The sequence below is a fragment of the Chryseolinea sp. H1M3-3 genome, from assembly GCF_029360725.1.
In the GTDB taxonomy this organism is placed as follows: Bacteria; Bacteroidota; Bacteroidia; order Cytophagales; family Cyclobacteriaceae; genus Chryseolinea.
Map to the genome: position 1 here is coordinate 576,717 of NZ_JARKMY010000018.1, position 57,671 is coordinate 634,387.

Consider the following 57,671-nt stretch of genomic DNA (forward strand, 5'->3'; position numbering starts at 1 on the left):
AGGCTATGAATCCAGAAAAAAGAATAATTAGTCTTTGTTTCATGTCTGGGCCGTTAATCCGTTGATAGTTTCAGGGCTGATCAAAGGAAATGTATCATTGAATGTTCTCTATTAAATACAGATTTTTAACAAATATTTAAAATCCAATACATAACAAGCAACATTCAAATGTTGGTTCATTTCTGTTGAATCTTCGGGTAAATTAATGTAAGTGCCCGTTGCAGATGGTTTTCATCATCGATTTCACACCATACCAAATCCTGTATTACTTTAATATTGATTGGTTGTTGATGCGCGACACCTACCAAAGCATCTTCATAATTTAACATCTTGTTTCCGTTTTTAAAATGGGTTTCTGAGAAGAATGCCATTTTCTGCAACGTGCTCACCGTTAACTTACTTATCCCTACCAGTTCGCCGCTGATATGACTCAGTATACTTCGATTTTTACTCATTTGTTGCAGATGACTTTCCGGCGATGCCTGGATAAAAACTTCGTCACCTGATTGTGTTGCACCACTGGCCAGAATAATATCTTCCAACGGATCCTCCTGAAGATATTTCAGCGCTACGGGGTCATATAGCAAGTCGCTTTCCAAAAGCAAAAACGGTCGTTTGACTAAATGTCGAAGAACATACAGTGTGTACATGCTTCCCGTAGTGCTGTAGTCGTCATTTCGAAAAGTGGTAATCGGATACTTTTCTTTTAACATTTCAAAATGTTCAGCACGATAACCGGTACCTATAACGATTTCAGTTATTCCGGCATTAAGCAAGTTTGAGACAGATCGTTCCATCAGGGACGTTCCATCCACTTCCAGGAAACCTTTCGGCTGCGCCTCGGTATGATGTTTTAGGCGGGAACCCAATCCAGCGGCCAGTATAACGGCCGTGGTAACTTTTGAATGCATTAACCGATGAATTTGATCAACCTTTCCTTCACTTCAAATGGCTTCACGGTCGGCCTGCCTAATTCAGCAGGAGAACCTTGCGATATCTTCATGTGAATAAAAGTAAGTTGGCCATCTTTTTTCCACGCCTTAATTGCTTCTTCCAATTCGTGAAGAGAATTGACTTGCAGTGATACGGGATAACTTACCGTTGATGCCATGGAAGCAAAATCAACAATGTGAGAAACCGTTGCCTGGCCACCAGTAGAGTCATGCGCATTGTTATCAAGTAAAATGTGCATGAGGTTCTTGGGTTGGTAGTACGCATTTGTTGCAAATGAACCCATGCGCATCAATGCCGATCCATCGCCATCAATGGCAATAACTTTTTTATCCGGGCGGGCTAACGCGAGGCCTAAGCCCAGTGAACTAATGCATCCCATCGATCCAACCATGTACAGGTTGTTCGGTTTGTCTTCGACTTCAAAAAGTTCACGCCCTGTTTTGCCTGTGGTGGCGAGGAGGATTGTATCCTTGTCAGCCAAATCAGAAATGGCTTTCAATGCCTGCGTGCGGATTGGAAGAGATTGCTTTGCAGAAGATTTTTGAAGTTTGCTATTGGAAACTTGTTTTAACGCCTGCGGGTTAAGTTTTACATCACCAAACACTCCTTTTTTAACTACAAAAAAGAAAGTGCGACCTTCTTCAATATGCTTGTTTGCTTCTTTTAATTGTTTGATAGCTTCAGCTTCGTCTTCGGAAAGATAAGCCCACTCTACCTTCATCAGCGCCAGCATTTTTTCGGTAATCTGCCCCATTAGTTCATGCTGTGGTTCGTCTTTAACGCCTGGTTCTCCACGCAGACTAACAAATCCCAAGACAGGCAGCTTAAAAGTATAATTCAATGAAGTTAACGGTGACGTTGCATTGGTCAATCCGGAATTTTGCATCAACACAACAGCTTTCTTCCCTCCTAACTTGGCACCCGATGCAATCGCCACAGCATCGCCTTCATTGGCCGCCATCACATAGTCACATTCATTGATCGCATAATTGATCAGAGCTTTCAAAAAAGAACAAGGCACCCCGGAATAAAAATCAAAACCCAGGGCTTTCATTTCATCACCAAATGTTTTTGTATTAATCATCTCAAAAAATTAGAATTACAGACGAAGTTTTCCGGCATTTTGAAAATCAACAATGGTATCTACATCCAGCCATGCCCCGCTGATGTACTTTACTGCGATGGTTTGTTCTTTCGCAATTTCATTAAAAAGATCGGTACACGTCATCGTTTTGAAGTTGGGATCCTTGCTAAGTTTTTCCAAAGCTTTCAATACCTGTGCAGCGCCAGTTTGATTAACTTTCCACAACCCAATGAATTCACCAAAGATGTCTTTTCTTGGAAGTGTTGTGCCCATCTTTTTGAAAACTGAAGTTCCAAGGTAATTGGTTCTATCATACTTTTCGGAAGCAGAAACAAAATCCTTATCAAGTCCATCTTCTTCACAATCTGCATCTACCACAATCGTGATATTGTTTTGATCGTTTAGCAATTCGTGTAATACATATCGTTTGAAAATGATATCACCATAGCTAATCAATGTATTTTCTTTGATTTGATCTTTCGCCAGGTATAAAGAGTAAAGTTCTTTTGTAGTAGCATATTCATCATTATCTACTGTGCTAATGTTGTTAAGTTTCACCTTCTCCTTTTTGAAACCGCGCACAACCGTAACATCTTTTATGCCTAACTGATTGAACTCTTCCACCTGCGTGTTGAGCAAAGATTTTCCGTTTATCTCTAACAACGTCTTAGGTGCATCTTTAGTCAGATCACCGAGTGACCCTTGGCTTGCCGCCAGTACAATACTATTTACTTTCTTTCCGGTTGTAGGCAGGTACTTATCTTCAGCGGCCTCCAGTTCATCGGCACCTTGCAAACGAAAAATTTCATTTACGCTTACAACTTTGCTTTCAACATTAATCAACGTTTGTTCCTTGAAGATGCGGGCTGACGTCTCCTGCATAGCTTTTATTGAAGACCTCACATTGTGGTTTGCCCAAATGATGGTACTTATTCCAATTTGCCTGAAATGATCTGTAGGGATAGAATAATATTTCGTGGGCACAATAATAACCGGGCAACGGTTCCCCCACTCCTTCATAAATGCATCAATATCGGATGAATCCGCTTTTTTGCTGTGGCAGAGAATTGCATCTGCTCCTGCCTTGTGATATGCGTCTGCTCTTCTCAACGCCTCATCCAGGCCCCATCCGGCGATGAAAGCCTCCAGACGAGCCACCACCATAAAATCGTCATCCGATTGTGTATCCTTTGCTGCCTTTATTTTTCCACTGAACTCGTCTACATCTGCCAACGGCTGATTTTCCCCGCCGATAAAGGAGTTGGTTTTGGGAAACAGTTTGTCTTCAATGCATACTGCAGCGATGTCGCGTTGCTCCAGCTTTTTTACCAGCCGGCGCATGTTGTTGAAGTTTCCATAGCCGGTATCGCCATCCAATAAAATCGGAATGGTTGTGGCATCGCTCATGAATTCGAGCACATCTAAGACTTGTGTCCACGAGGCTTCGTTGTTATCACGTACGCCAAGCGCTGCGGAAATGGACAGACCGCTTCCCCAGATACCCTTGAAACCTGCTTCTTCAACAATCTTTGCCGATAAGCCGTTGTGGGCTTCCATAAGAAACGCCATTTCCGGCGAATTGACCATTGTTCTTAGCTGTGTCGTTTTCTTCATATTAAAAAATGTCTTTTAAAAATGCGGCCAAAAATACAACCTTATCATAATATCTTGATCATCTTCCTTTAAAATAACCTACCTCCCAGCCTATTTTAGAATTTTATTTACTTTTTTTGCGTTGTGAGAGTTCGTGATACGGTTTATCAGATCATTTTTTCCTGACTCATGTTCGTGCTTTCAATTTTTGAGGTAAGGGTAACGCTCCACTTTTACATGACGATATGCACATTTTGAAGTATTTCAAGGACGTCCGCCTGAAAGGCAATATATATTGGGTTCTGTTTTTACGCCTCATGCTGGCAATGCTGTTATTTACGCTTTGCAGGGTCGGCTTTTACATCTACAACACTACCTATTTCCCCGAAATGACTGTGGTTCATTTTCTAAGAATCATGTGGGGCGGACTTCGGTTTGACATGACGGCGGTCTTGTATATCAATGCACTTTTTATACTGTTGCACCTTGTCCCTTTTGACTTCCGGTTCAACTCGGTTTACCAGGCGATGTTGAAGTTTATGTTTTTCATTCTGAATGGCATTGGCATCGCCGCCAACCTCGCTGACTTCATTTATTACAAGTTCACGCTGCGAAGAACCACCGCCGACATTTTTAATGAATTTGAAGAAGGTCCTGGGGCGGGTAATCTGTTCTTTCGGTTTCTTTTGGACTACTGGTATGTTACCGTTTTTGCTGTCGGAATTTATTGGCTGATGGTATTTCTTTACAAACGGATACATGTTGAAGGGCCCATGGTGCAGAACCGGATTGCTTACTACAGTGCGGGAGTCCTTGCCATACCAATGGTAGCATACCTGTTCATCGGCGGTGTTCGCGGCGGCTTCAAGCATAGCACACGACCAATCACACTTAGCAATGCTGGCGAATATGTAAAATATCCCCGCGAAACAAACCTGGTGCTCAACACGCCATTTTCTGTTTTCCGAACGATTGGAAAAACTAAAATTCAAAAAGTAAAATATTTTGAAAGTGACGAAGCCGCAGCCTCCGTTTTCAATCCTGTGCATACACCGGAAGACACCGTTGCGTTTCGCCCAGATAATGTTGTGGTTATTTTGCTGGAGAGTTTTTCGAAGGAATTTTTCGGCGCTTTCAATAAAGATAAACCTGGCTATAAAGGATACACACCTTTTCTGGATTCATTGATTCAGCACAGCAGAACTTTTCAATATTCATTTTCAAATGGACGAAAATCAATTGATGGTCCGCCTTCCGCTTTAGCGAGTTTACCTACGTTGGGTGTTCCATTCGTCTTGACGCCTTACGCTACCAATAAGTTTAATAGTCTGGCAACAACGTTGGGAGACAAGGGGTATCATACTGCTTTTTTTATCGGGCATCCGAATGGTGCAATGGGATATACTGGGTTTACGCAACTGGCAGGATTTCAAGAATATTATGGTATGGATGAATATGGCAATTCTGATGACTCCGATGGCTTGTGGGGAATCTGGGATCATAAGTTCTTACCCTTCTTTGCCGACAAACTCAATGAATTTAAAAAACCATTTTTTGCGACATTGTTTACGGTCAGTTCCCATCATCCCTTCAAAGTGCCTCAGGAATTCGAAGGAAAATTTAAGGGTGGAGATAAGCCTATTTTGAAATGCATTGAATACACCGATCATTCGCTCCGAGAGTTCTTTAACACTGTAAAGAAAGAGCCGTGGTATAAAAACACCTTGTTTGTTTTTACAGCAGATCATTGTTCATCGGATATTATTTTTGATGAATCACGGACGAATTGGGGATACTATTCGGTACCTGTCATTTTTTTCAAACCTGATAATAGTTTAGCGGGGCATACTAACGAGATCGCGGCACAAGTTGATATCATGCCTTCAGTGTTGGGGCACCTCCATTATGATAAACCGTATGTAGCATTTGGAAGAGATATCTTTCGCGAGAAACTGCAACCCATTGCCTTTAACTACAACGATGCATACAACCTATATCAGGGCGAATATCTGCTTACCTTCAATGGAGAAAAGACTATCGGGCTTTACAACTTTGTTCAGGATAAAATGTTGACGCATGATTTGAGGAACGAAAAACCTGAAGTTATTGAACAGATGGAACCGAAAATTAAGGCGATCATTCAACAATATAACAACAGGCTAATCGAAAACCGGCTGACGGTGAATTAGGGAAGTTCGCAATGGAAATAATACATGTGAAATGTTCAGATAAAATAAACGCGAGCATTAACCCTATTTCAAAATTTATTTCACTTCTTTTGCTGCGATGAGACCGTATCAATACCGATGTAATGACTATTCTCTGTTAACCCCAGCTTTTAAACGTTGGATCATAACACCGATGATTCGATTTGTACCCTGGGTTATACCCGCAAATATTATCACGTTTATCTCTAATGGTATTGTTTATTTTGGTCTATACCTGGCGTTGAACCCACAACATTTTGGTAAAGCCACACCATTTCTGATCTCAGCAACATTTATCCTGTACTTAATCGGAGATCATCTCGACGGAATGCAAGCAAAACGGACCGGAACTGGTTCAGCATTAGGAGAATTTTGTGATCATTACCTGGATGCATTTAACAACGGCTTAATCATATTTACCATGATTGTAGTTTTTGGAATTACTCACACGCCAGTAATCGTTGGATTGATCGTAGTTTCTTATTGGGCGCACATGACCGTTTTTTACGAGCAGTTCAAAACGGGATGGCTAACCTTTGAGCCGGTTGGATCGCTTGAAGGCGTATTACTATCCGCAGTACTTATCGCCATGTCGGCGTTTGAGCCCATCTATGCGATTTTTACGTATCCACTTTTTGAAGATTACACGGTCATCGAATTCGTGCTGATTTTATCTTCATTAGGGGCAGTCATCACGTTATATAAAACCTGGAAACGTACGCCCGATGTTAAGTCGGGGTTCTGGATGTTTACATGTTTATCGGCTGTCGCTGGCATTTTAGCTGCTCCCTTCTTCAGCAGCTTTCAACTATTTGTTTTGCTAACACTCTATTGCAGCCTCTACATCGGCCGTATTATGCACGGTCATTTGATTGATGGCAACGAACGTTCAACGGACTATCTAACACCAATAATTCTTTTAGCATTATACATACCACCATTTCCGTATACCCACTACGTGTTCGGGGTACTAACCACATATCTATCGATCAATATTGCTATTCTTATTTTCAAAACTTTTTCAGTCCTGAAAGTATATTGGGTCTGGTTAAACTTACGCACCTAGCATGAAGCAAGTCGCTCGAAAAATTTTATTGAACCCTGGTCCTGCTACCACAACAGATACCGTAAAGCAAGCCATGGTGGTTGAAGATATTTGTCCGCGTGAAAAAGATTTTGGAAAACTATTAGATTCCATCAAAGAAGACCTGGTAAAAGTTGTGCATGGCGGAGACGAATACATCGCCGCGTTGTTTACAGCAAGTGGCACCGGAGGTCTTGAAGCTGCCATTACCTCTGCGGTACCGAAAGAAAAAAAAATTTTGATCATCGACAACGGAGCCTACGGAGCGCGAATGGCAAACATTGCTTCAACCTATGGGATTGACGTTGTTTCATATAAAGTTGCCTATGGTGATTTCCCCGACGTAAATCATGTTGAAAAACTCTTAAAGGAAAATAAGGATGTAAGTCATTTGGCTGTTGTGCATCACGAAACAACAACTGGTATACTAAATCCTGTCCAGGCGATATGCGATTTGGCAAAAAAGTTTGGGGTAGAAGTAATTGTGGATTGTATGAGTTCATACGCCGGGATCCCCATAGACGTCAAAAGATGGGGTGCCGGTTATTTAATTTCATCCTCAAACAAATGCATTCAGGGAATGCCCGGAATGGTTTTTGTGATTTTCAAGAAGGCACTGTTACCGGAATTAAAAAATCAAAAGCGTTCGTATTATTTTGATTTGTATAGCCAGTATGTTGGTTTTGAAAAAACGGGTCAGATGCAGTTTACGCCACCCGTGCAGGTGGCCTATGCACTAAGGCAAGCCATTGACGAATATTTTACAGAGGGTGAGGCGAACCGCTGGAACCGGTATCAGGAGAATTGGAATGTGTTGTGCAGCGGCCTAAAAAAATTAGGTTTTGAATTTCTCTTGCCAGACCAGTATCAATCAAAAATTTTATTGGCGATCAAAGAGCCTAGCAGTCCCCGATACAACTTCGATGCTATGCATGATTACCTATACCAACGCGGGTACACCATTTATCCGGGAAAAGGAGCTAAAGAGGCAACTTTTCGGCTATCGGTGCTCGGTGACTTATACAAAACAGATATTGAGAATTTCTTAGCTGAACTGAAAGGTTATTTACTTCATGCAGGCATTATCACGGCATGATGATATTCAACAAAACCATCTTGCAAAAAGATTTAGGAATTCGCAGAGGCCTTATAGCTTTTTTACTGTTGCTTAACGTAACGGCTAACGGTCAGCAGTTCGGATTATCCTTTTCTTATTTCATTCCAAAAAATGGTGACTTCTCCACACCTATCAGTCCGTTTTCAATTCGTGGATTAGGTGTTGATCTTAATCGATTTATCGCACTTGAGACTGGCGCATCGCTTTATCGGATGTCAGGTTTGAATATAAAAGATCTCCCTTTCGAATCCAAAAAAGCATTGGTGGGACCGAACTTTACCATTCTGGTTCCTGCTGAAATCGTTTTCTCACTCAAAGGCTCCGCTGTTGAATTCGACGTAAAGGGTGGAGTCTTCGGATTTTATGGATTTGGCCAGAAAATCAATTATGGAAACTTTGACCGCGCCATCCGGGAATATGAAAATTGGCAAGTTGCTAATAGTGATTTCTCTTACGACAACAAACCAGGGTGGGGATATCACGCCGGCGCTGAACTCACCATTTATGTAACGCAACAGGTAGGCATTTCGTTAGAAACGAATTACTTGATGGGTAGTTCCAAATTTCCACTGAAAGGAAGTTATATTGGAGGAAACGCCTCCCTTGAAACAAAGCAGGTGGAATATGCTGATGCCAAAATCGATTTAACAGGACTTGAATTTTCAATCGGAGTAATTTTTAATTCAGGCCAAGGCGGTGGACCTCCAAAGAAAAAAAGGCGCAGATAAGGTTATGGTGCTATGCTTGAAGTTAAGCTCCTGTTCACGACGGTATGACAAAAGGTAATTCTGAAGATAAAATATTCATCATCGGGATGATATTGAGCATGACTTGCTGGGGTTTTAGCTGGACTTCAGGAAAAATCCTTTCCAACTACGGAGATCCACTTACCATTTCATTTCTCCGGTTTTTAGTGACGTTTCTTTCCCTGGTGGTTATACTTTACTTCATGAAAGAACGGATGTCAATAAGCCGCAATGGTTATGTTGATCTTTTCGTTGCGGCGGCACTGATTTCACTTTATACTTTTCTTTTTTTCAAAGGTCTCACATTAGGTAAGCCTGGGGCCGGTGGTGTACTGGTGACCGTGTTAAATCCCATCATCACGTATGCGATGAGTCTGGTTTGGGCTGGACGTAAACCAACACGAAATGAATTCTTTGGATTGACGTTGGGGCTTATCGCAGGGGTCGTTTTACTAAAGCTGATTACGGAAGCAGGTGAAATATTTAAGGCAGGAAATATTTTCTTCCTGTTGGCGTCATTTACATGGGCTATATTAAGTCGTTTCACCGCAAGAGCTACACGTTACGGTTCGTCTCTGTCTTTCAGTTTCTGGATGTACGGAATTAGCACGCTGCTGATGTTTTTATTGTCGGGTTGGAGTGCATCTTCAGAGACCCTGAGCAAGAGCGATTTTACTTTTTGGGGAAATCTTTTTTTTAGTGCAACTATAACGACGTCGCTGGCTACAACATTTTATTTTGTCGCTACGTCAAAGGTTGGTGCAAGCAAGGCCAGTAGTTTTATCTTTATGGTGCCGTTTTCTGCTGCCCTGGGCTCGTGGATTTTTCTGGGAGAGATCATACAAATGCACACAATGATTGGTGGAATTTTAGGGATCGCAGCAGTTTACATTTTGAATAAGAAGGAAGCCTCCTGATCTGCGAACGATGGGGTATTAGCACTTCACTATTCAGTTAATGGCGTTCGCGTCAAATATCCCTTAGGTCTCCGCTTCATTTCTTCCACATCTTTGTTGTATTTTCTAAACAACAATCTGGAATCTTCAACGAACACCTTTACCGCAGCTTTTGATTCAGCATCTTTAATGAAATTTAAATTCTCTTTGTCGTTATCATTAACAGGAATCAAGTAATAATCCTTGTTAGCATCAGCCGTTCTGTACACCCAACCCAGGTAATATCCAGCGCTGTCGATGGTAGTCACAGCACTATCAGCTATGTAACTAATCTTTTGAAGTTCGAGATAGGCCATGGCGCCTCCGTCTGTATAGCGTTTACGTTGTCCTGAAATGTAATTGCCCAACGAATAGGCTACAAATTGATTTTTATCTTTTCGCCATTCCATCGGTTGAATCACATGAGGATGCGCACCAATGACTAATTGAGCTCCGTGTTTAAAACAAAATTCAGTTAAAGCCTTTTGCCATTTGGAAGGCAGGCTTTCATATTCATTTCCCCAATGCGTAAATACAATGATGACGTCCGGTCTTGCAGCTTTTGCTTCGGCAAGGTCTTGTCGCATAATGGCTGTATCCAGATGATTAACAACGTTGGGTTTCGTTACCGGAATACCATTTGTACCATAAGTATAATTCAATACAGCAAGCTTGAACCCGCCTTTTTCAATAAACAGCGGCGATTCGTTAATCCTTGAAAGAGAATCTTTGAACGTTCCCGTATGTGCAATCTTAAAACTATCCAGCATATCGATTGTCCGTTCGAGACCCTTCCGTCCTCTGTCAACACAATGGTTATTCGCCGTTACCAAAACGTCAAATCCAATATCTTTTAAGGTAGTACCCAGTGCATCCGGCGAGCTGAATTGAGGATAACCTTTGAATGGAGGACCTGCCAGGGTTACTTCAAGATTTCCGATTGCAAGATCCGCAGAATCTAAGTAGGGCCTCATGAACTGGAAACAAGAACTGTAATCATACTTCTTCCTCACAGGGTCGTATGCCGACGCAATCTGTGAATCATGTCCCATAACATCACCTGCGAAAATTAATGAAAGACGTGTTGTGTCTTGGGCATTAGCCGTTAAAAAACCGACGGTTAGCAAAAAAAGTAATGTGCTTCTCATATCCTATTCAACTGTGCCTACAGCCTACGATTTCCTTTTAATATTTTGGAATACTCAAAAAGTGTCGATCGTTTTATTCCTTCACTTCTACAATTTTCTCCTCCACAATAACAAATACCTTATCTTCTTTTTTGGGCCAGATTTTAGCTAAACCAGTAAACATCCCGAAAGCGGGAAGTAAGCCCGAGCATTCACCAAAATAGAAGCATGGCAAGGTAACAGATTGTTTGCCCTTTCCCCGGAGATTTACGCCAGGATGTATGTGTCCGGCGATATTGTAACATTGCATCTCGATTTCCGTCATCGGGTGGTGCGTGAAAATAAATGGATCGAGGCGCAACGTATCGTGCAACACAATTCCTTTGCGGCTATATTGTACGCGACTCATAATATCATGATTGCCTAAGACCAATTCAAAAGAAATGTTTGTGAAATGTTTTACCACTTCTCCAAAAACTTCCCACTCTGGATTGTAATGACTGTGAAACAGGTCGCCAAGGCAGATGACACGTTCGGGCCGCGTCAGGTATAAAAGATCAATTAATAATTCAAGATTGCGTTCGTTTGCTTTAGACGGGACGGCGATTCCCGACTTACGAAAGTGATTTATCTTACCGAGATGGAGGTCAGCAATAAAAAGAACATTCTTCTTCTTCCAACGCACAGCCTTTTGAGGCCACAATTCCAGAACTTCGTCAAAAATTTTTACTTCAGTCATTCCCATCAAAAATCAATTCAAGATAAAAATTAAACGGCGATGTTCCGTTTACTCAATCGAATCTAAAAATTCAATTCTGCATTAAAAGAACTTTGGAAGAACATTGCAAAAAAAGAATTAAATTCCTTTAAGTTAATCATCCCTGTTCGGTCACAGCGATTTTCCCGTGCCGTAATTGCGTATAAGGTCTAAAGCTATCAAATTAAAACTTTCGGATGGTTTAAAAGTGTGTATTTACATCCTGCATAATTAAAAGTATATTCAACTTTATCAACATGAATTACTCATGAAAACAACCTCTAACAGACGTTCATTCCTGAAAAAAATTAGCGTTGGTAGTGTGTCTGCCACTGTCATGCCTGCGGCTTTGCTTGCGAGAGAAGATGGTAGTGCCGCCAACGGTTTGACGGCGACAAAGCCAATCCTTAAACAAGAAGGTCGTGTGTATAACGGCAGCTATCACAAAGAATTCCTGAAACGCGTAGCCTTTCCAATTGGCGGCATGGGGGCTGGGATGTTTTGCCTGGAAGGAAATGGCGCCATTTCCCATATGTCTGTTCGCAGCAAACCCGATGTATTTAACGAGCCGGGAATGTTTGGAGCCATTTCAGTTAAAGGAATTAAAAACGGTGCGAAAGTTATTGAAGGACCCGTTCCAGAGTGGAAAAGTTTTGGCCAACCGAATACTGGCAACGGCGCTGGCGGTTCTATTTTTGGATTACCACGTTTTGAAAACCCCACATTCCTGGCGCGGTTTCCGTTTGCCACTATTTCCCTTCAGGAAAACGACTACCCCTTACAAATAGAACTTACTGGGTGGAGTCCATTTTTTCCAAATGATGCTGACAATTCCAGTTTGCCCGTCGGAGCGCTGGCTTACAAATTTAAAAATATCAGTAGGCAGTCCGTTGAATGCGTGTTCTCCTTTCACAGCAAAAACTTTATGAAGCCAAAAGAGGCCGATCAGGAAAAGAACAAAGCAGGAAAAAATTATATTCAATCCATACCCAATGGTTTTATCCTTTCCCAGGCGGGAACTGAAAGCCGCCCACACGATGAGGGTGACTTTGCGATCTTTACTGACGCATCCAACACGATAGTAGACCATTGTTGGTTTAGAGGCGGCTGGTTCGATCCCCTCACCATGACATGGGAAGCAATTCGTAAAGGTGAAATAAAACAGGTCGATCCCGTGGAATCAGGCGCACCAGGCGCTTCCTTATTTGTGCCATTCACAATTAACGCGGGCGAGGAAAAAACTATAGCCGTCATGATGGGATGGTATGTGCCGGTTTCAGATATGCGGCATGGCGGTGATGCAAAAGAGGAAGACAAATGCGACGGCAGTTCAGGGTGCTGTGCCACATCGGAGTCACTAGGCGCAAAAGCTGTTGATCAATATAATAACAGTGAAAACTATAAGCCCTGGTATAGCAGTAGGTTCAAGAACATTCAAGAGATAAGCGAATATTGGACAAAAAATTACGATGACTTGTTTACAAAATCGACATTGTTCAGTGACACTTTCTATGCAAATTCATTACCACCGGAAGTAACGGAGGCCATAGCTGCTAACCTCACCATTCTGAAATCACCAACCGTTATGCGTCAGCATGACGGTCGGCTCTGGAACTATGAAGGCTGTGGCGACGCATGGGGCTGTTGTCATGGATCGTGCACGCATGTTTGGAACTATGCACAAGCAATTCCGCATTTGTTTCCTGCGCTTGAACGGACACTTCGCCACACTGAATTTTGCGAGAATCAAAGTAAGTCAGGACATCAAACTTTCAGAGCTGCCTTACCCATCCGGCCCGTAGATCACAGCTTTTATGCTGCTGCCGATGGTCAGCTTGGAGGCATTATGAAAGTGTACCGCGACTGGCGCATCTATGGAAATAACGATTGGCTTAAGACGATGTATCCTATGGTGAAGAAAAGTCTCGACTATTGTATTAGCACCTGGGATCCAAAAGGAAAAGGTGTTATTGAAGAACCACACCATAACACTTATGATATTGAATTTTGGGGACCGGATGGCATGTGTACGTCTTTTTACCTGGGCGCTTTAACGGCGATCATCCAAATGGGTAAGTTCTTAAAAAAACCTAAGGATGTTGCTGTTTATCAAAACCTGTTAGAGAAAGGAAAAAAATTCATTGAAACAGAACTTTATAACGGCGAGTACTTTTATCAGAAAATTCAAGTTGAAGGACTCAATGCTCCTAATCCTATTTTGGCTTCAGAAAAGTCGATGGGCGGACATTACTCTGATGAAGCACGACAACTTTTGGAAAAGGAAGGGCCTAAGTATCAATATGGAACGGGCTGTCTTTCAGACGGGGTCCTAGGTGCCTGGATTACTAAAGTTGCCGGACTGGATGATCCCTTCGATGGAAATAAGATCAAAAGTCATTTGTTGGCTGTTTACAAGTATAATTTCAAGAGCGATTTGAGTGAACATGCCAATCCGCAGCGACCCTCGTTCGCCTTAGGGAATGAAGGAGGTTTGCTACTGTGTTCGTGGCCGAAAGGGGGAAAGCTGTCACTCCCATTTGTTTATAGCGACGAAGTATGGACTGGCATTGAATACCAGGTTGCTTCGCACTTAATCTTTATGGGTAATGTAAAGGAAGGATTAGAAATTGTGCGCGCATGCCGCGACCGTTATGATGGCACAAAACGGAATCCTTTCAACGAATATGAATGTGGCCACTGGTATGCAAGAGCCCTTTCGAGTTATGGATTGCTTCAAGGTTTAACAGGTGTGCGATATGACGCCGTAGAGAAAGTATTGCATATAGATTCAAAAATAGGCGACTTCGCCTCCTTTCTTTCTACGGCCACTGGATTTGGGACCGTAGCCTTAACGGATGGAAAAGTATCGCTGACAGTTGCCCATGGACAAATTCCTGTAAAAAAAATAAACTTGGCGGGAAAGGTTAGCAACTTTGAATCTTAATTCCATTTGAATATTCGATGTTTAAGGCAAAACCTCAAACATCGAATATTCAATTTACTATTTATCTTCCTCAGATTGCTTTCTCATATTTTCTGCGAGCACGGTATCTGGCAGAATGTTACTCAAAACTGATTGTACCTTGTTCTTAAATCCGGAGACAACTTTGTCATCACCCTTCATCAAAGCGTTATAACCGTCTAGGGCAACTTCGCGGGGGTCGGCTAACTTTTGATCAGTAACCAACTTTGAATTTTGTGCTCCTGCTTTGTTAAAGAAATCGGTGTCTGTCGCGCCTGGCTGAAGTGCGGTAAGCGTTACATTTGTATCCTTTACTTCATTTATCAGTGCTTCTGTAAAAGAAAGAATATACTGTTTAGTTGCACCGTATACAGCTTGCAACGGTGAGGGTATTTCTGAAACAATGGAAGCCAACTGCAGAATTTTGCCATCGTTTCTCGCTACCATCTCCTTCAAAAATAAGTATGTTAATACAGTTAGGGACGAGATATTTAATTGAATGATATCCAATTGTTGGTGAATATCCGTCTCAATAAATCGTCCATAAACACCTTGTCCGGCGTCGTTGACAAGAATATCAATAGTGATACCCTTTGCTTTTACTTCATCATACAGTTCAAAAGCCGAAAAAGGTTGAAATAAGTCCTTGGCTATTGTCATTACGCGAATTCCATAAAGACCTTGAAATTCGTTGGCCACAATATTCAGGTCATCTTCCGTGCGTGCAACAAGCACGAGGTTATATCCATTTTCAGCAAATACTCTTGCTAGTTCATAGCCGATGCCACTCGTGCCACCGGTTATTAAGACATATTTATTTTCTATCATAATTTTTTATTTAGGATACCAAACTCGACTAACGGTCTGGATATGCATTTTTGATTACTATCAAAAAAATTGTGCCATCACATTTTAAGACCACGCGACAACATTTTTTGTGTAATAAAATCCATAATGGGGAGTTCGGTTCTGTGGATTGTTGTTGCCCGATTCGCACTTAAGAGACATTTTTGAGAATATTACCCAACAATGATTAGGTTAGGATCTAATAAATGACTAGCTTGCAGCGCAATTTAAGAACAGTGCCTGTCAACACTTACCTGCCTCAAGATTTGTTGTTACGACCTTCCTTAATAAATTCATTCATTTTCTGATTGTAAATCATAATTGAATAATTAATTGCCGGTTAAGCACACTTAACCCATTGAAGTGTTTTTTTTTAATTTAAATAAATAATGCAAGGAACAGTAAAATTCTTTAATGAGACCAAGGGATTTGGATTCATTAAACCAACCAATTCAAACACAGACATCTTCGTTCATTCTTCAGGTCTCATTGATGAGATCCGTGAAAATGATGTCGTTGAATACGAAGAAGAACGTGGAAAAAAAGGTATGAATGCGGTAAATGTTAAGCTAGTAGAAAACTAATAAGACATTTGTTATAGTTAAGAAAGAACCACTTTACGTGGTTTTTTTCATTTATATCCAGCGCACGAAACTGTCAAGAACCGAATAAAAGGTACAGCCTTGAATTAATTTGTTTTCTTATTCGTTCTTTTGATAGTCCATAGAATTAATCTTTCCATTAACGTCATATTCTTGAAAGTAAAATCTTTAACCTTCGCACGTACGAATCTTGATTTCTCATCGACCTTAAACCATAGAGTTAATGAGTATTTCAAAGCAAATCAAATTAATCGTCATGGAAATTTAGAAATGGTAATAAAAACCATTCTGATGTTTCTATTATATTTTTTGCCCTACGGTCTTATTCTCGCAGGAATTATTACGGCGCCTCTAGCACTCTTTGCATCTGTTATTGTCATGAGTATTGGACTCGCCGGCATTGGACTCGCAGTTATGCATGATGCAAATCATGGAGCCTATTCCAAGAAAAATTGGATCAATAACGTAATTGGCTATTCCTTAAATCTTGTTGGAGCAAATGCATTCAACTGGAAAATGCAGCACAACGTTCTGCATCATACATATACAAATGTGCACGATCATGATGAAGACATAAGCCCACGGGGCATCTTACGACTGACGCCGCATACAGACTGGAAATTTGTTCACAAATTTCAGCACTGGTATGCCTGGTTCATCTATGGACTCATGACACTCACGTGGATGCTGGTAAAAGATTTTACACGTCTTGCCAAGTATCAGAAGAACGGAATGGCAAAAAAACATAAAGCGAATATTTTTAAAGAATGGTCTATTCTAATCCTTACTAAATTCGTTTATGTAGGATACATTTTGGTACTTCCTTTAATATTTACTTCACTGCCTTGGTGGCAAATCCTTTTAGGAATTTTTATCATGCATTACATCGCTGGGTTTGTTCTGGCAATAATTTTTCAACCTGCCCATGTCGTTGATGGAACTGAATTTCCACTACCGAATGAAGACTACTCCCTTGAAGACAATTGGGCAGTGCATCAATTAAGAACCACTACAAATTTTGGAAACAAGAGCAGATTCTTTTCCTGGTACGTTGGCGGCTTGAACTTTCAAATTGAGCATCATCTATTCCCGAATGTTTGCCATGTTCATTACCGAAAGATCTCCCCCATTGTTAAAAAGACTGCACATGAGTTCGGGTTACCTTATAAAAGTGCACGAACATTTCTTGGAGCACTTCAGGGTCACGGACGATTGCTAAAGCAACTGGGCTCAAAACCAGTGACTCAATAACGCTTCGACACAGGCGAATTGGCAAAACATATTCATTCAAATACAAAAGCTGGACGTATCCAGCTTTTGTTATTTTAGGTTAATGAATCGTATTATTTTGAGTCAAGTTCATTAAAAACTTCGCAGCACCTGAAGCACCTTACTTTTATATAATTTAATAAAGCGCGCCTTTGAGAATACCGGTATAGAAGCGAAGCTTAAACAAAGGGCCGCACAAATAAAGTTATTGGTTACACCGGTGAAATACGCTCCGGATGAATAGATACCTAAAATGAGAATTACTGAAAATGGTAATGAACACGCAAGGATGTTCATAGCAAACTCTAAATCAAAAATCTTATTTCCTCCAACGTCAGACTTCCGTTCTAATTCACTGACGGCGGCCATGTGTGCAAAAGGCCAGAAGCTGCAAGCGCTTTGAGGAAAAACTACTATCAGTAGCGCAATGGCGGTGTCTTGCACAGGCAAAAACATCAACAGCACACCGCTAAGGAGAAAAGCCATACCAGATCTGAAAAAAAGAAAAGACAAAATAACCTTGGCTTGCTGCCGTGTTAGTTTCATGGAAATACCGATGAATAGCAATACTAAAGGAGTCATCATGATGCTAAGGCGATCCACATTCATCGTAATAAACCCCGGAAGAGACTCGAAATTTAACCCTAAGGCTAACATTATGATCGCCGTTACAATCACCATATTTACCGGCTCTTCCACAAGCGCTTTTAACAAGTCTTTTATTTTCGATTTGCTGTTGCGTTCAGTCAGTGCATGATTAGTGAAGTACCATTTCATCGCCACGAGATATGCAATAATCAATACAAAAATTTTATTCCCGATATCACCTAATGCCGCCATCGCGAACGGCAATTCACCGCTGTACTCTAAAATAAATGGAAAACACGACAAACCCGGCGCTAAAGAAGGAAGTAATAAAATCGCTGCGCGGTGCTGGGAAACCGGCACGTCAAAAGCTGACCGAAGTGGCAGCTTTTCAACAAGTACATACAGAATCAAATTAAAAGCCAAAGCGAGAATAGGAATGAAAATCATGGAAGGCTCAAATTCAATTTTCAGCAGCGCAATAAAAATTGTTGCTGGCAATGCAAGACTTAATATGATTGTTTTTATTCCTTCCTTTTGCTCCTTGCTTTTAATTTTATTCCGGAGCAGAAAACCGATGGCAATCATCAGGAGTAAAGAAAGTGTTTTTATGACAGCTGAATTCATGAAGAAAAAAAGTTACGGGGAAATAATGACGATAGGTTGCAGGTGTATAGACAATCAGCAAAAGCTTCTAGGTCTATACAACCTGCAGATCATGGCAGAAATATATTTCTGCACTAATGGAACTTAAGCTATCTGGGTAAATGCTGCCTCAAAGGTTTTCATTTCCTCCATCAGTCCAATACTCACCCGGCACCAATCCTGATTATTGAATTTCCAGTAACGGACGCTCACACCACGGTTCATCATTTCTTCCACAAACTTCTTTCCATCCATCTTGATTGGAAATAGGACAAAGTTCGTTGACGAAGGAATGTAGTCATACCCTTGTTTCTTCAATACCTTATATAAAAATTCCTTTGATTCAGTAGTGCTTTTTAAGGCTGCTTGTAGAAATTCAGCGTCATTGTAACTCACGAGGGCGGCACTACCTGATGTAGCAGAGATTGAGCGCGCTCCTTTCGTTAAAGGTTTCATCGCTTCCAACATCGGCGTTTGTGCCACCAGGTAACCTACCCTTAACCCTGCAAATCCATACAGCTTTGAAAACGTACGTGCAACCATTACGTTGCTTCCTTTGCGAATACACTCCATCACAGATGCTTCCTTTGGATTTTCCATGTAATCGATATACGCTTCGTCAACAAAAACAGGAACACGCTTAGAAACCCGCTCGCAGAAAGCTTTAAGTTTCGCAGCATCTACAGTTGTACCGGTTGGGTTATTCGGATTACATACATACATCAAAACGGTTTTATCATCTATTGCTTTTTCCATGGCGTCCAGGTCAAGCTTGTAATCAGATGTAAGCGGTATTTTTTTCCATGTAGTATTGAAATATTCTGTCATATCGTTAGGAATATTTCCATACGTTGGGTCACCGCTGATCAGGTTCCCTCCCATCTTACCAAAATGAACAACTGCAGCCTGAAGCAATGGGCCAGAACCGGCTCCCAACATTATGTTTTCGGGCTTAAGGCCTTCATATGTCGCAATGTTTTCAGTCAACTCCGTTAAGGTCTTCATCGGATACTGATAACTTTTATTAATCGCCTCAATCAAAGCTTTCTTTGCTTTTTCAGATGGCCCAAAAGGATTTTCATTGGCTGATAGTCTCGCTTTTATTTCAGCCATGGCTTGTCGTCTGAGCATTTCACCAGACATCGTCTCAGTTGTACTAACATATTTTGTAAGCGATGTTGGAACTGCCAATACATCGGTAAGGCTACCGGATAACAGCGCCAGTGATCCGGTTACAATTGAACTGTTCTTAATCCATTGGCGCCTGCTAAAAGTTTTTGTTGCCATGTTGTGGGGGTTTTAGAGTGATTATTTTTATTTAGAATGTTTCGGGCAAGGGACATAAGAGCAACAGAATGATCTTCCGCTTACGGGTTAGGTAGAAGCGTGAAGACCATTTGTTGCAATGTGACCTGCCACCTACAGGTTACTTTTTAATTCTGAATGCGATGCCTTTGTAGCTGCCGGCATACTCATTGGGTTTTGTCCCCTCGTATGAAACACTGATGCTTCCTTCAGCATTGGTGGTGAATACTCCCACAGGAGTGCTCGCCGCAAACACCTCAACAGCCAGATCTGACACGGGAAGCGAGTCTATCCCTACCGTATGATCCAGTATTCCGGTCTTGTCTAGTTCATAGAAATATGCCGTGATCTCATTAGCTCCAGTGCTTTTAACATCTAATAAGACTGGTGATGCAACCTTGTTGACTGCCATGTCGGATACATCTTCACAGCTGGACAAGGTTACAATGATCATTGCCGCAAGCAGTATCAGGATGTAATTGGTTCGTACTTTTGATGCTGTTTCATTCATAACATTTCGATTTTTAGTTTTCTACCCACCAGAGTTTAGTTTTCATATTGTCAGGGCCGCCATTGAGAGCCTCGGCGGCGGTTACCTGTGCGTCATTCAGTGAATATTCAGTGGACGGGTATACCAGCCGTGTCGGCAGCACACCATCATTCTGAAATTTCGCTTGAGGATCGGGTGCAGGCATGACAGGAAAGCCAGTACGGCGATACTCAGTCCAAGCTTCGATGCCCTGGCCAAATAAAGCAATCCATTTTTGCGTCATGATGTTTTCCTTTGACACACCACCCAATTGCGCGATGTAACCGTCAGGAACAGCAACACCGTATTGATCGAAGGCTGCAGTGATGGCAGCCTCAAACAACCCTTGGGCATCGCCGGAGATATCTCCCTCAAGCGCTGCTTCTGCCTGGGTAAAAAGCAGTTCGGCGTAGCTCATTAAAACCGCTGGTGAAGTCGTCTGGGCGAACACAGCAGGATTGATGGTCGCACTATATCCCAAATACTTTGTTGCAACTTCACCAGGCAGTCCGTTGGGGTGACCAGAAATAACACCACCGGCAAGACTACCGGGTATTGCGTAGACCGCGAGGCGCGGATCATTTAATGCCTCGAGCTTGTTTACAAAAGTGCTGCTGATATTCCAGTCTGTACGGCCTTGCTGAATTAAGATGTCGTTCCACGGATTGTTTGTGGGAACTGCACCATATTTCAGCTGAGCGATTTCAGTTTTGTTATCAATCATAGGGTATGTTGCAGGGTCATCGATCATGGCCTGCATGTCTGCGGCGGAAGTAGGTACCAGATGCGCTTGCCTGTTCAGCAACTTGAATCGTAAAGAGTTAAAAAACTTTTTCCAGAGAATAATTTTACCGCTAAACAGGATATCACCTTTGATTGGAGAGCCGGCAACATTCAGTTTTTCATTGGCAATTTTTAAGTCTTCGATAACACCCGCATAAATTTCCTGCTGAGAATCATAAGACGGCGAATACACAGGTTCATCCGAAGTTCCTGAAAGCGCGGATTTGTAAGGAATAGCACCCCAGACATCCGTCAGCAAAGAAAATCCCCAGGCACGCATGCCAATTCCAATACCCTCATAGTTGGGATTCGGGCTTTTAGATTCAGCGTCAGATGTTTCAATAATTTTCTGATAGTTAATGAGCGCATCCGCATAAAATACTTCCCAATTTTTAATGTTGACAGATGGCTGCACGTTATAATTATCGCCTTCGTTTTCATAAATGTTTCGGGTGAGATAACCCACCCACGACATCGCATGATCAAAATTGATACGTTCGTTTCGGGCTTTATTCCCCCAATAGTTGTCGATAGACATTTGCAACGCTTGTGGCAATAAATACTGCGGAGTGACTTCTATTGGTTTGTTGGGATTTGTGTTGAGATCTTCGAAGTCACCTGTGCAGGACCCAACAACGGTCAACATTACCAAAGCGATGATGATATTTTTGATAGATGGATTCATATTGCTAGGATTAAAATTTAACGTTCACATTAAAGCCAATACTTCTGGTGCTTGGCAACTGGCCGCTGTTAAATCCCATATCGGCGCTGCTTACTTCAGGATCTATATGGCGTGCATTCTTGTGGAAAATGGCAAGGTTTCGTCCCACTGCGGAGATACTGATAGACTGGAGGAAGTTTTTATCAAACCATTTAGCAGGTAGTGTATACGTGATACTTGCTTCTCTTAGTTTTACATAACTTCCATCCATAATAGCGGCCTCGTGATATTGTCTGCCACTATAATAGGTCATAAAGGTTCTTGTGGAGGCCACTACATCATTTGGTACAAAGTTGGGAGATTCCTCAGAGCCAATATTTTTGACACCGAGACCAATAACACCTTCTTCTCTTCCATCGAGACTTTCTTCGAGTACACCATTCTGACGACCGAGGCTGCTTCCCATGTCATAGATGTCCCCACCCTTTTTGATATCAATAAGTGCACTCACTGTTATACCTTTGAAGCTTACGGCATTTAATACACCACCCGTCCATTCGGGTGTGATATTTCCAATGACATGCTGGCCCGGAAGGTTATAAGGATAACCGTTTCGGAAGATGAGTTGTCCGTCTTCGGTACGCGCAAATTTATTTCCGTACAAGTTTCCATACGGCTGGCCTACACGTGCTTCAAGAGATGCCCCACGTTGTGTCCACAAAACCAATGAATTCAGGCCGTCGGCAAGCGTAACGACTTCATTTTCATTTTTGGCAAAATTGACACTGGCATCCCATGTTAAACCATTTGCAAATTTCAGTAAGGTTCCGCTCAATGAAATTTCAATGCCCTTGTTCGTAATTTTACCAGCATTAAGGATTCTTCCCGTGTATCCAGATCCCCGCGAAATATCCACGGCGAGAATTTGATCTTTGGTGGCTTGATCATAATAATTAATATCCAACCCGATTCGTCCATTCAAAAACCGGATGTCTGCTCCAACCTCCACACCAGTGGTATATTCAGGCTTTAAGTCTTTGTTGTAAATTTGAGAGCTCTCAGAAAACTTAGGTATGCTTCCGTTCCATAGCCCTTTTGGGTTGTAGACCTGTTGCAAATAATATGGTGGCGCATCGCTGCCTACTTTGGCCCAGCTCCCCCTTAATTTTAAGAATGAGATTACATTGTTGAACATAGAAGGAACCATTTCGGAAACAACAGCGCTCAAGGCAGCCGAAGGATAGAAGAATGAATTATTCTCCTTCGGCAATGTGCTGGACCAGTCGTTCCGACCTGTAACATCAAGGAAGAGCACGTTCTTGTAACCCAACGTCACAGCGCTGAATAAGCTATTCATTTCCGATTCGGCTATCGCGCTTTCATTTAGATTAGGGCTAGCGTTGTTTCCCAGGTTGTAAACCCGATCGATAGTAAGCTCGTTGACTCTCGTATAATTACTTTTAAAATAATTCGTACGGTGTATCCCGCCGAGCTGAACCACCAATGAAAAGTCTTTGAACTCTTTATCAGCCTTTAAGATGAAATCAGAATTGGATTCCTGGTTCCGCAGTACTTCTTCGCTATAACGTCCCGCTCTGAAGGAACCACCTTTGGTGCGCGCGTAACGATCTACCACGATTCTCGTATCGGTCCACAAATCGGTTCCCGTTCTGGCCAGAACGCTTAGCCATGTCGTGAGCTGATAACTGACAGCGACATTTCCAAGGAAGCGGTCTTTTTCGTTTGGAGACACCGTAACCTCCTGTTCAAAATATGGATTGCTGAAAAATGTATGCTGCCAGTTTGGTGGTTCAGTATCGCCTGGGGGCTGAATGTGAACAGATTCATACTGACGGTAATTTTTTAACTGATTGAAGTTAGTGTGACGGTGATGCCAGATAAAATTACTGGAGCTTGAAAAAGCCCGGTTATCTGATCCCGACTTTACATATTCGCCGGAAACAGTGACTTTTAATTTGTCGGTGAAATTATAAGAAGCATTTAACCGAAAATTATTCCGATAGTAGTCATTGTTGTATACAATGCCGTCTTGTTTGAGTTGGCCAGCAGAAAATCTGAAGGATCCAAATTCGTTATTACCAGTAATCGAAACGTTGGTATTGAATGTTTTACCAGTCTCCCACCATTGCTCCCAGTTGTTTGGCTCCGGCACCAGCGGAGCAGTTTCTTTACCTGACCACCAATGGCGTACCAATCGTCCATCCATAGGTGATCCCCAGCTTTCATCAGTTCCATCTGAACCTTTAAATCCATCGACAGTACCGCTCCAACCATCAGCATACCAGGTTAAATAACCAGAGCCCCCACCATACGTATTTTGGAATTTGGGTTTGACTAGCGGCTCCTCAAAAGTTGCGCTAAAGTTAACCTCAGCTCCAATGCCTTTCTTACCTGATGCGCCACTTTTTGTCGTTATTAGGATTACACCATTAGCAGCACGGGAACCATACAACGCAGCGGCTGAAGGTCCTTTTAATACACTAATGCTTGCAATGTTACTGGGATCTATTTCTGAAATTCCACCGCCATACTGTTGATTTTGCTTGCGATTAAAATTCGGGTCATTTCTTGTAACGTCTTCGCTACTGGTTAAATTTCTGGAGTTAACGGTCTGTGCGATAGGAACACCATCAACAACAACAAGCGGTTGATTATTTCCGGATACCGAAGAAAAGCCGCGAAGTACAAACTCGGGACTTCCGCCAGGCACAGCATTGGTGGCCACTTGCAAACCAGCCACTTTACCTGAGAGATTGTTTACAACAGAGGATGTTGGTGTCTTTGCGATGTCTTCACCTTTTACTTCCTGAACGGCATATCCCAGTGCTTTCTTCTCACGTTCTAATCCGAAAGCCGTGACAACCAATTCCGAAAGTTGTTTGATATCGGTCTCCATAGCGACATCAATCACCGATTGATTTCCTATCAAAACTTCTTTAGGAGCCAATCCTATAAAAGTGAAAATCAAAGTTTCAGCTTGTTCCGGAACATTAAGTGAATAACTCCCATCGCCACTGGAAATGGTGCCGATCGTAGTTCCCTTGACGACAATGTTTACACCTGCTACTACGGATTGATCTTCAACAGATTTTACGGTACCTGTGATGACACGTTCCTGAGCAAGGACCGATGCGCTGAGAAAAAAGCAAGCTGCTAGGCAAATAAGGAAAGCACTGCTGAGAATTGGAGGAGTAGAAATTCTCTTCATAGGGGATATGTTTAGGTTAATTAAAAACCTTGTCACGATAACAATACCCCTAACCCGATTAGACCGATTCCAAAATTAAAATTGGCCTTGTACTGTTTTCACAATAAATCTAAATAGAGAAAACGCCATTTAACCAAATATTGTAATGTATTAGATGCGTTTACTTCAGAACGCGTTTGAAAATAAAATTTTCCGAAAAGGTTTGCTGCCGCCTCTTACCAGGCTTGGATTGTGAGTGCATTCGTGTGAATCAGTCCCGAAAACGAAACAGGGACTATTTCGCGCTGTCAAAAAACAAGGGGTGCGTTTCTGAAATTTTCAGGATGTATCTAGCCAGTTAAAGCAACAAAGGCGCGAATTTTACATGTTGTGAAATTTTCTAACATCAAATAATGTGAGAAATCGGCAAACCAATCATAACAATATCTGGCTATAATTGTCAGCCTTCTATATTTTAATGTTCCTATGAATTATCATTCACAATCAATTGCCGAAACAGCAGAAGCACTAAAAACCAGCCCGGCGGGTCTAAGCACCATGGAGGCAAAACAGCGGATGGAGAAACATGGGAAAAATCTTCTCGAAGCAAAAAAGAAAAAGACCATTATCAGCATGTTATTAAGTCAGCTGACCGATTTCATGATTTTGGTATTGGTAGCTGCAGCTGTGGTGTCTGGTTTCATAGGCGACTTGACAGATACGATTGTTATCCTGGCTATTGTAATTATTAACGCAGTCATAGGGCTGGTCCAGGAATGGCGTGCTGAGAAGGCAATGGAAGCATTAGAAGGTATGGCAGCCAGTCAGGCGCGAGTGCAACGTGATCACCAAACTATCGAAATAGATGCCGCCGATTTGGTACCTGGAGATGTAATTCTGGTTGAGGTTGGCAACATCATTCCTGCGGATGTGCGATTCATAGAAACATATACATTAAAGGTAGATGAATCTTCTCTTACCGGCGAATCTGTTAACATAGAAAAAAATATTGAACCGCTACCTGAAGGTGACTATCCGCTGGGAGACCGGCTTAACATGGGATATAAGGGTACAAATGTTACGAATGGACGTGCTTCTGCATACGTGGTGGCTACTGGCATGAATACGGAGTTGGGTCGAATTGCAAAGATGATCCAGACGGAAGAAATAAAGACCCCTCTTCAGAAAAAGTTGAATGCCTTTGGAAAGCGTTTAACGATCATCATATTAATCTTATGTGTCGTTTTTTTTCTAGTCGGTTGGTTGCGCGGTCAGCCATGGTCTGTTATGCTCCTAACATCAATCTCGTTGGCGGTCGCGGCCATTCCGGAAGCATTGCCGGCTCTCGTCACCATTGCGCTTGCCCTGGGTGCGAAACGCCTCGTAAAAAATAACGCGCTCATTCGTAAACTTCCGGCAGTAGAAACACTCGGGTCCGTTACCTACATATGTTCCGATAAAACAGGCACCTTGACATTAAACAAAATGACTGTTCAGGAAATTTATGAAGAAAAGAAAACAACTGATGAACTGAGCAATCGATTAGGAAGTAACGTTTTGCTTCATGCTATTGCATTAAATAACGACGTAACAAAGGACAAAGAAAATAAATGGGTAGGTGAATCAACTGAAGTTGCATTAGCACAATATGCCTTGGAAAATGACCATGACCGGTTTGCCCTGGAACGAAAGTTTAAGCGTTTAGCTGAATTGCCTTTTGATTCAAATAGGAAATGCATGACGACACTTCATCAAACCGAATCAGGGGTTATCGCTATCGTAAAAGGCGCTGTTGAAGTTTTGTTCGGAAAATTAAAAGAGGAAGAGAAGAAATTGATTCCGGATTTGGAACTCCAGGTTAAACTAATGGCCGAAAAAGGTTACAGAACCTTAGGGTATGCGATTAGGATATTTGACCAATCCCCTGCTGAATTTACGCCTGAAAAGATAGAGACTTCTTTAACATTCATTGGGTTCGCCGGAATGATTGATCCGCCTCGCGAAGAAGCGAGGAAAGCAGTTGCTGAATGCAAGAGTGCAGGTATCCGTGCCGTGATGATAACCGGTGATCATAAACTCACCGCAAAAGCAATAGCAGAAAGTCTGGGCATCGTTGCCTCGGAAAAAGACATCGTGCTCACCGGGCCGGAACTTCAAAAGATGAATGACGAAGAGTTTCTTTCAAAGGTTGAAAATATTCGTGTTTATGCCCGGGTAGATCCGGCACAAAAACTCCGTATCATCAGTGCGCTACAATCAAAACATCATTTTGTGGCCATGACAGGTGATGGGGTCAACGACGCACCAGCACTTAAAAATGCAGACATCGGTATCGCGATGGGTATAAATGGAACTGAGGTCTCAAAAGAGGCAGCGCATATGATCTTGTTGGACGATAATTTTGCCACGATTGTCGTCGCTGTAAAACATGGTAGGCGAATATTTGACAATATTCTTAAGTTCATTAAGTATATCATGACGGGAAATTCTGGGGAGATATGGGCCCTCTTCCTCGCACCACTGGTAGGCTTACCCATACCGTTACTAGCGATTCACATCCTTTGGGTGAATCTTATATCTGATGGACTGCCGGGTTTAGCGCTGGCTTCAGAGCCCTCGGAAAAAAATATCATGAACCGTCCTCCCCGGCCTCCGGGTGAAAGTGTTTTTTCAAAAGGAATGGGATGGCATATCTTATTTATTGGATTTCTCATTGGAATAGTAACGATGGGGATACAGGCGTGGGCCATAAACAATGACTATAACCACTGGCAAACCATGACATTTACCGTGCTCTGCTTTAGTCAGCTTGGCCATGTCATGGCTATCCGCTCTTCTCACCGATCAACCTTTGCCCTGGGCGTGTTTTCCAACAAACCAATGATTCTCGCACTGCTCATTACAGTTATGCTGCAAATGATGATTATTTACGTGCCCTTCTTCAATAAAATATTTAAGACAGCTCCATTAACGTGGTCAGAACTTCTTATTACAGCAGCCGTCTCGAGCATAGTGTTCTGGGCTGTCGAATTGGAAAAACTGATTCGAAGGAGGCGATCCAGAAACCGTACTGTTCAATAAATTCCGATTTGAATCTCGGTTACATTTGCATCAGGGTTTTGGAAATCGGAGTTGATATATATTTCCCTGTTCATCATCGAAGGTTCCATTTTGTGTTTGGTAATGAATTGCATCATCTTGTTATAACTGGACGGAATTTCATTCCAGCCACCTTCGTGAATTGTTGTAACACATTTGAATGGCTCCGATCTTTTAAAATGCAGTTTACCATCATAGTCGGGAACGATTGCCGATACAGGCAACGCAATTTCCAACGTAAACGGCTTTTGATTGTCGGTGAACCCGAAATAATGCCAATGAATCGGCCCTGTAATGTGTAATTGCAATTGGACAGCTTCCTTAAATAATTCCTTTGCGATAGGAACAAGATTAATAAGGTTGTCCACCGTTGTTTCGGTTCTGTAAAAAATAAAGTTGATGGGTTTAACTTCTTTGACTAGCATATGCGTGTGTTTAAATTTTACGCTAATCAAAGAAGTTAGTATGACAACCCTGTGTCAGCAGAAAAAACTTTGAGCTGTAATTCACATCTTAAATTCTTGCCATTTGGCAACATCACTGCGAATTACTTTTGACTCAATTAAACGCTTACACTTTCTTCAGCAAATACCGGATAATCTGTGTAACCTTTTTCCCCCGGCGTGTAGAGTGTGCTTGCATCAAGCTTAATATTTAGCGGCAGGCTCCTTTGAAAACGATGGACTAAATCCGGGTTGGTGATAAATGGCTTTCCAAAACCGATAAGATCGGTAACGCCGGCAGAAAGATCCTGGTGTGCTTTTGACAAGTTATATCCACCTGTAAACAAGAGGGTATTTGAAAATTCTTGGCGTATTGATTTTTTTAGCTGTGATGGGACATGAGGTGCTTCTTCTGCACCATGGTCGAGTAAATGAAGATACGCTAAGCCCAATGTGTCTAATTGTTCGGCAAGGTATGTGTAGGTCGCATCGATCTCAGGATAATGGGGCATATCATTAAACACACCATATGGAGATAATCGAATCGCCGTTTTATCACCTCCAATAGCAATACTTACTTCCTTTGCCACTTCAAGAACAAAACGGGTTCTGTTTTCAATATTTCCACCATACTCGTCTGTCCTTTGATTGCTGTGTGGTGATAAAAATTGTTCCAGCAGATATCCATTCGCCGCATGAAGCTCAATCCCGTCAAAACCCGCTTCAATCGCATTTATAGCGGCTTGAACAAATTCCGACTTCGTTGCCAGCAATTCTTTGTAAGATAACGCTTGGGGTATGGGTAGATCTAATAAGCCTTGCTGGTCGGTCCACATCTGGCCTTGCGCTCGAATGGACGACGGTGCCACGACACGTGCGCCCTCGGGTAGGTTATGCGCATGCGAAATACGACCGGTATGCATCAGTTGGGCAAAAATCCTTCCACCGTTCTCGTGCACTGCGGCAGTAATAGGCTTCCATGACTGCACTTGTTCCTTGGAATAGAGCCCAGGAATACGGGCATAACCCAGGCCATTGGGTGAGGGTGATATCCCCTCTGAGATAATCAAACCGGCCCCAGATCGCTGAGCATAATAATCAGCCATCAGGCTGTTTCCAAGATTGTTAATTGCGCGGCTGCGGGTCATAGGCGCCATTACCACACGGTTTGAAAGCGTGATGGAGCCGAGGTTGTGAGTTTTAAATAAGTTGTTTTCCATACTAATTAATTGATTGGTTTATATATTTAAATGTGTCGATTAGTTTAAGCATAGCTATTCCTCCAGGGAATTACCCTGTTCACTTACTTTTCGAAAGTTTTACCTAATTACCAAAACATTAATACATTTAAATAGTTCGATGTATTTAGGTAAAAAATTTTAGGTTACCCTAAATTGTGAACCTATAGTATTTAAATAATCCTTCATCAACTGATCATTCAACGTGTATTTATGATTTCGTCCTTCCTTTTCGGGCTCTATCAATCCTGCCTCAATCAGAATTTTAACATGGTGGCTTATAGAAGGTTGTGTTAAATCAAGTACATCCTGTATTTCCGAACACTGTCCCGAACCGCCTTTCTTTGATATGTGTTGCAAAATTTTTAGTCGATTTGCATCCCCCAAAGCCTTAGAAATTTTTTCAACCTGTTTTAAAGTAAGCACAGACGTATCGAAGAATTTAAATGTATTAATATAAATCTAATACGCAAAGGAACCTGAAAAAGTTGCAATCCTCAAAATTGACCCAAAAAAAAATATCACATTTCCATCCTTAAATCAGTCCATTGGCGGATATCATGTGCATAATGGGTGATCAGTATTAAAGTAGTGTCCCCTTTCAAATGCGTCAATAAATAACGCGTTAACCGTTCCTTTTGAAAATCATCCAAAAATTGAAAGGGCTCGTCCAGCAGCAGCAACTCCTTTTCAACTAAAAAACAGTTCATGATCATCAAAAGCTGCAATTCTCCGGAAGAGAGGAACCTCATGGGTTTTTTGATAAACTCCTCAGCATGAAAATATACAATAAGGCCGTTTAGTACTTCTTCATCAAGCTTACTATGAACATCCCTAAAATAATCTTTTCCGGAAATAGACATTCCTTTGTGATTTAGGTAACTGATTTGTTCTGGTCCAAGATAATTGATTCGTTTTTTTATATCCCAAATGGACTCGCCTGAGCCGCGGCGTTTGCCAAACAAAAAAATACGTTGCGCATAGGCCTGGGGATGATCCGCAAAGATCATACTGAATAAAGTCGTTTTACCAGCACCGTTACGCCCAACTAGCGCCCAACGTTCACCTTTGCTAACTTTCCAGTTAAAGTTTTCGAAAATGATTTTGTCACCGTATTTCAATTGAACATTTTGCATTCGCACGACCTCTTCAGCATCATTACCATGAACTTTTGATGTCAAAGAAATCATAGCATCATGCCCATGTATTCCAGAAATGTAAGAGCGATCGACTTTCTCAATTTCAAAATTATTCAAGAACAACCGTCGATTAATACAGGCTGGAAGATGATGATGATGGTCTACAAGGATAACCTGAACATGATGGTGGCTCGACATAAAATCAATAAACTCACAAAGATTCTCCCGGCTTTCAAAATCCAAGCCTTCGAAAGGATAGTCCAATAAAAGAAGCTTCGGTATCCCCTTTAAAAAATTGCGTAACAATAAAAGTTTCTTGAGTTGTCCGTTCGACAACTTCGTTACTTCAACATCGAGTAAATGGGCGATGGATAAGCTCGCTGGCATATTTAGCTTATCCATTTTGTTCACGTTTTCCCCCAGCATTGCTCTTACTGTTGCAATGTCTTCATCACCCAGATCATAGTAGCGTTGTTGATAATATAGTTCCTGACCGCCCTTGATAAAGTTATCCAAAGCATGCGCTGGAATGTAGTTTATTTGTTTTCGTTTTTCATTGTAGCGTTCCTCCCACGTATCACCAGCAATGAAATCGTAGCATATTTCTCCGTTAGGAAAATGCAACACTCCAGACAGCGCCTCCAATAAAATTGTCTTACCACTTCCGTTAACACCAGTGATTACCCAGTTTTCATTATTTTGAATTTCCCATGAAAAATTCTTAAACAGGCAACGGCCCGATTTTACCACATCAATATTTTTAATCACTATCATCCGTTCAAAACTATAAATGTTTTTACTGATACGTTTAAAAAATTTCCCTGAAAACAGTTAAAAGTTTCCTAACTACGATTTGCTATCTTTAGTGTACGTACAGCTTGGGATTAACTCAAGAAAACTAGTCTGTTGTGAATCATTAATACTATTAATCTATGGGCACTTTAAAAATCATTGGTCAAATTGAACTCAATCAATTTTGGCCCGACGGCTTGTCGGATGCTGACACTTCCAGTATTCTTGTTTCTGTTGACCAGGACTCTTTTTTTTACAGAAAAGATAATCAATCGGCATATCGAAAAACAAAAGTTTTTTATGATGCTTCAGTCGTTGGAAAGAGTAAAGCGAAGTTTGTGAAAAACCACAAAATTAAGGTCCGCTTTCAAGGCATTGACGCGCCGGAACTTCACTATAAAGCACCCGCTCTGCAAAACGATCCCAGTGTTACCGCTACAATGCGAAAGGAATACAACGAAAAAAATAAAGAGTTCCGTCAAAACTTAAGTGAATCAGCCGCATTCGCACTCAGGAAATTCTTAAAAAGTATAGATGATACAATCGTTTCTTGTGAAGTATTGTCATACAATGTAGAGAAACCTCGCGAAGTTGTCGATACGTATGGAAGGTTTGTGGCAAACGTGAATGTAAAAAAGAAAAACAAAACATACGATCTGAATGTGTGGCTTGCCCAAGAGGGCTGGGTGGCTCCAACCTTTTATACTTCAATGACAGAAAGTGAAATGAATGAAATACTAAAAGCCGCCCGAAGAGGGAAAAAGAAAAATCGGATTTGGAAATATCTCCGAGATGATACTAGCATTTTCAAGTATCGTCAGCAATTCCGAAAAGGTATAACCGATTTTACTCTTGGTGATGACTTCGGTGTTCTGCTGATGCCAAAACTCTTTAGACGGCAAGTTGCCTATGAGATGCAAAAAAAGGTTGGCCAGTTTTCAGGAACAATTTCTGAATTTCTTGCCAAAAGCAAAGATCCGTTTTACAAATTAGAGGATTTCATACAAGAAAATTATGACGCAAAGTTGTACTACATCGATGAGTTCTTCAATGGGAAAAAATTTCAGCTGAGTCCGGAAGCATTGGTATTCCGCGAAAAATATAGCAATGTTGTGAATGAAGATGGTGCAGAAATAACTAAATGGTCGTAGCTCAGAAACCACGCGAAGCAGGGTATCGACAGATCATTCTTAAACAATTTCCTTGAAAAGCTGATTATACAATAAATATAAAACCATGTCAGCAAATTTTATAGCAAAAGCTTCTGTTAACATTGCCGCTCCGGCATCACGTGTTTGGGATGCCCTTACCAATCCTGATTTAATAAAACAATACTTTTTTGGAACACAGGCAGTATCAGATTGGAAGGAAGGAAGCACGCTTGAATTTAAAGGTGTTTGGGACGGCAAAACGTACCTTGACAAAGGTGTGATCTTAAAAAGTCAACCCGAAAAGTTATTTCAATATACTTACTACAGCTCTTTTTCAAACTTACCGGATGCGCCGGAAAACTACTCTAATATTTCCTATGAACTTGACGAGGAAAACGGTGAAACTGCGCTGACGATAAAACAAGAAAATGTTGCCAACGAAGAAGCTCGCAAACATTCAGAACAAAACTGGAATCACGTGCTTAAAAGTTTAAAAGATTTACTGGAAAAATGATTTTCACTTTCGTCCTCCCCACCGCATCTTCATGTAGCGGTCACCCTGCTTAAGTTCGTCCAGCATCTGCTTAATTCTTTTTTGTTTTGTTGCTTCAAGTTTTGCACGCGAAATCCATCCCAAATAATCATTCTGTTGGTAAGGAGGACGTGCTTTGTATTTCTCCAGCAAACCATTTTTGACCAGCAGTGCACGGATACCTCTCGGCATCGGGTTTAAAATTCGCTTCAGTGTTTGTTTTTTTGTCGATTGCACTTTCATTGACAAGTATCTAAAGTTATGCTAAGTGAAAAAGAAATAAGTTACTTGGCGTGTTTGCTGGCGCGACTCTTGATTCCAAAAGCGGCGAGCAACAAGCCAAGAATTTGCAAATGGTTTATAAATTTGTTCAATGCGCCGACTTATCCGTTTTCTTTTATTAAGACCAATCCTATGGCTCGTGAATACGTTTTCATCGTCACCAAATCGTGAACGGATTTATGATGCACTCACGACATTAATGAATCGACTTCAAACTGATCCCGGAAAAAAAGGTTTTGTAATTCCGCTTGAAATTAACACAGGCAAATTTATTTTGTTTTCTGACCAGCATAAAGGAAGGAAAAATGGAGCGGACGATTTTGTCCTTGCAGAAGCTAATTATATAACAGCGCTAAACTATTATAATCAGCAAGGTTATCATCTTATTTGCTTGGGAGATTGCGAAGAGTTGTGGAAAAACACTTTACATCAGGTAAAGAAACACAATACACCTTCATTTGAAGTCGAAAAAAAGTTTGCAAAAAGAAATGCGTTCACTAAAATTTTCGGCAATCACGATTTGGATTGGGAGATCAACCCCACTGCAGGAAATGATTTGAAAGAGTTATATGATACTGATGTTGCCGTAATGGAAGGTGTAATGTTGCAGACCATGATTGAAAAACGTGCATTCAAAATATTTTGTACCCACGGACATCAAGGAGACATTCAAAGCGACGGAAATTTATTCAGCAAGTTTTTTGTCTCAAAAATATGGGCACCGTTGCAAGCCTACCTCCGCATAAATCCCAATACGCCTGCTTACAACGCTACTTTAAAAACCGAGCACAATACTATTATGTACGAATGGTCGTCACAACAGAAAAACCTGCTGCTTATCACTGGCCATACCCATCAACCCGTTTTCGAATCGCTGACACATCTGGAAAGGCAACGAAGGGAGGAAGCAAAAAAACAAAATCACGCTAACCCAAGCACGCCATTTAATCTCGAATATTTCTCAAAAATAAAACCTACATACTTTAATACAGGATGCTGTTGCTATGATGATGGAGACATAACCGGAATAGAAATATCCGATGGATCTATCAAGCTAGTCAAATGGGAAGAAAACGAGCACACAAGTTCACGCATTGAGTTAGAGAAAATATCTTTGCTAGAATTAGTAAACCAACTCGCATTATCCAATAACGCCTAACGGCACCTGTAGGGCAGCCGGTTGGAGCCGGCATTTTAAAAAAGGGCATTAAAAGCCAGTCACAAGGCCTGGGCGCGGCGTACCTGATATTATTTAAAGTTCGGCGAACTAACTAGAGTGTAAACTGGTTGTCATTCAGTTAGTGTCAGTAAATTTTATATCTTTGCACTTTCAGTCCTCCGAATTCCGTAAAAAAAGCGTTTCTGCGCTGCGTTAACAAGAGGCCTTTTAACAATTAGAAGCTTCTTGCACCTAAAACAAACACATGTCATTCGAAAAATTAAATCTCATTGAGCCGATTTTGCGTGCCCTCAAAAATGAAGGGTATACAAAACCAACACCAATTCAAGAACAAGCTATTCCACTCATACTGGAAAGAAAAGACCTTTTGGGCTGCGCTCAGACCGGTACTGGTAAAACCGCCGCTTTCGCGATACCTATTTTACAACTACTCCATCAGGACGAACTTTTCGTAAAAGGCCCGGCTGGAATTAAAGCTTTGATTCTAACGCCGACACGCGAACTCGCGATTCAAATCGGAGAAAGCTTTGCCGCCTACGGAAAGCATCTGCGCATAAGCCATACGGTAATTTTCGGAGGCGTTTCACAACGGTCGCAAACGGATGCGCTACGCTCAGGTGTCGATATCCTGATCGCGACGCCAGGCAGATTGCTCGACCTCATGAACCAACGCTTTGTAAAACTCCAAAACTTAAAGATGTTGGTATTGGATGAAGCGGACCGAATGCTGGACATGGGTTTTATTCACGATGTAAAAAAGGTGATTGCGCGTATCCCGGAGAAACGGCAAACGATATTCTTTTCGGCTACTATGCCTTCGGAAATTGCAACCTTAGCAAATACCATTCTGAAGAATCCTGCGCGCGTTCAAGTAACACCCGTATCATCAACAGCCAACACGATTAAACAAGCAGTTTACTTTGTTGAGAAAAAAGACAAACGAAAATTGCTGTTGCATTTACTTCAAGATAGAACAATCATAACAGCATTGGTTTTTGCACGCACCAAGCACGGCGCCGACCGCGTTGCCAAAGATCTTGTGCAATCTGGTATACGTGCAGAAGCGATCCATGGAAATAAATCTCAAGGCGCACGCCAACGTGCATTGAGTAATTTTAAATCACAACAAACCCGTGTATTGGTGGCAACCGATATCGCTGCACGCGGAATAGACGTTGATGATCTATCGCATGTAATCAACTTTGAGTTACCAAATGTTCCTGAAACCTATGTTCATCGTATTGGACGTACAGGCCGTGCCGGAGCAAATGGAATTTCCTTGTCATTTTGTGATGAAGAGGAAAAAGAGTTTCTGCGCGACATTCATAAACTGATTCAAAAAACAATACCCGTTGTTGAAGACCAACCGTACCACATGACTCACGTGGGCATGCCACGGCCACAACCTCAACAACGTTCACGTTCTTCTTTTAAGGCAAGGAATAATTCTTCCGCCAGAAATTCAGGGCAACAGTGGAACAGCAGGGATCGACGCGAACGCGATAATCAACGCTAAGACTATAGCAAAAAAAGAGGCTCCAAAAAGGAGCCTCTTTTTTTATTTATCTAAAATTATTTAGCAGCAAATCTCTTGGCTACTTCATTCCAGTTGACAACGTTCCAGAATGCGTTTACATAATCTGGTCTGCGATTTTGATAATTTAAATAGTAAGCATGCTCCCAAACATCAATACCAAGAATCGGCTTACCTTTTATTTCAGCTACGTCCATCAGAGGGTTGTCCTGATTTGGTGTAGAGGTGATCTGTAATTTTCCACTGCTATCCGCAATTAGCCATGCCCAACCGGAACCAAAACGTCCGGCAGCTGCGGCTGCAAATTTCGTTTTAAACTCATCAAAGTTTCCAAAGGCGGCATTAATGGCATCAGCAACAGCACCAGAAGGTTTGCCGCCCGCGTTGGGTCCCATAATAGTCCAGAAGAAGCTATGATTCCAATGACCACCACCATTATTACGAACAGCCACAGGATACTTCGAAATATTTTTACAGATTTCTTCAATGCTCAAATTTTCTTCGGGTTTGCCAGCTACTGCGTTATTCAAGTTCGTGACATACGTATTATGGTGTTTGCCATGGTGAATTTCCATGGTGCGTGCATCAATATGAGGTTCAAGCGCATTAAACGCATAGGGAAGTGCAGGAAGTGTGAATGCCATAATTGATAATAGATTTTTTAGGGTTAAACATTAGTTTCAAGCGGGCTCAAATATACAACCATAACTTCATCCTGAAAACGGACTGTCATGGGTAATGCTAGTGGGTCGCTTGTTTTAAAACGGCAAATCCTCCGAAGTGTTATTGGAATCTGCCATAAACGGCTCATCGGCTGGTGGTGGTGGCATGTCCGAATTACTACTTCCGCTTCTATCAAGCTTCCATGCTCTCGCTTCTGTATACCACCGACCATTATATTCACGGCTCTCCAGCTCGATTGATGCATTAATGGATTGACCTACAGCGACATTAAACTGGTCCACTTTATCGCCCCAAACCGAAAGACAAACCTTCTTTGGAAACTGACCTTGGGTTTCCACAATGAACTCCTGTTTTTTCCAGGGACCTTTTTTGCCCATACCCGATTGAAGCGGCAGGAGCTGAACTACTTTTCCTTTTAATTCCATTTTATTACTTATTTACTTTCTAATTTCTTTAAAAAATCCATCGATCAGTTTTTTGCACTCTTCCGACTTGATTCCCTTAATGACTTCTGTTCGCGGATGTAACAATGGCGATTTCACCAAAGTAAAACCGCGTTGTACGTCAGATGCACCAAAGACTAATTTTTGCAATTGCACCCAATGCAAGGCACCCGCACACATAGCGCATGGTTCCAATGTGACATATAAGGTGCACTCATTTAAGTATTTTGATCCTAGGTGGTTAGATGCTGCCGTGACCGCTAACATCTCTGCATGCGCAGTGGCATCCGTCAACTTTTCCGTTTGGTTATGCGCCCTGGCGATGACACGATTCTTACAGACAACAACAGCGCCAACTGGAACTTCACCAATTTCAAATGCTTTGCTAGCCTCTTTAAGGGCTTCACGCATAAAATATTCATCGGTATACAATTCCATAAGATGGCAAAGCTAAGGAAGTTAAGTGTAAGCAGAAAAGCTTAACGCGGAAAGCTTAAGAACGCCAACAACGCAAAGATTTATGACTGCAGTGACTCTTAAGACACTGTTTGGCTCATTTCACCTTAATATTCTTCATCATTGCCCGAGCCGTTTCCTGCCAATCTTGCTTGTCGCGACGTGAACAATTGAATGAAAACACCAGCGTCTTTCCGGGCTGAATAAGATATTGGATATACGTGTATTTCAAAACAGGATCCTGAAAACCTTCTTGTCGCGTTCCATTTAGTCGTGAATCAAACTCAAAAAAGATAAATTTCTTCTTATTCACTTCGCGAATACCTTCTTCAATCATTTCAACCCGGTCGAACATACTCATGACACTCGCTTTAAAAAATTTCTGCGCCATTTCTAAGTCTGTTTCACCCCATTGGGTGGCAGAAATATTTACGCTAAAATCGATGGTTCTGTCCAGGTTGGTATAAGCCGCCAACGGCGCTCGCACTGAGGGATATCGTTGTGTAAAATCCAATGCATCCATGGCATTCCATCCTTGAGGAATGGATACTGTTATAGCGTCATTTACTTTTGTTTTTACCAGCTTGGGACGATCAGCCGCCACTAAAGCCAACGCTATCAAAAAAAACCATTTGCCTAATACACTTTTAATTTTTTGCATACACTTACGATACTAAAGTATTGTTAAATTCGCGCCAACTGTCGCATGGCAGGCAAAATTAATTAAAACTCAGATGTTACGGACGCATACTTGTGGTCAATTGAGATTATCGGATGTAAATAAAACAGTCACGCTTGCCGGTTGGGTTCAACGCTCAAGAGATAAAGGAAGCGTCCTTTGGGTGGATTTGCGTGACCGTTATGGTTTGACTCAATTAATGTTCGAGGAAGCTAAGACCAGCGCCGATGTCATCTCTTTGGGGAGAAGCCTAGGACGTGAATATGTCATCCAGGTCGACGGCGTGGTCGTTGAAAGACTTTCCAAAAATGACAAAATACCTACCGGTGAAATTGAAGTTAAAGTCACCAAGCTCACCGTCTTAAATGCTGCAAAGCTCCCACCTTTCACCATCGAAGATGATACTGACGGCGGTGATGAATTGCGGATGAAATACAGATACCTCGACTTGCGCAGAAATCCTGTTCGTGAAAGTCTGCAGTTACGCCACAAAATGGCTCAACACACAAGAACATACCTTGATGGACAGCAATTTATTGAAGTTGAAACACCAGTCCTGATAAAATCTACTCCGGAAGGGGCGCGCGATTTCGTGGTGCCTTCAAGAATTCACCACGGTGAATTTTATGCGCTGCCGCAGTCGCCGCAGACGTTTAAGCAATTGCTCATGGTTTCTGGTTTTGACAGGTATTATCAGATCGTAAAGTGTTTTAGAGATGAAGATTTACGCGCTGATCGTCAGCCTGAATTCACACAGATCGACTGTGAAATGTCTTTCATCACTCAGGAAGATATTTTAAACACGTTTGAAGGATTGATCCGTTACCTTTTCAAAAACGTAAAAGGAATCGACCTTCCGGAAGTTCCAAGAATGAAGTATGATGATGCCATGAAGCTTTATGGGTCCGACAAACCTGATACACGGTTTGAAATGAAATTTGTGGAGATAACAGAGCTAACCAAAGGAAAAAATTTTCCGGTATTCGAAAGTGCAGAACTGGTGGTAGGTATAAATGCCAAGGGTTGTTCGGAATATTCTCGCAAACAAATCGATGAGCTTACAGAATATGTTAAGCGGCCCCAGATTGGGGCGAAAGGATTGGTATATGTTCAGTATAGAACCGACGGCACCATTAAGTCTTCCGTTGACAAGTTTTATTCTTCGGAAGAATTGAAACAATGGGTTGAAAGATTCAACGCACAGCCTGGTGATTTAATGCTGCTGATGGCCGGCGAAGCTTTTACAACAAGAAAACAATTAAATGAACTTCGTTTATTGATGGGCGATCGATTAGGCTTCCGCGATAAAAATAAATTTTCAGCTTTATGGGTTCTTGATTTTCCACTGCTTGAATGGAGTGAAGAAACCAATCGTTATCATGCGATGCATCATCCTTTTACGTCTCCTAAGCCGGAAGATATTAAGTTGTTGGATACAGATCCGGGGCGGGTTAGGGCAAATGCGTATGATATGGTTATCAACGGGACAGAAGTTGGTGGTGGTTCAATCCGTATTCACGATAGGGCTACACAACAAATGATGTTTAACCACCTGGGGTTCACGGAAGCGGAGGCAAAAAAACAGTTCGGATTCTTAATGGAGGCTTTCGAATTTGGTGCTCCTCCGCATGGCGGCATTGCTTTTGGATTCGACAGGCTCTGTTCAATTTTTGGTGGCGCTGATTCGATCCGTGATTTTATTGCTTTCCCTAAGAACAATGCGGGTAAAGACGTAATGATTGATACGCCCTCTACAATTTCGGATGAACAAATGAAAGAACTCGGTTTGACCGTAGTCAATACAGAAAGCGCAAAGCAGAAAGCTTAACACTGATCTTTGAGAAAGCCTATTGTTTCAATTTCAAACGGCTGAAGAAACTTGAAACACACTTGTTAAGCGAAGACGTTACGTTTCTTGTCAACGTGGTTTACATGGCGTGCTGATAGCATCGTCTTGCCCCTATTTCTTCTAACCGCACTTGACTGCCAGCAGTCAATGCCAACTCCGTATTCACACTAAAGATAACTCAGCCACCATTTGCTCCGTTGTTCGGCTTTGTACTGATCGTACCATTTGCACAGGGGGTATAAAATTATGACAACACCGAACCACACCAGGTACACAACCCACAGGCTGAAGCCGTATCCTACAAGATTAGGTGAGCTTGTTACCCAAGTATCAAAAATCATATCCGACGCATCATATCCGGTAAGTATCGCAGCAATTACTGCTAGAATGTGAATAAGATACAAATGCAATAAATAATAGAACATTGGTACCCGTCCCAATATTTTAACACCCTGCGACACACGTCCCATAAAGTTTTCTGAGATCGCAAGAAAAATTATTGCTGGCCCGAGCGTTATCAATAGGTAAAGCAATGAAGGCGGATACTTTGTCACGTTTAAGAAAGAAAGAACTGTAAAAACCGGACTTGGCTGAATAGACCAGGGATTCGGATCGCCATACGCATTGATAAATCTGAGCAACACAAAAAGTAGGACTAAACTTGAACCCAGATAAAGCAGTATTTCTCTTCGTGCAGATTGCGTATAAGTACCTTCAAAAAAAATTCCAAAACAATACCCAACTAACATCACCCCGACCCATGGCACAAGTGGATAACCTACGAAAAGAAAATAGTTTTCCGACAACGAAAATCCCTGGAATTGGTGAACGATGGACCATGCGATGGCGTCCATGCCATTACCTTCCACATGAATGGAATCTAACGCGTTGTGGCCCACGATCATCAATATACCGAGCAGCAATGTTACCTTAAATGGTAAATGAATGCACATGGCCAGCACGATCATTCCGACGCCCAGCGCCCATATTACAAAGAGGGTAATCAATGAGAACTGAGCATTGAAAAACCACGCGAAATTTACGATCGTGAGTTCAAGGAAGACCAGCCAAAGCCCACGTTTTAGCAGGAAAACGGATAGTTCATTTTTACTTCTTCGCAGCCCGACGAAGAAAGCCGAAGTACCTGCTAAAAAGATGAACACAGGTGCACAGTAATGCGTGATCCACCTTGTGAAAAATAAAATTACACTTGTCTTGGACAGGTCTGTGGGATCATATAAAAATGCATCTGCATGAAAATAATCGCGGACATGATCCAGCGCCATAACAATCATAACGATGCCTCGCAATAAATCGATGGATTCAATCCGGGCTGTTTTTGTCATAAAACAATAGATACGAAGATTAGAATGGAGGGTTGATCAAAACCCGAAAAATTGTTTATCAAAGGAAAAGAGAATTCAAGAAAATTGTACTACGGAATCTTGCTCTTTTTCTAAAGGAGAAAATCAATTAACAACAACATCAAAGCTTCAACAATTTTTCTGGCAATGCTGTGATCTCTTCAACTTCCAGGTTCCGATAAAAAATTTCCGCTCCTTCTGACTGAATCTGGATCTTTCCCTTATTTAAAGGCTTATCTCCGCTCCCATCAGGCTGACGAAGGTTATGCAATATCATCACAACTTTTCCATTCACGACATGAATACTGGTATCATTAAAACAGTAAAGGTCAATGACATTCCATTCCCCTGACGGTTTTTCTGCGTCAGGATACTTCACGCAATTTCTTCCATTCGGACCTTTATCACGAAAAGTAAGCAACGGTGCCCCTGCTGTATATATAAATTTATTTGACCCTTGCTTTGTGGCTGGCACATCGGCGAACGCTCCGCCGCATCCCCAATAATCACCACAGTCTCCTTCCTGAATTTGAAACTCATGCGATCTCATCCAGAATGCCCCATCAGCCCCATGCGGTCCTACCGCATGATATAATAAACCACTATCACGTTTCGCATTTCGCTTCGGTGCAAACTTCAAATGTCCCCATTTAAATTCGAGGCGCAGATGATAATTTGAAAATTCCTGTTTTGTTGAAATGCCTCCAAAATTTTCGCCGGAGACCCGAATGGCAGGTGTACCATCTTTTTGTACCACAGTAAAAACCTGACGCGGGTCTTTATTCAGACCAATAGGTGCACCGCTAAAGTCCTGTTTAAACGAATCATACAACGGCCCAATGTAAACATCCCACCCTTTCAAGTCTTTACCATTAAAAATGGGCTTCATTTTCTGAGGGGAAAATGTTGTTGTAAGCATTGATATCGCAAAGAATAGAACATGGCATGAATAAAACATAATCTTAAAAGTTAGCAATGCCAATTTAAAACTTCTGGATGACTGTTAACCAAATGTTATGTAACCGAAAAAAATACAAAATATCTATAAAAGAATGAACATTCATTTATATTTGCACAAACAAAATGCGCACGAGAGACGAACATAAAGAAGCTGCCATCCGCGAAAAAGCGCTTGTTATGGTAGTAAAAGACGGATTTGACGGCCTAAGTATGCAAAAACTAGCCAAAGCCGCTAACGTATCGCCTGCCACGATTTACATCTACTTTAAAGACCGCGATGATTTAATTATACAACTGTGGCTTGAGGAAATGAAAAAAATGGCGAATGCCACATTGGTGGGATTTGATCCGGCGATGCATTTTGAAGAAGGCCTGCGGATTCAGTGGCTTAACCGTGCCAAGTTTTGTATGGAGAATCCAGCGAGCATGCATTTTTTGGAACAGATGAAATTCTCTCCATACCACGAGATGTGTATGAAAAAAATGGACAACACATTTATCAAAGCCATGGGCGAATTTGTTCATCACGCTATCAATAGAAAAGAAGTAGTCAAATTGCCAGTTGAAGTCTATTGGTCAATCGCGTTTGCGCCTTTATATCAGCTCGTTAAAATGCATATGTCGGGACGAGGATTACGCGGGGGCAGTGAGAAATTTGTACTAGACGAAAAAATCATGAATCAAACGCTCAAGCTTGTACTAAAAGCGTTGAAACCTTAGCCGATCGAATGGAGTTTAAAAATCAAAATATGGCAACGAATCACTACACCGATATGCTTTCAGAAGTGCTGGTATTTAAAACCAATATTTCAACGGAGAGACAACTTGAAAGTGTCAGCACTATTCTCTCCTCCGTGCAAAACATCATTCAATGGAACGTTGACCGTAAAGATATTGACAATGTTCTGCGCATAACGTGCGAACAACTGTCGCCAAATACCATTATCGAAGCGTTGAGAAAAGCCGGTTTTGAATGTGAGGAGTTACCAGATTGACTTTTATATAATCAAACTTTGGTCTCAATAGCATGAATCGTAAACACTCAATACACAATATTTAAAATACTTTTCTTCTATGAAGGAAAAAGTTTTCAGCAGATACGAAGTTTTTGTTATTGCCATGGTAACCATCGTACAATTTACTGTTGTACTCGATTTTATGGTGCTCTCCCCGTTGGGCGCGATTTTGATGCCGGAGTTAAATATTACGCCAGCCCAATTCGGCATGGTGGTGTCAGCCTATGCATTTAGCGCTGGTGCCTCCGGGTTACTGGCAGCAGGTTTTGCCGATAGATTTGACCGAAAAAAACTCTTACTCTTCTTCTATGGTGGATTTATTATCGGAACCACATTCTGCGCCGTGGCGCCCGATTATCACGATTTAATGCTGGCCAGAATTATTACCGGGATATTCGGTGGCGTTTTAAGTTCCATAAGCTTCGCTATCATTACCGACTTATTTAAGCTCGAAGTTCGCGGGCGGGTTATGGGATTTGTCCAAATGGCCTTTGCTTCAAGCCAAGTACTTGGCATACCCATAGGGTTGTATTTTGCAAATCTTTTCGGATGGCATTCGCCGTTCATTATGCTTGTCGGGATTTGTGTTGTTGCCGGTTTGCTGATCATCGTGTTTATGCGGCCCATCGATGCGCATTTAAAGATTCCTTCAACAAGAAATCCATTTCAACACCTCATCAAAACTATTTCGAAATTAGACTACTTGCGCGCCTTTGCTGCAACCACGTTGTTAGCAACTGGAGGGTTTATGTTGATGCCGTTTGCCAGCGCATTCAGTGTGAATAACTTGGGAATCACGTTAGAACAACTCCCGATGCTGTACATGGTGACCGGAGTTTTTTCAATGATTACCGGTCCACTCGTCGGGAAATTCAGTGACCAGGTTGGTAAGTATAACATCTTCATGATCGGTTCATTGATAACCATGGTTGTTGTTGGAATTTATTGCAACCTTGGAATAACCCCCCTTTGGATCGTGCTTGCGCTGAATGTTATCATGTTTGCTGGAGTGTCTTCCCGTATTATCTCATCATCTGCATTACTAACTGCCGTACCCCTGCCACAAGACCGCGGCGCATTCATGAGTATTAATTCTTCTGTACAACAAATTTCGGGAGGCATCGCTACTTTTATTGCCGGATTGATTGTTGTTCAAACTCCAAATGGAAAACTTGAACATTACGATACGCTAGGTTATGTAGTGATTGGCGCTATGCTGATAACAATTATCATGATGTATACCATTCACGTGTATGTTGAAAAGAAATCAAAATCAGTTATAAAACCTCAACCCGCTCCTGTGAGTCCCGACTAAAAAAGAATTAAATAAATTAAAAACAGGAGTAACAAAAGGAGTACGCCCCATCTCAGTCCTTTAGATGACGTTGTAAATTCGTAGTTACAGACAGGACAAATCTTACTTTTCACATCCACCTGCATCGCGCATGATGGGCATTCTTTAGTTTTCATAAAAATTTGAAATAGAATTCAATTTGAACAATCTGTTTGAAACAAACGCTGCTATCTCCGGTTAAAATATATATTTCAATTACAAGAACACAGACATCCGAATATTTAACGCAAACCCTATTATGAGCCAGGCATTTGTACGTGAAGGTGATGATCAATGGCTAAGCGATATTGGCCCGTCACTACGCGCCCTTATCATTTTTTTGACGCGCGAAAACAATGGAATTGAAGTGTATGAACAAAAAAGCTACACCGGTTCCGACGGTAGGACAATCCATGTTATGAGCAACGGACTATCTTATACAAAAGATGATAAAAGTAAATGGCAAGTTGTTAATTGATGACGGAAATAAAACGACATTTTTTATGTTAATATAGTAAGTGAATAACATGCCGTTTCGGTAAAAAAGACACTGATAAATTTTTAGATTCTGATAATAAATGCCACATCTTACGGGAGACTTTTAAAAGGCAAAAGGTGTAGATTGAACGTCACAATCACTAACCTAAACTCCCATGAAAAACCGTAGTTTATTTCCGTTTTTCGTTATGGCATTGGCATTACTTTCCGTCCAATGCCTTGCCCAGCAAATCACAACACCAGCGCCGAGTCCTGCAGCTGTAGTCACACAAACTGTTGGCATTTCAACTGTGACGGTAAAATATTCACGACCTGCTGTTAAAGGACGAGAAGTCTGGGGCGCGCTGGTGCCTTATGGATGGACAGCTCAGCCCTTTGGAAACCTGAAAGAAGCTCCCTGGCGTGCTGGTGCAAATGCAAATACGACAATCGAATTTTCTCACAACGCTAGGGTTGAGGGCAAAGAAGTTCCAGCCGGTGTTTACGGTTTGTTTTTTGTGATCAATAAAGACAACACCGGAGAAGTAATTTTATCCAAGGATAACCGGTCATGGGGAAGTTTTTGGTATGAGGCTAGCCGAGACCAACTACGCGCGCCCATTAAAATTCGAGATGTGGCCTTTACCGAACTGTTGACATTTGATTTTATTTCCCTTGATAAAAATTCCACAGAGCTTGTTCTTAATTGGGAGAAAAAACAATTTCCGATTGCCATACAATTTGCTGTAGATGATATTGTCATGGCTAACGCCACCGAAGAACTGAAGGGTACCGTCGGCTTTACCTGGCAAGGTCCTTCCAGTGCTGCGAATTATGCACTGCTTAACAAAGTGAACATGGAGCAGGGAATGATTTGGGCTGACCGTGCCATCGCTCAAAATAAAAATTTTACAACCCTCAACATCAAGGCAGGGCTCTTACAGGAAACAGGGAAGGTTGCTGAAGCTGAAAAATTAAAAAAAGAGGCAATTGCCCTGGCGACAGAAAACGAACTTAATATCTACGGATACCAACTCCTTGGCCAGACACAATTTGATAAAGCGATCGAAGTTCTCAAAATTGCTACGGAACGATTTCCTAAAAGCGCCAATGCCTGGGATAGTTTAGGGGAAGCTTACGCCTTGAAAGGGGATACTAAAAACGCCATCATTAATTTCAAAAAATCTCTTACCATGAACCCCCCGGAAAATGTGAGGGCAAATTCTGAAAAATATCTCAAACAATTTGGGGCTCTATGATGCTCCCATATCCCGCCGGTTTGTCTTTGGGCCGTACGTCAAGTCTCAATTTTAGCAGGAATTTAAGCGATTTTATATAAAAAGTGCTCCTCGAATGTGGAGTGCTTTTTATTTTCTGTTTCTTTGTGCCCGTAAAATAAAATACTTACTATGAGATTGATAATTGTTTGTTTGACGGTGTTGATTAGTATGCCATTGTTTTCTCAATCCAAAAAAGAATTGATTGCTGAGGTTAATACATTAAAATCACAAATAGCAGAATTGCAAAAAACCAAAGAAGCTGATACCAGCAATGTACATAAAAAAGCAAGTTACGGCCTGGGCGTAATCATCGCGACAAACCTAAAAATGCAAGGTGGCGACTCTCTTGACATCGAAACGCTTAACATCGCTTTAAGAGATACGTATCAGGGAAAAACTTTGAAAATGGACGCACAAAAAAGCTCCATGGTTGTGCAGCTATATATGCAACAGATGATGGCAAGAAAAGCTGCAGAAGCCCAACAGGAAGGCAAATTTTTCTTAGAAAAAAACAAACAAACCGAGGGTGTAAAAGTCACTGCGAGCGGCCTGCAGTATAAAGTTTTGAGCGCTGGAGCGGGCACGGGCAAAACTCCCGCTGCAACTGATAATGTAACGGTTCACTACACTGGTAAATTGGTAGACGGTACGGTCTTCGATAGTTCGGTACAGCGGGGCAAGCCAGAAACTTTTGGTGTGGGTCAAGTAATTCCGGGATGGACTGAAGGCCTACAATTGATGCACGAAGGTGATAAATGGATGCTCTATATTCCAAGTGAACTCGCTTACGGAGAACAAGGTGCCGGCGGACAAATTCCGCCACACGCTACATTGATTTTCGAAGTGGAGTTGATTAAAGTGAATTAGGCAGTTGGCAGAAGCGGTTGCAATATGCTATCGCCTATATTTTAAAATCGGTCAAGTCGTTAACCATTTTAAAAATTTTCCCCACCATGTTTTGGGGGGCTCTTGTAATTGGGCAGTTGACATTTCTTCCGTTTCCTCTCGCATGAACCTTGCAGCTTTCGTGGGTTGCTGGTTCTTCACTTTCTTCAAGTAGTTTTGAGTGCGTTTTTCCTTTTGCAGTCTTAGCACTTCGTCCCTTTTTTTCTTTGCTTCAAGTTCTTCCTCCTCCCGTTGTTTTGCAATCGGGTTTTTGGCTGGACGAGGTTGTGTTTTATGGTTCGAATTTCTTTTTTCTCTCTTAAGCTCTTTTGGAGGTTCGGTGGTGTTATCGTCTGCTATGGACTCATCTGATTTCTTTTTTATCTCGGGAAGTTCAATTTTTCCGAGAACCTTCAGCCCGGACAATTCCACCTTCGGCGCTTTAATAACTTCAATACGTTCAGCGTCTTTTTGTACCGTAATACTGTCTGGTGGAAGCACCGCTTCTTCAATAGAAGCCTTTACAGCGTCTACAGGTGCAGGAGGTACAGGATCAGGCAACTCAACCTCCTGGATATCCGTTTCAGCCATGTCCTCAAGGTGAACATGAGGAGCAAAGTGCTGCACGGCCAACGTAGCATGCGCTGCCGCTACCTTGGTGTTCGTACCTGTGTCGATGTGAATATTTTTCGTAGCCAGGAATTCGACTACTTCGATTGGCCTCACTTCCAGTTTTCTAGCCAGCTGTCCGAGCCTCATAAAAAAGTGCTTTCGATTTCATTCGCACAAATATACCGTGGACGAAACGATTAAAAAACAGGGTATAAAAACTTAATAGGATATCGAAATGAGCGAACGGTAGCCACCGGCCATTTCCTATTGGTACTTATAAGAACCTATGCTTGTCCCGAACCTGGCTTTATAGGCTTGAGAAGTCTGTGCAATAAGTTCGTTCATGGAGGTCAGCGAAGTAATCTTCCACAATAAATAATAATGGCTTTTCTCTGCTGGATTAAAATTCGAATGGCTATTGATAAAGTTAAAAGCGATCTGTCCCAATTCCTTTTGAGTAAGGTTGTAAAGAAAACTATTGATCAGTTTTAATTCCTCACAATAATTCGGCGTAAATCGTGCAACATAATCTTCGAAACGGTTAGCGCCTTTCGCTTCGTATAAGTCTGCAAGGATTTTTCCGATCCTCGAAATGACATAGGCATTCTCTGGATACCGGTTATACAACTGTAACGCATGGTATAGTGATAAATCGTATTCTTTATTTTTATATGCACTCTCCACCGTTTCAAAAGCTGCAATTTCTGATACCGCATTTACAAATTCCACCGATTGGTTAATGGCATTACCATGTTGGTTTATCAGGTAAGTGGTCAATATATTTTTCCGTGAGTCAATCGTCGGGTGAGTTTCAATAGAGTCAGCTGAATACAAAAAAGTACCCATATATTTCTTACTGTAAACCGTCAGGCGGTCGTTCAACCAATAATCCTGAAAGGGATAATTTTTAAAATGAAAAGGTAGAAATAACTCTGCACCAATTTCATACTTAGGGGACTGAGCACGTTGCAAGATGGAAAGTGCAGCAGAAGCCTCCCGCTCATCATATCGTGCATTGCGTAAGAGGATCAGCGCCATAGAATCTGCCCTCAATTCGTTGTTACGGCTATCTTTACTGTAGTCATAAATAAGCCGGCGAAATTCATCAATTTCATTCTTCACAATCCTCCCTGAAATAATTCTTATCGTTTGCTCACGCGCTTTATCTTCCAGGTCTAGATCAGCTTCCTGCACAATACGGGTTCTGATATGTCCCAGCTCATCATGCGCTAGTTCATGCGCAAGAATAAATGCCAACTGATTCTCATTTTCTATCCGAGCGAGTAGGCCTACCGTGACTGCATAGATTCCTTGTCCATAACACACAGCATTTACGTGCGGACTGGACAGTATGAGCACGCGCCTGGGATAAGACTGCAACGCGTTTTGGTCTACGATCTTACTCAAAATGTTTGAGACATATGTTTCCAGTGAATCATCTTTGATAAAAGCGCCATCGAGTACCTTTTCCATGAAAAGCATTTTTCGATCAAAGTTGATCTGTCTGACTTCTCGGTTACCAGACATGATTTTGTTCTCTTGCTCAAACTGAGATTCTAACCCTTCGATCAGTTCCTTGGATAATTCTGAATGGGTCAGGCGAGGATTATAATGTGATACTAATTGTGCGTTCGAAAAATTTGAAATCAACACGAATATCATTACCAGGAAACTGCAACGATAATCAGACATAGAGGCCGTTTTCATAAATCGAGAGGTTAAGCAACTGATTTTATTGAACTATCAAACGATGATTTTTCACGGGGTAATCTGTTTAGCTCTTTTTGAACCTTAAAAATTTCTTCCAAGGGAAGATTGAGCTCCTTATGATATATCGTGTAAATTAATTGCCACTCCATTTTATCCATAAAGCCATCGCCGTTAGCAACCACACACAGCCAGGCAACGACCCGGATTTGTTGGTTACGGTCTAATTTTTTAAGGGCTTTAATGCAATCCGAAAGTATAGCTGACGGATCCTTAGACTTCAAAAATTCTAATTGAACCTGGAAGTCCTCTTCATCAAATCGTTCAATCTTAACGAGGTTTTTGCCAGAACACCGTTCATGATCGTTTACCTGCCCATCGGCATATATAAGAATGAAATACAACTGCGTGAGGATCGACTTGTAGCTCATGGTTATTAAGAGAGTTTTGCATCTCTACTGGAAAAATAATGCCATGCAAAAAAGCCGCGAAAGCAATGTAAAATCGAGCTTTTATTTTATCAAAATTTCCAATTTGGGAATAAGTTTTATTTTTAAGCCACCGGCATTTCGCTCTTTCAGCCCCAGGCCTACCGCTAAAATCAATTGTAATTTCATAATCTTTGTGTGTACATGAACGATATAGCGCTTCGGGAATTAGCAAAGCGGATTAAGGCATCTGACCCAGTTGCCTTTGAAATGGTTTTCAATTTATTCCATGATACAATTTTTAAATTCCTGCTTTTTAAAACGAAAGATGCCGATACAGCAGAGGATATCTTGCAGGAAGTATTTTTCAAATTGTGGAACGCTCGTTTTACCCTGAATGAACATCAATCTCTTAAAAATTATCTTTACACCATTGCCGATAATCAGGTGTTAAATCACCTCCGCCATTTAAAAGTTGTTCAAAGTCACCTGCAGCAAAAGCCCTCACGACTTTTCTCGGTCATCGACAACCCTCAGTTTATTTTGGAGGAAAAGGAATGGAAACTCAAATTAATGAATGCCATCGATAATTTACCTGAGAAAACACGGATCATATTTCTGATGAGTCGAATGGAAGATCTTACTTATATGGAAATAGCCGAACGCCTGTCGCTCAGCGTAAAAACCGTGGAGGGCCACATGGTAAAAGCTTTGAAACTTTTGCGGCAATCTGTTTCAGCGAAACTATAAAAGTCAAGCGAGGGTAAATTGTCCCATAAGTGTATATAAATCAAAATCAGGATGGAAACAGATCAACCCGAATTAGAAAGCTTGTTTTTGAAAAAGCTAAGCGGTACGCTCTCTCCGAATGAAAGCATTTATCTGGAAGATAGGCTAAAATCCAATTCACAGGATAGAAGCGATTTTGAAGAAACACGAAGCGTGTGGAAAACTTCTGATCAATTGCAACTACCCCGAGGACTGTCTCGAAACGTGCGTTGGAATAACCTGCAACAAAAAATACAATCCACCTCAACGCATTCTGTTCCTACATTTAAGAGTTTACTAAAATATGCAGCTTCGCTTACCGTCATTGGTGCACTGATTGGAATCTATTTATTCACTTCTTCGGATGAACTCATTGAAATCACAACAAAATATGCCGAAACGAAAACGGTAACACTTCCGGACCAATCTACGATTATCCTGAATGCTGGTACCTCCATATCGTATGACGAAGATTCGTGGGATGATGAGCGCCTGATAAACCTTGAAGGCGAAGCTTTTTTTAACGTTAAGAAAAACGGGGCGCCTTTTACGGTAGCTTCCAACAATACAACGGTTAGGGTTTTAGGCACCTCATTCAATGTTCGCTCCCGCAACGAAATTACAGATGTCATTTGTCTCACAGGAAAAGTAAAGTTCAGTATACTGGATCGTCAGTCGGTGGTACTCACAAAAGGAAATGGAGCCACGGCTACCGGAAATAATTTGTCACCCGCTTATGCGATCGCTTTAGTTGATACGATGCCTTGGATAACGGGAGCGCTGTACTTTAACGATACACCGTTAAAAGAAGTATTTGCCGAAATGGAACGGTACTTTAACGTTCGGATTATCATAAAGAAAGATGTCGGAACATTGACGTTTACCGGCAAGTTTAGCAAGCCACAATTGAATGTTGTAGCAGAAACCGTTTGTTTGTCAGCAGGTCTACGGTATACGATAAATAAGGAATCCATCACGATCGAATAAATTCGACTTTGCTTGAGGGTATTTGATTACAGGCGTGTATATATTCCAATCCCACAGATATGAGGAAATTTTTGTTCGTTACTACGACATTGCTTTTTATCGTTTCGATTATCTATGGACAGACACAAAAGGTTTTTATAAAGGGCGATTTTTATAATCGGCCACTTTTGGATTTTATACATGAAGTAGAAAAAAATCACGGTATTCAATTCCATTATGTAAATGATGTTGTTGATGGCATTCTTTTAACAGGCGTTATTAAATTCAATACTCCCCTTCTTAAGGCGTTGGAAATACTACTTAAAGACAAACCAGTGTCCTTCGCATCCTATCAGGAAGGCCAAATTATTCTATTTGCGAATGAGAAGAAGGCTATTAAATCAGAAGAATTATTTTACAAATTGTCCGGGCAAATAACAGACAAATCAACGGGTCAGCCGTTGCCTTATGTAACTGTTCACATACCAGGCGCAGAGAAAGGGACGATTTCAAATGAAAATGGTGAATTTGAAATAAAACCACTTTCCGCAGGCCAGCACCTCATTCATTTCAGTTATATCGGGTACGCCGCTGTTGCAAAAAAAATAAACCTGACTAACGACATTAGCATATCCATAGCGTTAGAGGAGAATTCTTTGGAATTGCCAGAACTCATTATCACACCTTCTGCCTTTGAAATCACTACTGTTGAAACACCCCTTACGTTGGCAAAGGAAGAAATATTGCATTCTCCAAACATGAGCAAAGACATTTATCGAACGCTTAAAACGCTCCCCGGCATAGCAAACAACGACTACTCCGCCAAAGCAAGGATCCGTGGAGGGCATAGTGATGAAACTGGCGTGTATCTGGATCATTTCCTGATTAATGATCCATTCCATTTGGAAGAAGTGGATGGAAGTTTCAGCATCTTCAATACCGATTATGTTAATGAACTTTCCGTGCTCACCGGTGGATTTTCCGCCAATTACACTGATCGTCTGTCAGGTATCCTCGATGTAAAAACTTCCGATCAACTTGAAGCCGACCGCTATCAGGCTTCCGTGGATCTGATGAATATCAGTGGACTGGTTCAAAAGCGAATTAGCGATAAAGTAAATATTTTCGTAACAGCCAGAAGAGGTTATTTAGATTTTTTACTCCGCGAAATGAATACCGATGACACCGACGCAATCCTGCCAAGGTTCTCTGACGTCTGGGCAAAAGTTGCGTACAATGCTGATCCAAAGCATTCAATAACATTCAATTTTCTGGCTGGACGAGACAACTTTCGTGTAAAAGATATCGACGATTTTTCAGCCCGCCTTGATCTACAAAGTATCCGGAATAATATTAACGGTTGGGCTAATTGGAAATGGTTTCCGTCAAAACGTTTTAGCGCTATCACGACGATCGGTTATCAATCACTGGATAAAGATGCGCGCTTTTTGTTTCCGGAAAATATCAGTCAACATAACATTGATCAAAACAATTCACGAACTTTTACATTGACAAACACCAACTATTGGAAAATATCTAATAAGTCAAACCTTGAGACGGGCATAGAGTTAAAAACGTTCAATTCTCATTACCGGTACGTGGAAGAACGTTATGACGTATTTAATTCTATCCCTGACAATATTATAATTCACAACCTTAATATAAATCGTGATATTTCAGGATTTACGAACTCATTTTATACACAATACAATTGGACGAGCCGCCAAGGTTTAATTGCTCAACTTGGTCTTCGCGCATCCGTTCAAAGTTTTTCTCCTTCAATTAAATGGGCGCCCCGACTCGCCTTGAGCTATTCCATCTCTCCATCCTTTACAGCTAAGGCAGCATGGGGCGTCTACTATCAGCCTGACTTATATTTTAAACTCAGAACTTCGTTAAGCCAGGAAACACCGTACCGCAAAAATAGCGAGAGTATTCATTACACGGCTTCGTTAATCTATTCAAAAAGTAAAACAGATATCATGGTAAACGTGTATTATAAAAATTATAATCACCTATTCGATGATTATCGTTACGAATTCTTCAATCGGATGGGCGGCGTTAACATCCTGGATATTCCATTCAACACAAGCTCAGGATTTGCAAAAGGTTTTGAAGTGATGATGCGGCAGGCCTATGGTAAACGTAGTATGTTAAGCGTATCATACACATACGCGGAAAGTAAGATCCGTAATGCTTCTGGCAATGAAACCTACAGGGAATTTGATCAACCTCATACCATCATTATTAATAATGCTTTCAGGTTACCAAAAAATTGGAACATTAGTCTGTTGTGGACCTATCACACAGGCTATCCATATACACCCACGCAGCCCGGGTTTGTCAAGCAACGACCAAATGAAGAAGGGATAGTGCTTTTTTATGAAGTTGGAGATAAGAATAGTAAACGCTTGCCTGAATTTCACACGTTAGACCTGCGTATGGAAAAGACGTGGCATTTCAGAAAAAATGCTTTAATGATATATCTGAATGTGGTCAATTTTTACAATCGTGAAAACCTGAGAAGCTATTGGTGGTTTCCATTCTATTATAAAAACGGTTCCATCGGATTCGACCATGAAACCCAATCTAACATTCCCTTTTTCGTTTCGCCGGGCGTAAGTTTTACGTTGTACTGAGAGAAAGTTTCCGTGTAATCCTATTTTAAAAAACTAGTGTTAGCAAATATTCACAGTTGATGGAACAGATGTTCCAAATGACTAGAATAAAATATTCCGGGCCGAGTTAAAAATTTGCTCAGGGCAAAATCCATCTAGCGTGTATATTAGAAATACTTATATAAATTATGAAACTACCGTTTTTGATACTGGCTATTGCACTGACTTTAGTAATTGTCACCTCCCGTTGCAGTGAGCCACCGGTAGTTGTAAAATCAAACGAAAGTTTTGATTTGATACAGCAGAAAATCCTAAATATTTCATGCGCGCTCAGTGGATGTCATGCTTCCGAAAATGACGTTGCTTTTGCGCAGCACAAATTATTATTAAAGGAAGGCGCGGCGTATGACAATCTTGTGAATGCAGATCCACAGAATGAGCAAGCACGAATCGATGGATTAAAACGCGTACTTCCTGGTAACGCAGATGGGAGCCTGTTGGTACACAAACTTCATTGTAATAATGGCCATCATTCGAGTGATTATGGAAACCAAATGCCTTTGGGAATGAATCCCCTTTCAGAAGGGCAAATTGAATTCATTACAAAATGGATTGAGCAAGGTGCAATTGAGACCGGGATTATTGAAGCCGACACTAGTTTATTGAGTGATACCTCCCCAGCATGTGAAGACGAATTTATTCCCATGGCGGCGCCGCCAGCTGGAGAAGGCTATCAAATTAAAGTTGAACCTTTTAACGTTGCACCTAATTTTGAGCGTGAAATTTTTGTTTATAAAGAAGTTGGAAATGAATCGGAAATATTTGTGAAAAGTATTGCGTTGACAATGCGCAAAAACAGTCACCATTTTTTGGTGAATTCTTTTTCTGATGAAATACCTTCCAATCAAATCCCTGAAATAAATACGATTCGTGATTTGCGTGACGCCAATAATAATTACATCATGTCGACAGTCGCCCAGATGGAATATCAGATTCCAACTGTTGCCAGTCAAACACCGGCGTTACAATATAATTTTCCTCCTGGTGTAGCATTGAAAATGCCACCACGCCACAAGTTGGATGTCAATCTCCATTATGTCAACAAAACCTCTACAAGTTTTCAGGGTGAATGCTACATAAACCTTTTTACTATGTCGGCGGGTCAGGTTGTTTATGAAGCCCAATCGATTTTTTTAAGCAACGATGACATTTTTCTGCCACCAAATCAAAAAACAATTGCGAATAAAACTTTCTCCGTTACTCAAACGATGAAAATATTCATGCTCACCTCCCATACCCATAGGCTAGGCGAAAGGTTTGAAATCCAAATTGTCGGCGGCCTGAGAAACGGTGAAATCATTTATAACAGTTCGAACTGGCATCATCCAGAAGTGAAAACGTTTGATCCGCCGCTCGAACTCGTCCAAGGACAGTCGTTGAAAATGATGGTGACCTACGACAATACCACTAATAAGTCCGTCAAGTTTGGTTTAACCAGTGAAGATGAGATGGCCATTATCTACGGGTATTATTACTGAAGACCCTTGTAAATGGAAATTAATGACGTCAGACAGAGAGTGGTTGTTAATCCTTTCTCATTTCTTTAGTATACCACGATCTGCTGACTTGCTTACCTCCTGTCTCAAATCTGATGGATTTAATGAATAACTAAATTTGACCAGCTACATAAGGCAACGCTGGCCTTCATTATTTCTTGGTTCTTTATCGTGTCTTTCGCATGTGCATAACTCGGTGGAAAAGTTGTGCAGTACTTTATTGATAAATATTTGCCATGATGAAATGAGGAAAGTATCTTCATATCACTAAGTCGCTTTTAAGAGAATTGATCAGGAAAAACAGTAAACAAAATTTTATTTCCCACGGGAAGTAGAAACAAAAAAGCTGGATTGAATGATTGTGCCTAGCTGGCAATCCTTCGGGATAATCAGAAAGGACACGGAAGATGCATAGTCATCGCAAGATAATTAAGCAAATTTCAATCTTTCAGAAGCAACATAGGGTTGCACATTGGCTTCGGCTGATGTACAATCAAGACGGGAAGCTCTCAAGCAATTGACGGGTTTCCCGTTTTTTATTTCGACTAGCCGAACCTGCGAAAGTGTCCTGGTTATTTGGTACACCAACAAGCCTTAATGCGATCGTCCAAGTGCAAAAGCTCTTTTCTCTTCGTCTTCTTTATCTTCTTCTACCCTTAAAAAAAACCTTCTCTTATAATTTCTTCAGCCGCCTTGTTACCACTGGCGAGCGCCGCCTCTACAGTGCCCATTTCTGGGCCATCGTACAACGCTTCCCCTGCAAAGTAAATGGTGTTATCAAGGGGGCGTGTCAACACGCGTACCGCAGTAGATGTAGCCAGAGTTTTGTAAGCATAAGCACCTTGCGCGTATGGATCAACGTACCAATTGAAAACTTTTGCAGCACGAATTTCTTTTTCCAGCGCCGCCGTCTCACAGCCAAACACATATGCAAGGGAACTTATCGCTTGTGAAAGCAGCACGTTATCATCCTGTGGAAGGTTTTGAACGACTGGTCCCGCAAGCCACCCAGTGAGCAAAGGAATTTCAGCAGGACGTTGCGACCACCACGTTGGAATAAAAGCATCAGAGAACAAAAAATTTAAAGCAGGCATTCGATTAAATTTTGAAGGCCCACGTCTCTCCCATATCGGACCTTTAAATTCGACGAGAAATTTAATCACGCCGCCTACTTCAAGTTGTTGAAGTGCTTCCTGGT

General features: G+C 41.5%; 51 protein-coding genes (2 of these 51 cut by a window edge). 24 read left to right on the forward strand and 27 right to left on the reverse strand.

Going from position 1 to position 57,671, the window contains the following annotated elements:
- From P2W71_RS26460 to aepX, 4 genes are all read right to left on the reverse strand, one after another.
- Positions 1-43, reverse strand: partial view of an alkaline phosphatase family protein gene (locus tag P2W71_RS26460; protein ID WP_276374445.1) — the start only. It extends 1,787 nt beyond the left edge of the window; the window shows 43 of its 1,830 coding nt (coding positions 1-43); its start codon is at positions 41-43; the stop codon falls past the left edge of the window.
- Between the two features lie 133 nt (positions 44-176).
- On the reverse strand, positions 177-911 hold the full coding sequence (locus P2W71_RS26465; RefSeq protein WP_276374446.1) for a phosphocholine cytidylyltransferase family protein: 735 nt from the start codon (positions 909-911) through the stop codon (positions 177-179).
- Positions 911-2,038, reverse strand: a complete 1,128-nt coding sequence (gene aepY, locus P2W71_RS26470) for a phosphonopyruvate decarboxylase (RefSeq protein WP_276374447.1) — start codon at positions 2,036-2,038, stop codon at positions 911-913. The genes P2W71_RS26465 and aepY overlap by 1 nt, the downstream gene beginning before the upstream one ends.
- Positions 2,039-2,053: 15 nt before the next feature.
- Complete coding sequence (gene aepX, locus P2W71_RS26475) at positions 2,054-3,652, reverse strand: phosphoenolpyruvate mutase (protein WP_276374448.1); 1,599 nt, start codon at positions 3,650-3,652, stop codon at positions 2,054-2,056.
- A gap of 224 nt (positions 3,653-3,876) precedes the next feature.
- On the opposite strand from aepX, the gene P2W71_RS26480 reads away from it, so the two are divergent.
- From P2W71_RS26480 to P2W71_RS26500, 5 genes are all read left to right on the forward strand, one after another.
- Positions 3,877-5,820 (forward strand): alkaline phosphatase family protein, encoded by a 1,944-nt coding sequence (locus P2W71_RS26480; RefSeq protein ID WP_276374449.1) that lies wholly within the window; start codon positions 3,877-3,879, stop codon positions 5,818-5,820.
- A gap of 172 nt (positions 5,821-5,992) precedes the next feature.
- The gene (locus P2W71_RS26485) at positions 5,993-6,904 is read left to right on the forward strand and encodes a CDP-alcohol phosphatidyltransferase family protein (RefSeq protein ID WP_276374450.1); all 912 of its coding nucleotides are present in this window, start codon (positions 5,993-5,995) and stop codon (positions 6,902-6,904) included.
- A 1-nt stretch (position 6,905) separates the two neighbouring features.
- On the forward strand, positions 6,906-8,018 hold the full coding sequence (locus P2W71_RS26490) for a 2-aminoethylphosphonate aminotransferase (protein ID WP_276374451.1): 1,113 nt from the start codon (positions 6,906-6,908) through the stop codon (positions 8,016-8,018).
- Between the two features lie 20 nt (positions 8,019-8,038).
- Entirely contained in the window at positions 8,039-8,767 is a 729-nt protein-coding gene (locus tag P2W71_RS26495; protein ID WP_276374452.1) for a hypothetical protein, read from the forward strand.
- A 44-nt stretch (positions 8,768-8,811) separates the two neighbouring features.
- Positions 8,812-9,702 (forward strand): DMT family transporter, encoded by an 891-nt coding sequence (locus P2W71_RS26500; RefSeq protein WP_276374453.1) that lies wholly within the window; start codon positions 8,812-8,814, stop codon positions 9,700-9,702.
- Positions 9,703-9,731: 29 nt separating this feature from the next.
- Here P2W71_RS26500 and P2W71_RS26505 read toward each other — a convergent pair whose 3' ends face one another.
- Together P2W71_RS26505 and pdeM are read right to left on the reverse strand one after the other, a co-directional pair.
- Positions 9,732-10,868 (reverse strand): CapA family protein, encoded by a 1,137-nt coding sequence (locus P2W71_RS26505; RefSeq protein WP_276374454.1) that lies wholly within the window; start codon positions 10,866-10,868, stop codon positions 9,732-9,734.
- Between the two features lie 73 nt (positions 10,869-10,941).
- Positions 10,942-11,586, reverse strand: a complete 645-nt coding sequence (gene pdeM, locus P2W71_RS26510) for a ligase-associated DNA damage response endonuclease PdeM (protein ID WP_276374455.1) — start codon at positions 11,584-11,586, stop codon at positions 10,942-10,944.
- A 286-nt stretch (positions 11,587-11,872) separates the two neighbouring features.
- Between pdeM and P2W71_RS26515 the strand changes: the two genes are divergently transcribed.
- On the forward strand, positions 11,873-14,548 hold the full coding sequence (locus P2W71_RS26515; RefSeq protein WP_276374456.1) for a GH116 family glycosyl hydrolase: 2,676 nt from the start codon (positions 11,873-11,875) through the stop codon (positions 14,546-14,548).
- A gap of 57 nt (positions 14,549-14,605) precedes the next feature.
- Here the strand turns inward: P2W71_RS26515 and P2W71_RS26520 are convergent, their stop codons facing one another.
- Positions 14,606-15,394 (reverse strand): SDR family oxidoreductase, encoded by a 789-nt coding sequence (locus P2W71_RS26520; protein ID WP_276374457.1) that lies wholly within the window; start codon positions 15,392-15,394, stop codon positions 14,606-14,608.
- 404 nt (positions 15,395-15,798) lie between these two features.
- On the opposite strand from P2W71_RS26520, the gene P2W71_RS26525 reads away from it, so the two are divergent.
- Together P2W71_RS26525 and P2W71_RS26530 are read left to right on the forward strand one after the other, a co-directional pair.
- Positions 15,799-15,996 (forward strand): cold shock domain-containing protein, encoded by a 198-nt coding sequence (locus P2W71_RS26525; protein WP_276374662.1) that lies wholly within the window; start codon positions 15,799-15,801, stop codon positions 15,994-15,996.
- Between the two features lie 309 nt (positions 15,997-16,305).
- Complete coding sequence (locus tag P2W71_RS26530) at positions 16,306-17,265, forward strand: acyl-CoA desaturase (RefSeq protein ID WP_276374458.1); 960 nt, start codon at positions 16,306-16,308, stop codon at positions 17,263-17,265.
- Between the two features lie 111 nt (positions 17,266-17,376).
- Here P2W71_RS26530 and P2W71_RS26535 read toward each other — a convergent pair whose 3' ends face one another.
- From P2W71_RS26535 to P2W71_RS26555, 5 genes are all read right to left on the reverse strand, one after another.
- Positions 17,377-18,495, reverse strand: a complete 1,119-nt coding sequence (locus tag P2W71_RS26535) for a permease (protein ID WP_276374460.1) — start codon at positions 18,493-18,495, stop codon at positions 17,377-17,379.
- A 123-nt stretch (positions 18,496-18,618) separates the two neighbouring features.
- The gene (locus tag P2W71_RS26540) at positions 18,619-19,800 is read right to left on the reverse strand and encodes a histidinol-phosphate transaminase (protein WP_276374462.1); all 1,182 of its coding nucleotides are present in this window, start codon (positions 19,798-19,800) and stop codon (positions 18,619-18,621) included.
- A gap of 139 nt (positions 19,801-19,939) precedes the next feature.
- Positions 19,940-20,329, reverse strand: coding sequence for a hypothetical protein (locus P2W71_RS26545; protein ID WP_276374464.1), 390 nt, complete (start codon positions 20,327-20,329; stop codon positions 19,940-19,942).
- A gap of 13 nt (positions 20,330-20,342) precedes the next feature.
- Positions 20,343-21,815 (reverse strand): SusD/RagB family nutrient-binding outer membrane lipoprotein, encoded by a 1,473-nt coding sequence (locus tag P2W71_RS26550; RefSeq protein ID WP_276374465.1) that lies wholly within the window; start codon positions 21,813-21,815, stop codon positions 20,343-20,345.
- Positions 21,816-21,825: 10 nt separating this feature from the next.
- On the reverse strand, positions 21,826-25,023 hold the full coding sequence (locus P2W71_RS26555) for a SusC/RagA family TonB-linked outer membrane protein (protein ID WP_276374466.1): 3,198 nt from the start codon (positions 25,021-25,023) through the stop codon (positions 21,826-21,828).
- 465 nt (positions 25,024-25,488) lie between these two features.
- On the opposite strand from P2W71_RS26555, the gene P2W71_RS26560 reads away from it, so the two are divergent.
- Complete coding sequence (locus P2W71_RS26560) at positions 25,489-28,083, forward strand: calcium-translocating P-type ATPase, PMCA-type (protein ID WP_276374467.1); 2,595 nt, start codon at positions 25,489-25,491, stop codon at positions 28,081-28,083.
- Here the strand turns inward: P2W71_RS26560 and P2W71_RS26565 are convergent.
- The 4 genes from P2W71_RS26565 to P2W71_RS26580 all read right to left on the reverse strand — a co-directional run bounded on the left by P2W71_RS26565 (position 28,077) and on the right by P2W71_RS26580 (position 31,689).
- Positions 28,077-28,526, reverse strand: coding sequence for a GyrI-like domain-containing protein (locus P2W71_RS26565; protein WP_276374468.1), 450 nt, complete (start codon positions 28,524-28,526; stop codon positions 28,077-28,079). The genes P2W71_RS26560 and P2W71_RS26565 overlap by 7 nt on opposite strands.
- 137 nt (positions 28,527-28,663) lie before the next feature.
- The gene (locus P2W71_RS26570; RefSeq protein ID WP_276374469.1) at positions 28,664-29,764 is read right to left on the reverse strand and encodes an alkene reductase; all 1,101 of its coding nucleotides are present in this window, start codon (positions 29,762-29,764) and stop codon (positions 28,664-28,666) included.
- A gap of 159 nt (positions 29,765-29,923) precedes the next feature.
- Positions 29,924-30,208, reverse strand: coding sequence for a metalloregulator ArsR/SmtB family transcription factor (locus P2W71_RS26575; RefSeq protein ID WP_276374470.1), 285 nt, complete (start codon positions 30,206-30,208; stop codon positions 29,924-29,926).
- Positions 30,209-30,303: 95 nt separating this feature from the next.
- A complete protein-coding gene (locus tag P2W71_RS26580) occupies positions 30,304-31,689 on the reverse strand; it encodes an ATP-binding cassette domain-containing protein (protein WP_276374471.1) in 1,386 nt (461 codons plus the stop codon).
- Between the two features lie 164 nt (positions 31,690-31,853).
- Between P2W71_RS26580 and P2W71_RS26585 the strand changes: the two genes are divergently transcribed.
- Together P2W71_RS26585 and P2W71_RS26590 are read left to right on the forward strand one after the other, a co-directional pair.
- Positions 31,854-32,864, forward strand: coding sequence for a thermonuclease family protein (locus P2W71_RS26585; protein ID WP_276374472.1), 1,011 nt, complete (start codon positions 31,854-31,856; stop codon positions 32,862-32,864).
- A gap of 85 nt (positions 32,865-32,949) precedes the next feature.
- Positions 32,950-33,378, forward strand: coding sequence for an SRPBCC family protein (locus tag P2W71_RS26590; RefSeq protein WP_276374473.1), 429 nt, complete (start codon positions 32,950-32,952; stop codon positions 33,376-33,378).
- A gap of 3 nt (positions 33,379-33,381) precedes the next feature.
- Here the strand turns inward: P2W71_RS26590 and P2W71_RS26595 are convergent, their stop codons facing one another.
- Positions 33,382-33,639 (reverse strand): YdeI/OmpD-associated family protein, encoded by a 258-nt coding sequence (locus tag P2W71_RS26595; RefSeq protein WP_276374474.1) that lies wholly within the window; start codon positions 33,637-33,639, stop codon positions 33,382-33,384.
- 130 nt (positions 33,640-33,769) lie between these two features.
- Between P2W71_RS26595 and P2W71_RS26600 the strand changes: the two genes are divergently transcribed.
- Complete coding sequence (locus P2W71_RS26600) at positions 33,770-34,837, forward strand: metallophosphoesterase (RefSeq protein ID WP_276374475.1); 1,068 nt, start codon at positions 33,770-33,772, stop codon at positions 34,835-34,837.
- Between the two features lie 265 nt (positions 34,838-35,102).
- A complete protein-coding gene (locus P2W71_RS26605; protein ID WP_276374476.1) occupies positions 35,103-36,374 on the forward strand; it encodes a DEAD/DEAH box helicase in 1,272 nt (423 codons plus the stop codon).
- A 56-nt stretch (positions 36,375-36,430) separates the two neighbouring features.
- Here the strand turns inward: P2W71_RS26605 and P2W71_RS26610 are convergent, their stop codons facing one another.
- The 4 genes from P2W71_RS26610 to P2W71_RS26625 form a co-directional block, all read right to left on the reverse strand.
- Positions 36,431-37,036 (reverse strand): superoxide dismutase, encoded by a 606-nt coding sequence (locus P2W71_RS26610; protein WP_276374477.1) that lies wholly within the window; start codon positions 37,034-37,036, stop codon positions 36,431-36,433.
- A 114-nt stretch (positions 37,037-37,150) separates the two neighbouring features.
- A complete protein-coding gene (locus P2W71_RS26615) occupies positions 37,151-37,501 on the reverse strand; it encodes a DUF3127 domain-containing protein (protein WP_276374479.1) in 351 nt (116 codons plus the stop codon).
- Positions 37,502-37,513: 12 nt separating this feature from the next.
- Positions 37,514-37,957: a nucleoside deaminase gene (locus P2W71_RS26620; protein ID WP_276374481.1), complete on the reverse strand. Its 444-nt coding sequence runs from the start codon at positions 37,955-37,957 to the stop codon at positions 37,514-37,516.
- Positions 37,958-38,072: 115 nt separating this feature from the next.
- Positions 38,073-38,636, reverse strand: coding sequence for a hypothetical protein (locus P2W71_RS26625; protein ID WP_276374482.1), 564 nt, complete (start codon positions 38,634-38,636; stop codon positions 38,073-38,075).
- 73 nt (positions 38,637-38,709) lie between these two features.
- Here P2W71_RS26625 and aspS point away from each other — a divergent pair, with 73 nt between their 5' ends.
- Positions 38,710-40,482, forward strand: coding sequence for an aspartate--tRNA ligase (gene aspS, locus P2W71_RS26630; RefSeq protein WP_276374483.1), 1,773 nt, complete (start codon positions 38,710-38,712; stop codon positions 40,480-40,482).
- A gap of 188 nt (positions 40,483-40,670) precedes the next feature.
- On the opposite strand, the gene P2W71_RS26635 is transcribed toward aspS, so the two are convergent.
- Both P2W71_RS26635 and P2W71_RS26640 read right to left on the reverse strand, forming a co-directional pair.
- Complete coding sequence (locus tag P2W71_RS26635; protein WP_276374484.1) at positions 40,671-41,849, reverse strand: heparan-alpha-glucosaminide N-acetyltransferase domain-containing protein; 1,179 nt, start codon at positions 41,847-41,849, stop codon at positions 40,671-40,673.
- A gap of 139 nt (positions 41,850-41,988) precedes the next feature.
- Positions 41,989-42,756 (reverse strand): DUF1080 domain-containing protein, encoded by a 768-nt coding sequence (locus P2W71_RS26640; protein WP_276374485.1) that lies wholly within the window; start codon positions 42,754-42,756, stop codon positions 41,989-41,991.
- 194 nt (positions 42,757-42,950) lie between these two features.
- Here P2W71_RS26640 and P2W71_RS26645 point away from each other — a divergent pair, with 194 nt between their 5' ends.
- From P2W71_RS26645 to P2W71_RS26670, 6 genes are all read left to right on the forward strand, one after another.
- Positions 42,951-43,547: a TetR/AcrR family transcriptional regulator gene (locus P2W71_RS26645; protein WP_276374486.1), complete on the forward strand. Its 597-nt coding sequence runs from the start codon at positions 42,951-42,953 to the stop codon at positions 43,545-43,547.
- Positions 43,548-43,576: 29 nt separating this feature from the next.
- Complete coding sequence (locus P2W71_RS26650; RefSeq protein WP_276374487.1) at positions 43,577-43,822, forward strand: hypothetical protein; 246 nt, start codon at positions 43,577-43,579, stop codon at positions 43,820-43,822.
- 79 nt (positions 43,823-43,901) lie between these two features.
- Positions 43,902-45,158, forward strand: coding sequence for an MFS transporter (locus P2W71_RS26655; protein WP_276374488.1), 1,257 nt, complete (start codon positions 43,902-43,904; stop codon positions 45,156-45,158).
- Between the two features lie 277 nt (positions 45,159-45,435).
- Complete coding sequence (locus P2W71_RS26660) at positions 45,436-45,654, forward strand: hypothetical protein (protein WP_276374489.1); 219 nt, start codon at positions 45,436-45,438, stop codon at positions 45,652-45,654.
- 175 nt (positions 45,655-45,829) lie between these two features.
- Entirely contained in the window at positions 45,830-46,912 is a 1,083-nt protein-coding gene (locus P2W71_RS26665) for a DUF2911 domain-containing protein (RefSeq protein WP_276374490.1), read from the forward strand.
- A 150-nt stretch (positions 46,913-47,062) separates the two neighbouring features.
- Positions 47,063-47,800, forward strand: a complete 738-nt coding sequence (locus P2W71_RS26670; RefSeq protein ID WP_276374491.1) for an FKBP-type peptidyl-prolyl cis-trans isomerase — start codon at positions 47,063-47,065, stop codon at positions 47,798-47,800.
- 51 nt (positions 47,801-47,851) lie between these two features.
- On the opposite strand, the gene P2W71_RS26675 is transcribed toward P2W71_RS26670, so the two are convergent.
- From P2W71_RS26675 to P2W71_RS26685, 3 genes are all read right to left on the reverse strand, one after another.
- Positions 47,852-48,577, reverse strand: coding sequence for a hypothetical protein (locus P2W71_RS26675; RefSeq protein WP_276374492.1), 726 nt, complete (start codon positions 48,575-48,577; stop codon positions 47,852-47,854).
- A 117-nt stretch (positions 48,578-48,694) separates the two neighbouring features.
- A complete protein-coding gene (locus P2W71_RS26680) occupies positions 48,695-50,137 on the reverse strand; it encodes a M48 family metallopeptidase (protein ID WP_276374493.1) in 1,443 nt (480 codons plus the stop codon).
- Between the two features lie 11 nt (positions 50,138-50,148).
- A complete protein-coding gene (locus tag P2W71_RS26685; protein ID WP_276374494.1) occupies positions 50,149-50,568 on the reverse strand; it encodes a TerB family tellurite resistance protein in 420 nt (139 codons plus the stop codon).
- Between the two features lie 201 nt (positions 50,569-50,769).
- Here P2W71_RS26685 and P2W71_RS26690 point away from each other — a divergent pair, with 201 nt between their 5' ends.
- The 4 genes from P2W71_RS26690 to P2W71_RS26705 all read left to right on the forward strand — a co-directional run bounded on the left by P2W71_RS26690 (position 50,770) and on the right by P2W71_RS26705 (position 56,455).
- The gene (locus tag P2W71_RS26690; protein ID WP_276374495.1) at positions 50,770-51,315 is read left to right on the forward strand and encodes an RNA polymerase sigma-70 factor; all 546 of its coding nucleotides are present in this window, start codon (positions 50,770-50,772) and stop codon (positions 51,313-51,315) included.
- A gap of 51 nt (positions 51,316-51,366) precedes the next feature.
- Positions 51,367-52,320 carry a FecR domain-containing protein gene (locus P2W71_RS26695; protein ID WP_276374497.1) on the forward strand — a complete coding sequence of 318 codons (954 nt, stop codon included), beginning with the start codon at positions 51,367-51,369 and terminating at the stop codon, positions 52,318-52,320.
- Positions 52,321-52,379: 59 nt separating this feature from the next.
- Entirely contained in the window at positions 52,380-54,938 is a 2,559-nt protein-coding gene (locus P2W71_RS26700) for a TonB-dependent receptor (protein WP_276374498.1), read from the forward strand.
- Between the two features lie 167 nt (positions 54,939-55,105).
- The gene (locus P2W71_RS26705) at positions 55,106-56,455 is read left to right on the forward strand and encodes a hypothetical protein (RefSeq protein ID WP_276374499.1); all 1,350 of its coding nucleotides are present in this window, start codon (positions 55,106-55,108) and stop codon (positions 56,453-56,455) included.
- Between the two features lie 674 nt (positions 56,456-57,129).
- Here P2W71_RS26705 and P2W71_RS26710 read toward each other — a convergent pair.
- Positions 57,130-57,671: the end of an NAD(P)/FAD-dependent oxidoreductase gene (locus P2W71_RS26710; RefSeq protein WP_276374500.1), read on the reverse strand. It continues 754 nt past the right edge of the window; 542 of the gene's 1,296 nt are visible here — the last part of the coding sequence; its start codon lies beyond the right edge, outside the window; its stop codon occupies positions 57,130-57,132.

Bases quoted from the DNA above. Each gene is read 5' to 3' on its own strand.
- P2W71_RS26680 (WP_276374493.1), bottom strand. From the start codon at position 50,137: ATGAAAACGGCCTCTATGTCTGATTATCGTTGCAGTTTCCTGGTAATG.
- P2W71_RS26530 (WP_276374458.1), top strand. From the start codon at position 16,306: ATGTTTCTATTATATTTTTTGCCCTACGGTCTTATTCTCGCAGGAATT.
- P2W71_RS26485 (WP_276374450.1), top strand. From the start codon at position 5,993: ATGATTCGATTTGTACCCTGGGTTATACCCGCAAATATTATCACGTTT.
- P2W71_RS26640 (WP_276374485.1), bottom strand. From the start codon at position 42,756: ATGAAGCCCATTTTTAATGGTAAAGACTTGAAAGGGTGGGATGTTTAC.
- P2W71_RS26585 (WP_276374472.1), top strand. From the start codon at position 31,854: ATGGGCACTTTAAAAATCATTGGTCAAATTGAACTCAATCAATTTTGG.
- P2W71_RS26590 (WP_276374473.1), top strand. From the start codon at position 32,950: ATGTCAGCAAATTTTATAGCAAAAGCTTCTGTTAACATTGCCGCTCCG.
- P2W71_RS26655 (WP_276374488.1), top strand. From the start codon at position 43,902: ATGAAGGAAAAAGTTTTCAGCAGATACGAAGTTTTTGTTATTGCCATG.
- pdeM (WP_276374455.1), bottom strand. From the start codon at position 11,586: ATGACTGAAGTAAAAATTTTTGACGAAGTTCTGGAATTGTGGCCTCAA.
- P2W71_RS26695 (WP_276374497.1), top strand. From the start codon at position 51,367: ATGGAAACAGATCAACCCGAATTAGAAAGCTTGTTTTTGAAAAAGCTA.
- P2W71_RS26490 (WP_276374451.1), top strand. From the start codon at position 6,906: ATGAAGCAAGTCGCTCGAAAAATTTTATTGAACCCTGGTCCTGCTACC.
- P2W71_RS26675 (WP_276374492.1), bottom strand. From the start codon at position 48,577: ATGAGGCTCGGACAGCTGGCTAGAAAACTGGAAGTGAGGCCAATCGAA.
- P2W71_RS26540 (WP_276374462.1), bottom strand. From the start codon at position 19,800: ATGGCAACAAAAACTTTTAGCAGGCGCCAATGGATTAAGAACAGTTCA.
- P2W71_RS26620 (WP_276374481.1), bottom strand. From the start codon at position 37,957: ATGGAATTGTATACCGATGAATATTTTATGCGTGAAGCCCTTAAAGAG.
- P2W71_RS26705 (WP_276374499.1), top strand. From the start codon at position 55,106: ATGAAACTACCGTTTTTGATACTGGCTATTGCACTGACTTTAGTAATT.
- P2W71_RS26685 (WP_276374494.1), bottom strand. From the start codon at position 50,568: ATGAGCTACAAGTCGATCCTCACGCAGTTGTATTTCATTCTTATATAT.
- P2W71_RS26465 (WP_276374446.1), bottom strand. From the start codon at position 911: ATGCATTCAAAAGTTACCACGGCCGTTATACTGGCCGCTGGATTGGGT.
- aepX (WP_276374448.1), bottom strand. From the start codon at position 3,652: ATGAAGAAAACGACACAGCTAAGAACAATGGTCAATTCGCCGGAAATG.
- P2W71_RS26560 (WP_276374467.1), top strand. From the start codon at position 25,489: ATGAATTATCATTCACAATCAATTGCCGAAACAGCAGAAGCACTAAAA.
- P2W71_RS26660 (WP_276374489.1), top strand. From the start codon at position 45,436: ATGAGCCAGGCATTTGTACGTGAAGGTGATGATCAATGGCTAAGCGAT.
- P2W71_RS26505 (WP_276374454.1), bottom strand. From the start codon at position 10,868: ATGAGAAGCACATTACTTTTTTTGCTAACCGTCGGTTTTTTAACGGCT.
- P2W71_RS26605 (WP_276374476.1), top strand. From the start codon at position 35,103: ATGTCATTCGAAAAATTAAATCTCATTGAGCCGATTTTGCGTGCCCTC.
- P2W71_RS26670 (WP_276374491.1), top strand. From the start codon at position 47,063: ATGAGATTGATAATTGTTTGTTTGACGGTGTTGATTAGTATGCCATTG.
- P2W71_RS26645 (WP_276374486.1), top strand. From the start codon at position 42,951: ATGCGCACGAGAGACGAACATAAAGAAGCTGCCATCCGCGAAAAAGCG.
- P2W71_RS26690 (WP_276374495.1), top strand. From the start codon at position 50,770: ATGAACGATATAGCGCTTCGGGAATTAGCAAAGCGGATTAAGGCATCT.
- P2W71_RS26650 (WP_276374487.1), top strand. From the start codon at position 43,577: ATGGCAACGAATCACTACACCGATATGCTTTCAGAAGTGCTGGTATTT.
- P2W71_RS26635 (WP_276374484.1), bottom strand. From the start codon at position 41,849: ATGACAAAAACAGCCCGGATTGAATCCATCGATTTATTGCGAGGCATC.
- aepY (WP_276374447.1), bottom strand. From the start codon at position 2,038: ATGATTAATACAAAAACATTTGGTGATGAAATGAAAGCCCTGGGTTTT.
- P2W71_RS26610 (WP_276374477.1), bottom strand. From the start codon at position 37,036: ATGGCATTCACACTTCCTGCACTTCCCTATGCGTTTAATGCGCTTGAA.
- P2W71_RS26570 (WP_276374469.1), bottom strand. From the start codon at position 29,764: ATGGAAAACAACTTATTTAAAACTCACAACCTCGGCTCCATCACGCTT.
- P2W71_RS26550 (WP_276374465.1), bottom strand. From the start codon at position 21,815: ATGAATCCATCTATCAAAAATATCATCATCGCTTTGGTAATGTTGACC.
- P2W71_RS26545 (WP_276374464.1), bottom strand. From the start codon at position 20,329: ATGAATGAAACAGCATCAAAAGTACGAACCAATTACATCCTGATACTG.
- P2W71_RS26535 (WP_276374460.1), bottom strand. From the start codon at position 18,495: ATGAATTCAGCTGTCATAAAAACACTTTCTTTACTCCTGATGATTGCC.
- P2W71_RS26665 (WP_276374490.1), top strand. From the start codon at position 45,830: ATGAAAAACCGTAGTTTATTTCCGTTTTTCGTTATGGCATTGGCATTA.
- P2W71_RS26480 (WP_276374449.1), top strand. From the start codon at position 3,877: ATGCACATTTTGAAGTATTTCAAGGACGTCCGCCTGAAAGGCAATATA.
- P2W71_RS26500 (WP_276374453.1), top strand. From the start codon at position 8,812: ATGACAAAAGGTAATTCTGAAGATAAAATATTCATCATCGGGATGATA.
- P2W71_RS26520 (WP_276374457.1), bottom strand. From the start codon at position 15,394: ATGATAGAAAATAAATATGTCTTAATAACCGGTGGCACGAGTGGCATC.
- P2W71_RS26565 (WP_276374468.1), bottom strand. From the start codon at position 28,526: ATGCTAGTCAAAGAAGTTAAACCCATCAACTTTATTTTTTACAGAACC.
- P2W71_RS26600 (WP_276374475.1), top strand. From the start codon at position 33,770: ATGCGCCGACTTATCCGTTTTCTTTTATTAAGACCAATCCTATGGCTC.
- P2W71_RS26555 (WP_276374466.1), bottom strand. From the start codon at position 25,023: ATGAAGAGAATTTCTACTCCTCCAATTCTCAGCAGTGCTTTCCTTATT.
- aspS (WP_276374483.1), top strand. From the start codon at position 38,710: ATGTTACGGACGCATACTTGTGGTCAATTGAGATTATCGGATGTAAAT.
- P2W71_RS26595 (WP_276374474.1), bottom strand. From the start codon at position 33,639: ATGAAAGTGCAATCGACAAAAAAACAAACACTGAAGCGAATTTTAAAC.
- P2W71_RS26615 (WP_276374479.1), bottom strand. From the start codon at position 37,501: ATGGAATTAAAAGGAAAAGTAGTTCAGCTCCTGCCGCTTCAATCGGGT.
- P2W71_RS26700 (WP_276374498.1), top strand. From the start codon at position 52,380: ATGAGGAAATTTTTGTTCGTTACTACGACATTGCTTTTTATCGTTTCG.
- P2W71_RS26625 (WP_276374482.1), bottom strand. From the start codon at position 38,636: ATGCAAAAAATTAAAAGTGTATTAGGCAAATGGTTTTTTTTGATAGCG.
- P2W71_RS26515 (WP_276374456.1), top strand. From the start codon at position 11,873: ATGAAAACAACCTCTAACAGACGTTCATTCCTGAAAAAAATTAGCGTT.